The following is a 57,671-nucleotide window of genomic DNA, read 5'->3' as shown; positions in this document are numbered from 1 at the left end:
ACTCCGACGGCGGCACCCGGGCCGGCAACGCCGTGGTCGCCCAGATCCTCACCGAGATGGACGGCTTCCGGCCCGAGGTGCCGACCCTGGTGATCGGCACCACCAACCGGCTGAACCTGATCGACGAGGCGCTGCTGCGGCCCAGCCGCTTCGAGAGCATCGGCATCGACGTGCCCAACGACGAGGCCCGGCTGAAGATGATCAACCTGCACGCGGCGAAGTTCGGCATCGACGTCGGCGGCGGCGTGGACGAGCTGATCGCGGCGGCACTGCGCGGCCGCAACGGCGACGACATCCACTCGGTCTTCCGGGACGCCTTCGTCGCCGCCCACTTCCAGGACCCGCCGGTGCCGCCCACACCCGAGCAACTGGGCCAGATCGTCGGACAGTTGAACCGCAAACGGCGCGAGCAGCGCCGGTCGGGCAGGCGCTGACACCGTGGCGGACACGAGGGACACGAGGCAGGAGGCGCGGTGAGCTGGGGCCAGGACACCGTCGACACCATCAGGGACCTGGAGTACGTACGACGACGGCTCGGCGACGAGTTCGTCGGCCGCGAACGCGCCGTACGGCTGCTGCAACTCGCCGTGGTCTGCCGGGAACACGCGCTGCTGCTCGGCCCGACCGGCACCGCCAAGAGCGAGCTGATCTCCGCCCTCGCCCGGTACATCGAGGCACGCCGGTTCAGCTATCTGCTCACCAGGTTCACCGAGCCGTCGGAGATCTTCGGCGCGCTCGACTTCGAGCGGTTCAGGCAGGGCACCTACCAGGTGCGCACCGAGGGCATGCTGCCGACGGCCGAACTCGTCTTCCTGGACGAGGTGTTCCAGGGCAGCAGTGCCATCCTCAACACCCTGCTGACCCTGCTCAACGAACGCCGCTACCACAACGGCGCAGCCGCCGAGAACGCCCCGCTGATCAGTCTGCTGGGCGCCACCAACGAGATACCCGACGACCCGGGCCTGACCGCCTTCTCCGACCGCTTCCTGCTCCGCCTCCAGGTGGAACCGGTGGGCGGCACCGACCTGGAGCGGCTGCTCCAGGTCGGCTGGGGCCACGAGACCCGCCGGTTCACCGAGGCCGTGCACGCGGCCGAGCAGGCGCGGGGCACGGGCGCCCCCGCTCCGGCCGCCGCGGACCGCACCACGGGCACGGTGACCGTCGAGCGGCTGGGCCGGCTCACCCTGCTGCTGAAGGACGTCGGCCTGGACCCCGTGCTCGGCGAACACCGGGAACTGGTACGGCAGTTGCTGATCCAAGGCGTACGGCTCTCGGACCGCCGGCTGGTGCGCAGCCTGAAACTGGTCGCCGCGGCCGCGCTGCTGCGCGAGTCCCGTACCGCCGAGCCGGTCGACCTGTGGCCGCTGGCCCACATCTGGACCGACCCGGCCGACCGCACCACGGTCGAGGAGGCCGTACAGGCCGTCGTGGAGAAACACGGAGGCGAACCGGCCCGGCGACGCCGCTCCGACCACGAGATCCTGCTCGACGCCCGGGAGATCGGCGCGCCACTGCGGCCCGAACGGCAGCCCAGCGAATGGAGCGTCGTCGAAGGTCTGCACAAACTCGCCGACCTGTCACGGGAGTTGAGGGAACATCCACCGGTGAACACCGGGACCGAGGCAGAGCTGTCTCGTATCATTGCCGAAGTGAACGCACTGCTCGACCAGTTCGAGTGAGGGCGGGAACATACGAGGGGGTATCCCACCATGTGCAATCCCCGACGCGTCCGCGTCCGGGCCTCCAGCCGGCTCACCCGCATGTGGCAGGAAGAGCTCAGCCGCACGGCCCAGGCCAGCACCGAGGTGGCCGCGGAGGCCACCCTGCGCCAGGAGTTCGGGTCCCTGCTCGGCGCCCCGGCCCGCCGGGCCTTCGAGTCCGCACTCGGCACCGACACCCGGTGGGCCTGGCAGGACGGCGGCTACCGGCTCGAGATGGACGGCGGCGCGATCGTCTACCACCTCGACAGCGGTGAGATCGAGATGACCGCCCGGCTCACCGACGTCGTCACCGCCGAGGCCGAGGTCACCCGCACCCTGCACGGCACGGTGGAGGTGAACGCCACCGCCGAGGAGACCGCGAAGTACTTCGACGACAACTGGGCCGGCCTGAGCAGGTCGGTGGCCGAACGCACCGCTCACGCCGGGGCCAAGGAGCGCGCGGAGCGCGAGGCGGCGGAGCAGATCGCCCGCGAGGAGGAACGGGAGCGGCTGGCCGGACAGCGCCGGCTGGCGGACCAGCGTGACGAGATCGACGCCGAGGCCCACGCGGAGGCCGAACGCCGGGCCGTCGCGGACGCGGGCCGGCGCCGCGAAGAACTCGAACGCGACGCCGAGGCCCGGCTGCGGGACGCCCGGACCGCCTTCCTGCGCCCGGTCCACGAGATCCTGGCCGTGGCCTACCGCGACGCCATCGTGGCGTACGCCCGCGAGCACGGCGTACAGGACCTGCGCGTCGACGAGACGGACGGGATGCTCAACATCCAGTTCGAGATGGAGGCCTGAGCGATGCGGGTCAGGGTCGAGTTCCGGTACAACGCCGAGACCGGCGAGGTCGAGCTGTTCCGGGTGGACGACATCGGCCGCACCACCCGGATCGGCGACCACGACGCCACCCACGACGAGATCGCCTACGGCATCGGCCGGGTGCTGGACCGCCGGCCGGGGGTGGACGAGGCCGTCCCGGACCGCGAGCGGGAGCCGGCCCCGGGGCTGCACGCGCAGTCCGAACAGCCGGCGAGCGAGCGCCCCGAGCGGGAACGCGCCCACGAATGACGCGGCCGCCCGACCTCCTGGTGCGCGCCGCCCACTGCTACGAGCAGACCGGCGACTACGCCCAGGCCGCCCGCTGCCACGACGAGGCCGGCCACCCGCTGAAGGCGGCCGAACTGTGGGAGCAGGCGGGCGACCCGGCGCGCGCCGCCGACTGCTGGACGCGCGCCCGCCGGCCGAGCCGGGCCGGCGAATGCCTGTTGTCCGCGCGCCGGTTCGAGGCGGCCGCCGTGTGCTTCGAGGAGGGCGGCGATCTGCTGCGCGCCGGCTGGACCCTGGTCACCCGCACCCGGTCCTTCGCCACCGCCGAGCAACTGTTCGCGGCCGCACGGGCGCAGACACCGGGTGAAGGGCTGCGACGCCGGATCGGCCGGCAACTGGCCACCGCCCGGGCCTACGGCGAGAGCGCCCCGCTGCTGCGCACCATCACGGGCGTACCGGACCGTATCGGCTCGCTCGCCCCGGCCCGGGAGCGGGCCGAGGTCGAGCTGTGGGCGGTCACCGCGGCCGACCACATGCACCGCCCGGACCTCGGCGCCCTCGTCTTCGCCGCCTCCTACCGGGCCGGCGTCGGCGGCTGTGCCGACCGCTGGCAGCACTGGGCCGCCCGGAACCTGGGCGACACCACCGGCGTGCCCGCCGGGCCCGCCCCGCCAGGTGCGGCCCCGGCCTAGGCGAGCGGTACCACCAGATCCGTCCATCGGGGGACCCATGACCACTCCTTGGCGGCGCAAGAAGCGGCCGTTCCCGTTCGTGTTTCCCGCCCAGCCACCCGCTCCGCCCGTTCCGCCCCCGCCCGCCGAGCCGCTGCCCCGCTTCACCGCGGTCAAGCTGCCCCCGCCCGGCCACGGCACGCCGCCCGGGCCGCCCGACGAACCACCGGCCCCCGATCCCGGAGAGGTGGGCGGGCCGCCCGGCTGGTCGGCCGCGGTCCGCTTCCCCTCCGTCCGGGCCGCCCTCGGGCATGTCGCGGCGACGGTGGAACTGGGTCCGCGCGCCCTGCGCAGATCGCCCCACGACCAGTCCCTGTGGACCCTGCTCAGCCCCGAACACCAGCCGGGCCTGCCGCTCGTTCCCGCATACGGCGGTCTCGTCTTCCACGCGGACACCGACGGCCTGTTGTGGCCCGACCCGCCCCGCGGGCAGGTCCCGCAGGCCTTCGGAACCCTCTCCGCCCTGGCCCGATGGGACCCGGTGTCCCTCGCCGAACTCACCGCGTACAGCCCCGAGGACACCCCGCCCCCGGGCCTGAAGGAGATCGCCGTCCTCGCGCCGGGCGCCCTCGCCCGCTGGCTGCTGCGCCGCTGCCTGGCCACCGGGGTGGCGACCACCTTCCAGCCCGTCGAACGCCTCGACGCGGACGGCCGCGCCGACCGGGGCTGGCTGCTGCTCCGGCTGGACGCCGCGTCCGGCGCCGTACCCGCCGGACTGGTCGAGGCGTGCGGCCGGCTCCCGGGGACGGTGGCCTGCCGGGCAGCGGACCCGGACGGCCGGCTCCTCATCGACCTGCGGCTGCGGTTGCCCCTGGACGACGCGGTGCTTCTGGAGGACATCCCCCCCGGCCGGCACCTCGTCGTGGAGCGCGCCGTGTCCGGTCCGCCCTGGGAGTGGCGGCCGCTCGGCGACCAGGCCGCGAGCGAACTCCTCGACGCACGGCCGGTGTTGAGCCCCGCCGTGCCCGTGCGCACCCCGGTGCCCGTGCCCGCCCTCGGGCCCGCGCTGCCGGTCCGCCTGGTCACCAGCGCGCGGGCGCCCCACCGGGTCGACGCCGTACTGGTCGCGGACGGCGAACTCGACCTGCTGCGCCGCTTCCTGCGCTCCCGGCCGCTGCACGAGACCGCCGTGGTCGCCTTCGGACCGGGCCGGCATCTGGTGACCGAGCCGCCCGGACTGTGCCAGGCCCTGCCCTTCGGCGTACCCGTCCACCAGGCCGGACCCGGCGCCCTCTATCTGGAGAGCGGCTGCGTCCTCAACCCGCCGCTGCCGGACACCGCCCGCGACGAGGTGCTCGGCCTCGGCCCGGACGTGATCACGGTGCTGTGCCGGGACGGAGCCTGGCGGCTGCGCCTGGAGGACGTACGGCCCGCCTGGCATCTGTGGGTGCCCGAGCCGCCCGTCTTCGCCACCGGGCTGTCCCACCCCGCGCAGGAGGCGCTGGAGCGGCTCGCCGCCGTCGTACCCGAACCGGAGCCCAGCGCACCCACCGCGCCCCGCACCCCCGAGGCCGAACGGCGGCGGCTCAACCAGGCCGCCATGGAGCACTCCCTGCGCGGCGAGTATCGCAAGGCCGCCGAACTGCTGGAACAGGCGGGCCACTTCCAGCGCGCCGCCCAGATGTACGAGCGGGCCGCCGCCGACCTGGGCGAGGACCTGTGAGCACACCGGCCGCGGGCGCCTGGAGCGCCCAGCAGATCCTCACCGTGCCCGCGCCGGACGCCCGCTGCCTGTGCCTGTCGCCCGACGGCACCGGACTGGTCGTGCCGCACGGCGACGACGTCGTGCGCTACGACGACGAGGGACGCGTCGTGTGGCGGCTGCCCTGGCCCGGCCCGACGCCCGGCACCGCGGGGCACCCGGACACCGACGCGGCGGTGTGGAGCCCCGAGGGCGACCGGCTGTTCCTGCTCGGCGCCGGCCGGCTGGTCCTCCTCGACGCCGACACCGGAGAGCCCGTCGAACTCCCCCCGGCCCTGGACGCCGAGGCCGGCATCACGGCCCTGGCCCTCTCGCCCGACGCCCGGCACCTCGCGGCCGGGCTCGCTTCGGGCGACGTCCTCCTGCTGTATCGCGCCGACGGCACGGTGACCCGGCTGCGCGGGGTGGACCCGGTGGTCGACGTGAGCTGGATCCCGGGCCGGCAGGACACCCTCTGCGTGGCCACGGCGACCTCCGCGCAGCTGTGGGAACCGCACGGCGCCACCATGACCGGCACGCTCGGCGGGCTGTTCGAGGGGCTGCGCCGGGTGGCGTGCTCCCCGGAGGGGCGGGTGATCGCGGTGGAGGACTACGCGGGACTGCGGCTGCTGGATCCGGGCTCCGGCCGGGAACTGGCGCGGGAGTTCGTGCCGTACCGCATGAACGCGCTGACGTTCAGCCACGACGGCTCGCTGCTGATCGCCGGCTCCGCGCTGGAAGGACTGCGGGTCCTCGGCCCGCGCCTGGACCTGCTGGGCCGGCTGTCCGGCCGGGTCACCGGCCCCGGCGAGCTGAGTCTGTCGGCGAGCGGACTGTTCGCCGCCCGGCTCGACGCGGACACCGTGGCGGTGTGGGAGCCGTCCGGCGCGGTGCCACGGGCACACCGGCGCCGGGACCCGGCCGCACTGCACCGCTGGGCCAACGCGATGGGCGTCACCGTCGGCAAGGTCCACACCCGCACCGGCGAACGGCCCCCGGGCGTGCTGCGCGCACTGCGGCTGTCGGCGGCCGGGCTCGGCTGTGTCGCACCCGTCCTCGTCTGGTCGCCCGACGGCGCGGGGCACTGGTGCGAGTCCGGCCCCGGCCGCCTCCTGGAGTACGCCGCCGACGCCACCGAACCGCTCGGCCAGACCCCGGTGCCGAGCTTCCCGCACGGCTGCTACGACGCCGCCTGTCTGGCCGGAGACCGCCCGGTGCTGGTGCTGGCCGCCCACTGCGAACAGGGCGTCAACCGGCTGGTGGACCCGCACGGCGGTGCCGTGCTCGCCGAGCGCACGGCGGGCCAGGCGGTCGCCGCCGACCCGGTGCGCCCCCTGCGCTGGGCGGTGCCCGAGCCCGGCCCGGACCCCCGCCAACTGCTGGTGCACGACCTCGCGCGGGACAGCGGCGGGCCGCAGCGGCTGCCCGTGGAGGACGGGGTGCGCCGGCCCGCCTGGTCCCCGGACGGCCGTCTCCTCGCGGCCGGCACCCGCGGCCGGGTGATCGTCTGGAGCGCCGGCGCCACCGGCCGCTGCCGACGCGTACGGGTACTGGACTGGCCCGATCCACAGGCCATGGTGTGCCGGGTGGCCTGGTCCCCGGACGGCAGCCGGCTCGCCGCGACCGGGGGCAGCGCCGGCGGCCCGGTCGTGGTCTGGGACACCGGCGGCTGGCAGCGCCGGAAGACGTTCGGCGAGGCCGGCGGCCGGGACTGGGCACCGGCGCTGTCCTGGTGCGCCGATTCCCGGCTGCTGGCCTTTCCCGCCGCCGGACAGGACTCCGTGGCCGAGGTCTGGGACACGGACGAGCCCCGCCGCATCCGGCTGCTCGTCCCGCCGGACGGGGCCGGCGGACATCTGTGGACCCTGCGCTGGTCACCGGTCGGCGACCAGCTCGCGGCCACCTACAACTCGGGCGCCGCGGTCCTGTGGGAACTGTTCACCGGCGGCCACCGCACCGCCGCGGCACCGGTCCCGCCGAGCGGCCAGGAGGAACTGGTCCGCCTCGGCGTGCTCACGGCCGCCCACGGCTTCGGCGTGCCGCTGGACCAGCTCGGCGACGTACTGTCACTGCTGCGCGGCAGCACCCCGCCCCGGCTGCGCACCCTGGCCGACCACCGGGGTCTGCACGCCCTGCGCGAACTGGGCTGGCCGGGACCCGCGTTGGCGGGACTGGCACTGTTGCTGGTCGCCGACCTGCCCGCCGCCCCGGCCTATCTCGCCCCGCCCGAGGTCACCCCCGCCGACCTCGCCCAGGCCCTGGGCCGGGCGCTGGCCGGCTCCTCGATCCCCGCCCGCGGGTCCGCGCCGGCCCTCACCGAACTGACCGCCGCGCTGGGCACGGTGGACGACCGGCTGGTGGCGCTCCTGCGCATCCTCGGCCCCGAGGCGGTGGCCGTCGATCCCACCCTGCCGGCCCGGATGCGCCGGCTGCCGCTCTCCCTCACCCCGCCCGGCCCCGCCCAGCGCGCCCTGCTGGGCCTCAGACTGCTGGACGGCGACACCGGGCTGGCCATGGGCGGGGCCGGCGGCACCGGCCGTTCGGGGCTCGCCCGGCACGGCTCGGCCAACCGGCTGCTGCCCACCCAACTCGCCCTGCCCACCGATCTGTTGCGGGCTCGGCACGCCCGGGACGAGCTGCTCTACCGCACCAGCAGCGGCCGGCTGCCGCGCGATCCGCACGGGCTGGTGCTGGTGCTGGACGACACGCCCGCCACCCACGGCAAGGTCGGCTCCGTCCTGCGGCTGGCCGCCCATCTGATGGCCGTCACCGTGCTCCGGCTGGGGCGTCCGTGCGCCCTGGTGCCGCTCGGCGAGCCATGGCGGTCGCGGACCCTGCTGGGCCCGGAGGACCTGGTCCACGTGTGGGCCGCGGGCCCGCTGGCGGAGGGCGACGTGCCGACGGCGTTCCGGGAGGCCGAGGTGGTCGCCGCCCGGCTCACCGCGGACCTGTCGGGGCCGCCCCGGATGGTGCTGCTGTCGCATCCCTACCTGCGGCCCGTGCCCCGGCCGGGTCTGCGGGAACTGCGCGTGCACTACCCGCACGTCCCGTGGCGCGAGCCCGCCCGGCACCGCCAGGTGCTGCCGCCGGAGCCCTCGCCGGAGGAACTGCGGGCGGCGCTGACGGCGCTGCTGTCGGACGACTGACGGCTGACGACTGACGACTGACGTCTGATGGCTGACGGCTGTCGGCGGGCCGGTCAGCCGCAGAGCATCTGCTCGATCGCGTCGGGACCCAGCGTCTCCAGCAACTGCTCCAGCACCTCGGGCCGGAAGGCGTCGCCGAGCACCTGGACCCCGCCGCCGTCGACACGGATGCTGATCCGCACCAGCCGCCCTTCGGGATGCTCCTCGTACTCCTCGGGCTGGATCAGGTCGGGGATGTCCTCGACCATCCGGTACTCGGTCATCGTGTCACCAGCGTCCCTCCACCGCGGTGCCGCACCGCGGACACCTGTCGCCCTCGAGAACGTTCCCGCCCAGCGCCCAGATCGCCCGGGCCACCACGGTCGTACCGCACCCCGAGCACCGGGTGGCCCGGCCGTCCGCGCCCAGGGCCCGTTCCACATACACGTGCCGCAGCCCCGCCTCGTGCCCGATCCGCACCCCGGCCGCGAGATCGGCCACCGGTGTGGGCGCGTGGCCGGTGCGCCGGTGGGCGGGGGTGGCCCGGACCAGGTGCCAGGGGATCGCCGGGTCCAGCGCGGCCAGCGCGCGGGCGATCGGCCGCAGGGTGCCGGGCCCGGCGGTGAGTCCGGGGATCAGCGGGGTCGACACCTCCACCCAGACCCCTCGTTCGCGCAGCCCGGCCAGCGTGTCGAGCACGGGACCCGGCCGGGCCCCGGTGAGTTCGCGGTGGTCGCGTTCGTCGAGGGTCTTCACGTCGATGTTGACCGCGGCGACATGGCGTGCCGCGAGGTCGACGGCCTCGGGGGTGAGGAAGCCGTTGCTCTTCCAGACCACGTCCACCCCGAGCGGGCGGCCCGACTCGGCGAGGGCGGCGGTGAGTTCGATGGCGAGCGAGGGCTCGGTGTAGGAGATCGCGACACAGCCCGCGCGCGCGGCGGCCTGGGCGGTCACGTCCTCGGGGTCCACCGGCTCGGCGTCCCAGCGGACGGAGTCCTCACGGCCGTACTGGGACATACGGTGGTTGATGCAGTAGTCACAGGCGAAGGTGCAGCCGGGCGCGGCGAGGGTGAGACAGGGGGTGCCCGGCCGGTAGTGGTAGAGCGGCTTGCGCTCGACGGTGTCCCAGTGCCGTACGGACGACGCGAACGTCGCCGTCTCCAGCCGGTCACCGGACCGCCGGCGCACCCCGCACAGACCCGTCTCGCCGTCCTTCAGCGAACACCGGAAGGGACACAGCACGCACTGCATCCGCCCGTGCCGCTCCCGGTGCAGGACCGCCGGTGTCCACCGCATCCCCATCTGCCGTCCCCCGTCCGGTCGGCGCGCTCGCCCCAGCGTACCTTCAGCTCCTGCCAACTCACGGAGAAATCGGATGAGTTGACCCAGCCGTGGCGTCGAGTGCGGCGAGGACGGCATGGCCCGCCTCGGTGTGGGCGCGACGGCGCGGCTCCTCGTCGCCCGGGTCCGGCGCGGCTCCGGCGCGGGTGCCGGCGGTCCGTAGCCGCAGCACCTCGGCCACGGCCCGCTCGCCGACGTCCTGCCGGTCGTACGCGGCCGGGTCGCGCTGGAAGGCGAGGGCGGCCGCGGCCAGCACCCCGGCCGCCGAGGAGCACCGGGACGGGCCCCCGGCCAGCAGCCGCCGGGCCCCCGCTGAGGCGTCCGGGCCACCGGATGCACGGGCCGGGGCGAGCAGTTGGGCGAGCGAGAGCCCGCGCAGCCCGGACCAGCCGCCCGTCACCAACGCCCCAGCCACGAGGTCTGCTTCACGGCCACCCCCGTCGTCCCGCGCGTCCGCGTGTCCGGCCAGACGGGCGGCGGCAGCGGCGAGCCGTACCCGGGCCGGGGGCGGCGGGTGCGGGCCGTCGAAGTCCCGCTCGTCCACACCGTCCCCGGTGTCTTCGAGCAGTTCGGCGAGTACGGCGGCGTAGGCGGGCCCGCACAGCACGGCGGCGCACACGTCGGCGAACGCCTCGCCCGACCAGCGCGTCCAGTGCACGACGCGGTCCGGGGGCAGGCCGGCGGCGGCGATCCGGTCGCGGATCCCGGGACCGAGGCCGCAGTCGTCGTCGATGTGGTGGGCGGCCTCGTGCGCCACGGTCAGCAGGGCGGGCAGGTGCGAGCCGAAGGACCAGGGCACGTCGATCACCGGGAACGGCAGCCGTGCGGCCGCCTGACGGCCCTCGCGGGTGTGGATGCCGCCCCGGGGCAGCAGATCGTGGTAGGCGCTGCCCCGCCGGTGGGCCCGTGGTGAGGCCGCCCGGCTGAAGCCGACCAGCGGCGGCTCCTTCGGCGGGGACCCGGCGAGCCCGAGGACCGGGCCGTAGCACTCCCAGGCCAGTTCGTCGGCGACGTCCAGGCAGCGTCGGTACTCACGCACGCGGCGCAGCAGGAACCGGGTGCGGTAGAAGTCCCACACGTGGTGCAGATCCAGGACCCGGCCGGGTACCTCGGCGCCGCGCCCGTCCGCGAGCCGGGCCCGCACGTCGACCAGGACGGCGCCCAGCAGCGCGCCGACCGCGTCGAGTTGACTGCGGTGCTTCTCCAGCGGCCCGCCCGCGCGGCTCACGGCCGCCCACTGGCGCAGTTCCTCCTCCAGCCCGGCGACGGCGTGCTCGCGGGCGGCGGCGCGCCGGTCGGAGAGCGGGGCCGGGGAGGTCAGGACACGTCCTCGACGGACTCGGCCGCCGTGAGGGGCTCGACCGGCTGCGGCGGGGACTCGAGTACGGCGCGGGGGTCGTCGCCGGCCTGCTCCAGCAGCACGGGCGGTACCGGCTCGGCGTCCAGGCCGCGCCCGGGCTGGACGGGCCCGAACTCCTCGCGCACCCCGCCCAGCCAGGTGCTCCGCAGCCGAACGACCCGGAAGAGAGGCGTGACGGCCTCGCCGATCCACTGGAAGCCCAGGTGCCGGCTGCCCGCGACCCGCGCCGAGCCCGCCAGGTCGAGCAGGGACAGCGGCCCGGCGCCGACGGACGTGGCCAGGCGCAGTTCGACGGCCGCGCCCGCCGAGGCCGCCACGAGCACGGCGGCGGCCTCGGCCCGGACCACCTCCGTCACGGCGAGCAGACCGGCGTCCCACCGGCCCTCCCAGTAGCGGCGCACGAGCGAGGCGGCCAGATCGCGGGTGTCGGCCATCCCGCTGCCGGTCATGCCGCGGTACGCCACCAGCGCGGCCCGCTCCCGGGCGAACCGCAGCAGCACACCGGCGTCCGCGTCGACGAGGGCGGAGAACAGCGGGTCCGTGGCGCCGGACACCTTGAACCGGACGTCGATCCCGCCCCCGGCGTCGTGCACGAACGCGCCCCGGGCCGCGGGCGCGGTCTGCGTGAACGCGATCCGCCGGTCGCCGAGCGTCCCGGCCGCGCGGACGGCTCCCCGGGCGTCGTGCAGCACGTCCCCCACGGCGACGCTCTGGATCAGGGGCCAGGTCAGCCACCAGTCGCCCCACGCCTCGCGCAGGGCGTCCCGGTACACGGCGAACGCTTGGACCATGGCGCTCAGCTCCTCCCTGTCCGACCCGGGCATCTGCGCGCAGGCTAGCAGCGGCATCACCGGGACACGCCAGAACCGCCTTGTTCTGCTTGGCAGTTGACGTTCGCCTCCGGGGTCGCCTCAGGGTTCTCCATCCGTGGATGGAGACCGGTGGAGAGCTCTCCATCGACCCGCGGGTGGTGGTGATCGACCGGATCCGCGGAGCAGCCTTGGGACATGGGCACTCTTCACTCGGCACTGGTCCTGATCACCGTCGTCTGCCTCGTGGTCTTCCTCGCGGCCTGGATCGCCGGCGCGCTCTATTTCGGACTCAGGAGCGAGTCCGGTCCGCGCGGCTGGCTGCGCGGGCTGCGCCGCTCCCTGCCGCGCCGGCTGCTGCTGATCGCGGGGGTGTACGTGTTCTCGGTGCTGGTCGGGCACTCCCGGGGCTTGTGGCGTCATCTGGAGTACTGGCAGCCGGAGCTGGCGGTGCTGGGCACCCTGCTCGCCCTCGCCTCGACCGGCCTGCTGCTGTGGGCCCGCTGGGTGCTGGGCACGATGTGGGCCAGCGTCCCGATGGTCCAGGAACACCACGAGCTGCGCACGGACGGGCCCTACCGCCTGGTCCGCCACCCCATCTACACCGGGCTGCTGGGCCTCCTCATCGGCGCCATGCTGGCCTGCGGCTTCGGCGTCTGGACGGCGTATCTCGTGGTCGCCGTCCCCTGGCTGCTGCGCCGGGTCCGGGTCGAGGACGGCATGATGGCCGGACAGTTCGGCGCCGCCTACGCCGCCTACCGCGCGGAGGTCCCGGCCCTGATCCCCCTGATACGCCCGCGCCGGATCGGCGGCGTGTATCAGGGGCCGGGCGTGCGTCCGTGAGCGGCGTCCCCGCGCGGAGCTACGCTGCACCCATGGAACTGACCGTCCTGGTGGTGCCCGAGTGCCCCCACGCCGCGCCGCTGGGCGAGCGGCTGGCTCTCGCCCTTCAGGGCCGTGACGACGTCACCGTGACCTGGCGCGAGGTGGCGGACCCGGAGCAGGCCGAGCGCCTCGGGATGCACGGCTCACCGACCCTGCTGGTCGACGGTGCCGACCCGTTCGCCCGCCCGGGCCAGGAACCGAGCCTGTCGTGCCGGGTGGGCGGCCTGCCGTCGGTGGAGCGGCTGCGAGAGGTCGTCGCCGGGGCGGACCCGGCCTGACCGGCCTGCGGCTGGCCGCGCCGGCGGAGGGTCACACGGCGTCGAACCAGGGTCTGTTCGCCGCCCAGTGCCGGACCCAGCCGGCGAAGCCGGGCTCACCGGTGGTGAACCCGAACGGCGCACCGAAGGGAGCGGCACCGACGTCGCTGATCTGCCACACATGTCCTCGGTGCGGGCCGGTGACGACGAGGTGCCAGTTCATCGCGCAGCCGTCCGTGCCCAGCACGACGGAGCCGTGGTCGTAGACCTGTTCGAGGATCTCGTCGCAGTCCTCGGAGGGGTCCGAGTCTCCCTCCCACACCCATGCCCGGGTCAACGGGAAGGGCTTGCCCAGATCGCGTTCCCGCTCGGCCCCGCCCCAGTCGTCCGGCAGCTCCGCCACCGGCAGCAGCCCGTACTCCGGCGGCCCCGCCGGTGAACCGTCCCTCATCTCGGCGACAAACGTCCGATACGGCTCGGGCAGCACGATCCCGTGGTCCGCCTCGAAGGCGCGGACCGCCTCCCAGCCGAGCGCCGACTCGGCACCGACGCCGACGCCGAACGCCGCCCGAAGCGCCGCCAGCTCCGCGGGATCCGCCTGTTCACTGTCCATCCGGCATGCATACCATCCGGCGCCGAGGTCCGGACCGCCGCCGGCGCCCGCGGATCGCCGCTCGGGGTGTGAACGGAACCTGTCCCATGGGTTTCCCGGTGCGTACACTCCACTGCGAAGCGTGATCTTCGCAGTCGGAGGACGTGACATGGGTGCACCCGGGACTCCTCGGCGTGAAGTGGTCACGGGAACCCCGGCGACGTCCCGCCCCGCCCGCCCGGTCCGCGCGTACGACGATCCCCCGACGGTCGGCGCCACCGCCCACAGATCACTGATGCGCCGTCAACTGCGCCTGGCTCTTTCGATGTTCGGCCTGCTCGTCGCCCTGCTCGGGTTGCTGCCCCTCGCCTTCCGGGCGCTGCCCGATCCCGGGACCCGGCCCGTCGGCGCCCTCGTCGTCTGGGCCGTCCTCGGCGTCGCCGCCTATCCCGCGCTCCTGCTCCTCGGCCGGTGGTACGTCGTCCGCGCCGAACGCAACGAACGGGACGCGGCGGACCACGCGGAAAGGGCCCGACGGTGACCGACGCCCGGCAGCGCGCCGACCGCACACCGGGGGCGGCCGGGTGAGCCAGACGTACGGCATCGTGGCCGTGTCCGCCGCGATCGTCGCGACCCTCGTGATCGGTTCGACGGGACTGCGCATCTCCCGCACCACCTCGGACTTCTACGTCGCCTCCCGCACCGTTCCGCCGTACCTCAACGCCATGGCGATCAGCGGCGAGTACCTCTCGGCGGCCTCGTTCCTCGGCATCGCCGGACTCGTCGCCGCCCAGGGCGTCGACATGCTCTGGTTCCCCGTCGGCTACACGGCCGGCTATCTCGTCCTGCTCGTGTTCGTCGCCGCGCCCCTGCGCCGCTCCGGCGCCTACACACTGCCCGACTTCGCCGAGTCGCGGCTTCGGTCCCGGGCCGCCCGGCGTGTCGCCAGCGTGCTCGTCGTCGGCGTCGGCTGGCTCTATCTGCTGCCCCAGCTCCAGGGCGCGGGCCTCACCCTGGGCCTCGTCACGAGCGCACCGCGCTGGCTCGGCGGCGTGCTCGTCGCGGTCGTCGTCACCCTGGCCGTGGCGGCCGGCGGCATGCGCAGCATCACCTTCGTCCAGGCCTTCCAGTACTGCCTGAAACTGACCGCGCTGCTCGTGCCCGCGATCTTCCTCGCCGTCGCCTGGCACGGCGACCCGCGTCCGGCCGCCGCCCTGGACGAGCCGCCGACGTTCCGGCAGTACACCCAGGTCACCGTCGACAACACCCTCCGCATCAGGATCCACGAGCCGCTGACCGTCACCGCGACCGGCGCCGTCGACGGACAGCGCTACGCCGAGGGCCGCGTCGCGCTGGACCCCGGCGTGCACGAGATCCGCGCCGGTACGGTCCTGCGGTTCCCGCCGAACGCACCGGTGCCCGAACGGGAGAGCGCCCCCGGCCCGCACACCGGTGCCTCCAGCTGGGCCACCCCCCTGTCCGGCGGCCGGGACGAGCACCCCCTGTACACGACGTACGGGCTGATCGTCGCCACGTTCCTCGGCACCATGGGGCTGCCCCATGTACTCGTCCGCTTCTACACCAACCCCGACGGCCGTGCCGCCCGCCGTACCACCCTCATCGTCCTCGCGCTGATCGGCGGCTTCTACCTGCTGCCGCCCCTCTACGGCCTCCTCGGCCGGCTCTACGCCCCCGATCTGCTGCTCACCGGCAACACGGACGCCGCCGTCCTCGTGCTGCCCGACCGGCTCGTCGGCGGAGTCGGCGGCCAGTTGCTCGGCGCTCTGATCGCCGCCGGTGCCTGTGCCGCGTTCCTGTCCACGGCCTGCGGACTCACCCTGTCCGTCGCGGGGGTGCTCAGCCAGGACGTCCTGCCCTCGCTCGGCGTCCGGCACTTCCGGCTGGCGACCCTCCTCGCGATCGCCGTACCCGCCACGGTGAGCGCGGCCGTCAGCGGGCTGCCCGTCGCCAACGCCGTGGGACTCGCCTTCGCGGTGGCCGCCTCGTCCTTCTGCCCGCTGCTGGTGCTCGGCATCTGGTGGCGCGGCCTCACCGCGCCCGGCGCGATCGCCGGGCTCCTCACCGGCGGTGGCAGCGCGTTCGTCGCGGTCTCCCTCACCCTCGCCGGACCGCTGGAGAACGGCTGGGCGCACACCCTGCTCGCCTGGCCCGCCGTATGGACGGTGCCGCTCGGCTTCCTGACCATGGTGCTGGTCTCCCTCGCCACCCGGGACCGGGTCCCGGCCGGCACGGAGGCCGTCATGGCCCGCCTCCACCTGCCCGAACGCCCGGCGGGCGGTCAGGGCGCGCCCACCACCCGCCGAGGAGTGACGACCTCATGACGCCCCGCCGGCCCACCGCCCGGACCCGCGCATGAGCAAGCTCGCCGCCATCACCGCCGCAGGCGTCCCGCCGTTGACCGTGGACCTCGCCGTGGGTCTCGGCGTCGGCGGAGCCCTGCTGTTCGCCGCGGGCCTCGCCGCGGGAGGGCTCCTCGCCCGCCGGGCCGCCGCCAAGGACGGCACCGACCGCGGCACCCCCGTGGAACGCGCCACCTTCCACACCCTGCACACCGCCTCGCTGGCCGCGCCCCCGCTGCGCGCCGGACTCACCGAGGACACGGCCCGCAAGGCGGTACGGCGCCTGCGCCCGCTGTTCGGCACGGCCGCGCTCGGCCTCACGGACGAGGACACGCTGCTGGCCTGGGCCGGGCCCGGCCGACACCACGAGGACACCGCCCTGGACCGGGTCCGGCAGGTACTCGACACCGGCCGCACCCAGACCTTCGCCGTCGACTGCCGGTCCGCGGACTGCCCGGTGCGCTGGGGCGCCGTCGCACCGCTCACCGTCGACGGGCGTGTGCTCGGCGCCCTCGTCGTGGCCGGCGCGGGGGAGCCGGCATCCGCGGTACGGGCCACCGAGGAGGTGGCCCACTGGATCTCCGTACAGCTCGAACTCGCGGAACTCGACCGGACCCGCACCGGGCTCATCGAGGCGGAGATCCGGGCCCTGCGCGCACAGATCTCCCCGCACTTCATCTACAACTCCCTCGCGACGATCGCCTCGTTCGTCCGCACCGACCCCGAGCGGGCCCGCGAACTCCTGCTGGAGTTCGCCGACTTCACCCGCTACTCGTTCCGCCGGCACGGCGAGTTCACCACCCTGGCCGAGGAACTGCGCTCCATCGAGCAGTTCCTGGAGCTGGTCCGCGCCCGCTTCGGGCAGCGGCTGGAGGTCACCTTGCAGATCGCCCCCGAGGTGCTGCCGGTGGCGGTGCCGTTCCTGTGCCTGCAACCCCTGGTCGAGAACGCGGTCAAGCACGGTCTGGAGGAGAGCGTCGAGCGCAGCCGTATCACCATCACCGCGCAGGACGAGGGAGCGCTCGCCCGTATCGTCATCGAGGACAACGGGGTCGGCATGGAGCCGGACCGGCTCCGCACGATCCTGCGCGGCGAGGCCGGCCCGTCGACGGGCATCGGGCTGCGCAACGTGGACGAGCGGCTCCGGCAGGTCTACGGGGACGAGCACGGCCTGGTGATCGAGACCGCCGCCGGAGCCGGGATGAAGATCACGACCCGGATCCCCAAGTACCGGACCGGAGTCCACAGCGCACCGCCGCGCACCGTATGAGGGACCCGCACGCCACCCTCGCCGGACTCAACTCGTGTGCACGTCACCGGACTTCGGCATGCGACCCGTGGCCCACGGCCCACCGCTGGGCCCGGCGCCGCCACACCCACCCGCGGTGAGGATCAGCCGAGGAACTTGTCGGCCAGCAGCCGTGCGACGGCCCAGTCCTGCATGGCGACGCCGACGCTCTTGAACACCGTGCGCTTGCCGTGGCCGGCGGGGGCGGAGGCCAGGGCGGTGCCCAGTTCGGTGAGGCGATCCCGGGTGATGGCGCCGGCCCGAAGGGCATGGATGATCTCGCCGGACTCCTCGAGGACGGCGCCGAGTTCGTCGATGACCACGGTGGCGTCGGCCAGCAGCTCGTCCGGCAGTTCGCGCATGGTGGGGCGGAAGGCACCGATGGCGTTGACGTGCACCTCGGCGGCCAGGGCCGATGCGGGGAAGAGCGGGCTGGTCGCGGGGGTCGCGCAGCACACGATGCGGGCGTCGCCGACGGCGGCGACGGGGTCGGTGGCGGTACGGATCTCGGTGCCGTCGAGTTCGGCCCGGAGGGTGTCGGCCAGGGACCGGGCGCGTTCCCCGGTGGTGCCGACGATGGTGAGGCGGCGCAGCGGGCGGACGGTGTGCACGGCGCGGACCTGGTCGGCGGCCTGGCCGCCGGTGCCGATCAGAGTGAGCCGGTCGGCGTCGGGCGCGGCGAGGAGGTCGGTGGCGACCCCGACGGCCGCGCCGGTGCGCAGGGTGGTGACGGCACCGGCGTCGGCGATCAGATGGTCGAGCCGGTCCAGGGTGCTCCATACGACGGTGCCGGTGATGGCGGGTGCCCGGTCGAAGTTCACGCTCAGGGTTTTGACCATGGCGGATTCCGTCGGCCGGTGGTGGGCCGACATGACCAGGAACTGGCCGTCGCGCAGTGCGGTGCGCGTGGGCATGTCGAACTCGCCGGCCGCCAGGCCGAGGAAGCCACGGCGCACGGCGTCGATGGCCTCCCGCATCGAGACGGCCTCACGGACCTCCCGCTCGCCGAGGCTGATGGTCGTCATGGAACTCCGTCCGCAGGAATCTCGGGCGTGACCCTCAAGGACGCCGCGGGCCCAGGACACAGAACTCGTTGCCCTCGGGATCCGCCAGTACGACCCACGACTGATCACCCTGGCCGATATCGACACGCTGTGCGCCATGGGCCAGCAGACGGGCCACCTCGGCGTCCTGGTCATCCGGCCTGAAGTCGAGATGCAGTCGGCTCTTGGCCTTCTTGGTCTCGTCAATCCGGACGAAGTCCAACCCCGGCATGCGATCCGGCTCCGGGCGGATCTCGAACTCGTCATCAGAGGAATAGACCACGACCCAGCCGAGAGCCGTGGCCCACCACTGACCCAGGGCCGCCGGATCCACCGAGTGGACAATTACCTGTTCCCATTCCAAGCTCATCCGCCGAGCTTAGACCTACCGGCTGTCGCAGTACGAAGCCGATGCCGACTCCGCCACGATCCGGGCCTGGAAGCGGGTTTTGGCGCAGGGGGCTGCGCCCGAAGCCGTCCTCGTGATGCGTCAGGGTCAGCTGAAGACCACGGTTCGGTTGCCGTGGATCAGGACGCGGCCCTGGCAGTGCCAGTTGACGGCGCGGGCCAGCGCCAGGCGTTCGGCGTCGCGGCCGACGGTGACGAGCCGGCCGGGGCCGGCTCGGTGATCGACCCGGATGATCTCCTGCTCGATGATCGGTCCCTCGTCCAGATCCGCGGTGACGTAGTGGGCGGTCGCGCCGACGAGTTTCACTCCACGGCGGTGGGCCTGGTGGTACGGCTTGGCTCCGGCGAAGCTCGGCAGGAAGGAGTGGTGGATGTTGATGGCCCGGCCTTCCAGCCGCTTGCACAGGTCGTCCGAGAGCACCTGCATGTAGCGGGCGAGGACGACGAGATCGATGCGGTGTTCCGTCACCAGAGCCAGCAGTCGCGCTTCTGCCTGCGCCTTGGTGCCGACCGTCACCGGTATGTGCTCGAACGGTACGCCTTCGGCCGCGGCGAGCGGCTCCAGGTCGGGATGGTTGGAGACCACCAGGACGATCTCGGCGTCCAGTGCGTCGCTGCGCCAGCGATAGAGCAGGTCGGCCAGGCAGTGGTCGAACCTCGACACCAAGACCAGCACACGCGGCCTGTGCGCGGCGTCCCTGAGCTGCCATTCCATGCCGAACTCGGCCGCAACGGGAGCGAAGGTGTCCCGCAGGCCGCCCAGGCCGACCCTGGTGTCGGAGGCGGCAAAGCCGGTGCGCAGGAACACGATGCCGTTGTCGGTGTCGTCGAACTGCTGGTGCTCGGTGATGTCGCATCCGTGCCCGAGGAGGAACGACGTCACGGCATGGAGGATGCCGGGACGTTCGCGGCAGCTGAGGGTGAGGACGAACTCGCTCTTCATGGGGGGCTCCTCAGCACTCGACGGACTTGAGGGCGAGACCGCCGCGCGCGGTCTTCTCGCTGACGGCCGGCGCGTACCGGACGCGGATGCTCATCCGGTGCTTCCCCGGTATTCCGTGCAGGCGTCGAGCAGCCAGGTGGCCAGATAGGACGCGAACGACGCGCGGACCAGCAGCCGGATGCCGGAGGCGGCCTCGCCCCGCACCACGAGGGTGACCGGGGCCTGCGCAAGGAGCGTGGTCGGGCAGGAGCCGACGGGGGTCACCCGGGGATCCAGGTCGATGGCACAGCCCTGGGCCAGCACCTCGCGGACGAGGTGACCCGTCAGGGCCAGCGTGGTGCGCTGCGCCGAGACGTCGGTGACCGTGGCGAAGTCGTCGTCGCCGATCGCCGGCCGCAGGCGTGCGAGGAGGTCGTGCTGCCGGCCGTCGGCGGCCACGAGCAGCCATTCGTCCGGGCCCATCCACAGCGCCTCGACGTCGCCCGACGTCTCGGCGCGCACGGGGCCGGGCAGCGTGATGCCCAGGCAGGCCTCGACGGCCCTGGCCGCCGGACCGCCGGGCTCCGCCCGCAGGGTGAGCTGGGTCAGGAAGGGCAGTTCCCGTACCTGGAGCCCGGCCGGCAGCCGCGCGAACCTGTCCTGCCACGCGGACAGCGGACTGAAACGGGCGGGCGTCTCAACCGTCACGGCGGGCTCCCTCCTTGTCGAAGAGCACGGGGTCGGTCACCGTCACGGGGACGGTCCGGCCGTCCAGCGGGACGTAGAGGGTCTCACCGATGCGCTCGGTTCCCGAACGCACCAGGGCGAGGGCGAACGTCCGTTGCAGGGCGTCGCTGCGGTAGCTGGACGTGACGTGGCCCAGCATGGGTACCGGTGGCTCCGGAATGCCGCTGGTGGCGATGATCTGGGCGCCTTCGGGCAGCAGGACCCGCTCGTCGGCGGGCAGCAGGCCCACCAGTTGCTTGCGGTCGCCGCGCTGGTTCTCCGCACGGGTGAAGGAGCGCTTGCCGACGAAGTCCCGCTTCTTCCCGGACACGACCCACGACATGCCCAGATCCTGCGGGGTGACGGTGCCGTCGGTGTCCTGCCCGATGATCGGGTAGGCCTTCTCGGCCCGCAGCACGTGCATCGCCTCGGTGCCGTACGGGGTGATGCCGAAGGCGGAGCCGGCCGTGCGGAGGGCCTTCCACACCGTGATGCCGTACCAGGCGGGCACGTTGACCTCGTAGGCGAGCTCGCCGGAGAAGCTGATGCGGCACACGCGCGCCGGCACGCCGGCGACCGTGGTGTCCTGCCAGGACATGAACGGGAAGGCGTCGTTGCCGACGTCCAGGCCCGGGGCCACCAGGGCCAGTACATCGCGGGAGCGGGGGCCGACCAGGGGGATCGTCACCCAGTGCTCGGTGACGGAGGTGAGGTGCACGCGCAGGTCGGGCCACTCCGTCTGCAGCCATTCCTCCATCCATTCGAGGACCCTGGCCGCGTTGCCGGTGGTCGTGGTCAGCAGGAACTCCCGCTCGGCCACCCGGATCACGGTGCCGTCGTCGAGGGCCATCCCGTCCACGCCGCACATCACGCCGTAGCGGATCCGGCCCACCTTGAGGGTGCTCATCAGGTTCGTGTAGAGCCTGTCCAGCAGGACGCCGGCGTCCGGGCCCTGCACGGTGATCTTGCCGAGCGTGGAGCCGTCCATCATGGCGACGCCGGTGCGGGCGGACCGGCATTCGCGCAGCACGGCCTCCTCCATGGTCTCGCCCGGCCGGGGGTAGTACCAGGGGCGCTTCCACTGGCCGACGTCCTCGAACAGGGCGCCGTGCTCGACGTGCCACGGGTGCAGTGCGGTCACCCGGACCGGGTCGAACAGTTCCCCGCGGTTGCGGCCCGCGAGGGCGGCGAAGGCGACCGGCACGGCGGGCGGACGGTAGCGGGTGGTGCCGAGGTCGGCGACGTCCACCCCGAGTGCCTCGGCGACGATGCCCGAGGCCATCACGCCCGAGGTGCGGCCCTGGTCGTGGGCGGTGCCGATCGTGGTGTAGCGCTTGACGTGCTCCACCGACCGCAGGCCGGCCCCGGTCGCACGCAGCACGTCGGACACGAGGGCGTCACGCTGGAGGTCGACGAACTGGTGGGAGCCGTCCTGGGTGTCCCGCGGGCTCGGGACGCGCCAGAGCACCCGGGTGGGTGCGCCGTCCGGGAGCGGGGCGGGAGCCGGCAGGGCGATCGCCCGGCCGGTCCTGCCGATGGCCGACAGGGCCCGCCGCGCGGCGTCGACGCCGTCGGCGAGGCAGCCGGCCAGGGTGAAGGTGCCGCCGGCCGATCCCGCCGTACGGACGTCGTCAGGCCCGTGTGCGGGGACGAAGGCGCCGGTCGCGGCGTCGTAGCGCAGCGTGCCGCGGGCCTGGCTGAACAGGGCCACCGCGGGGTTCCAGCCGCCGGACACCAGCAGCAGATCGCAGTCGACGCCCTGTCGGTCGCCGAGGCGTCCCTGGCCGAAGGCGGCGACGTGGGCACGGGAGACGCGCACGGTGCCGCTGGTGCCGGTGACGACGTGGCCCGTGCGAAGGTCGATACCGCGGTCGGCGCAGGCGGTGCGCCAGTGCGCCGGCACCTCCTCGCGGGCGTCGATCACCGCGGCGATCCGCACGCCCGCGTCGGCCAGTTCGAGCGCTGCCGGATAGGCGCTGTCGTTCGTGGTGAACACGACGGCCCGTCGCCCGGGAAGGACGCCGAAGCGGTTGAGGTAGGTGCGGGCCGAGCCGGCCAGCATGATGCCGGGGCGGTCGTTGTCGTCGAAGGCGACCGGACGCTCGTGGGCGCCGGTGGCGTACACGACCTGCCGGGCGCGGACGCGCCAGATCCGCTGCCGGGAGAGGTGGGCGGGAGCCGCGGCACCGAGGTGGTCCGTGCGCTTCTCCAGGGCCAGGACGAGCCCGTCGTCGTAGTGGCCGAACGCGGTGGTGCGGTGCAGTACCCGGACGTCGGCACAGGCGGCGAGTTCGGCGGCGACGTCGCGGGCCCACGCGGTCGCCGGTGCGCCGTCGAGGAGTTCCTGGCAGCCGAGCAACGACCCGCCGGGCTGCGGGAGTTCGTCGACGAGGATCACGCGGGCCCCGGCCCGGGCGGCCGTCAGCGTGCCGGCCAGTCCCGCCGGGCCGGCACCGACCACCAGCAGGTCGCAGTGGGCGTGCATGGTGTCGTAGCGGGCCGGGTCCGGCCGGCTGCCGAGCCGGCCCCGGCCGGACAGACCCCGTGCGACCAGGCCGTCGTACAGCTCCACGGTCGTGGCGGTGAGCATGGGCTCGGGGAAAGGCGCTTCGATCTGCACGAGCGCGTTGGGCTCTTCGGCTCCGGCGGCCAGGACACCGCGTGGCCGGCCGTACTTGATGCTGTCGGCCACGTGGTGCACGCCGCCCGCCAGCAGGGCCGAGGCGAGGGTGTCGCCGGGGTGCCCGGTGTAGGTGGTGCCGTCGAAGGTGAAGGAGAGCGTGGTGTCGCGGTCGATGTGGCCGTGGCCGTGGGCACGGAACGGGGTGTTCATCAGCTGGCCTCCATGCCCTCGCGCTGCCGCGCGGCGGGTGCGGTGCTCATGGGGAGGGGGCGCTCGGCACGGATGCCGTAGACCGCGAGGAACTCGTGGGTGACGGTGTCGCGCACGGCGTTGAACCAGCGCCGGCAGCCGGCCGCGTGCATCCACCGCTCGGCGAACGGTCCCTTGGGGTTGTCGCGGAAGAAGACGTACTGGGCCCACTGCTCGTCGTCGAGCGCGTAGGGGTCGTCGGGGTGGGCGACGTGTGCCTGGCCGCCGTAGTGGAATTCGACTTCCTCGCGCTCGCCGCACCAGGGGCAGGCTATGAGCTGCATGTGGATCTCCTTGGCCGGGGTGGCGGTCAGTGGGCGACGGCGGCTGCGCCGTGCTCGTCGACCAGGGCGCCGGTGGTGAAGCGGGAGAGGGTGAACGGCGCGTTGTAGGGGTGCGGTTCGCCGGTGGCGATGGTGTGCGCGTAGGCCCAGCCGACGCCCGGGGTGGCCTTGAAACCGCCGGTGCCCCAGCCGCAGTTGAGATAGAGGTCCTCGACGGGGGTCAGACCGACGATGGGTGAGGCGTCCGGAGTGACATCGACGATGCCGGCCCAGGTGCGCAGCATGTGGGCGCGCGCGAAGACGGGGAAGAGCTCCAGCGCGGCGGCCATCTGGCGCTCCAGGATGTGGAACGCGCCCCGCTGCCCGTAGCCGTTGTAGCTGTCGATGCCGGCGCCCATGACCAGCTCGCCCTTGTGGGCCTGGGAGACGTACACGTGCACGGCGTTCGACATCACCACGGTCGGGTGCACCGGTTCGAGCAGCTCCGAGACCAGCGCCTGCAACGGGTGGCTCTGGAGCGGCAGCCGCAGGCCTGCCATGGAGGCCAGCACGGAGGAGTGCCCCGCGCCCGCGAGGGCGACCTTCCCCGCGGCGACGGGGCCGCGCGTGGTCCGCACGCCGCGGACGCGGCCGTCCCGGATGTCGAGGCCGGTGACCTCGCAGTCCTGGATCAGGTCGATGCCGTAGGCGTCGGCCCTGCGGGCGAAGCCCCACGCCACGTAGTCGTGCTTGGCGATGCCCGCGCGCGGCTGGTAGGTGGCGCCGAGCACCGGATAACGCACGTCAGGAGAGACGTTGACGATGGGACAGACCTTGGCGACCTCGTCCGGCTCCAGCCACTCGGCGTCGATGCCGTTGAGCTGGTTGGCATAGACACGGCGCTTGCTGTCGCGGACGTCCTGGAGGCTGTGGGCGAGGTTGAGCACGCCGCGCTGGCTGAAGAGGATGGGGTAGTCGAGATCCTCTTCGAGGGTCTCCCACAGCTTGAGCGCGTGCTCGTAGATGCCGGAGCTCTCGTCCCAGAGGTAGTTGGAGCGGATGATCGTGGTGTTGCGGGCCATGTTGCCGCCCGCGAGCCAGCTTTTCTCCAGCACGGCGACATTGGTGATGCCGTGGTTCTTGGCCAGGTAGTAGGCGGTGGCCAGGCCGTGTCCGCCGCCGCCGACGATGACGACGTCGTAGGACCGCTTGGGCTCGGGGTTGCGCCACAGGAAGTCGGGGTGGTCGGGCAGGGCGTCGCCGGGCGTGGCGGATGCGTTGCCGCGTGGGTGCGTCACTGGGCAGCCTCCCGGGCCACGAGCTGCGGATCGACGGGATACAGCGGGAATCGGTCGGTCAGAACCTGCACGCGCCGGCGCAGCGCGGCGGCGACCCGGTCGTCGAAGCCGGGCAGGAAGGCCGTGGCGACGATGTCGGCGACCTCCGTGAACTCCTCGGCCCCGAAGCCGCGGGCGGCCAGGGCAGGGGTGCCGATGCGGACGCCGGAGCTGACCATCGGCGGACGGGGGTCGAAGGGGACGGCGTTGCGGTTGACGGTGATGCCGACCCGGTGCAGCCGGTCCTCCGCCTGCCTGCCGTCGAGTTCGCCGTGGCGCAGGTCCACCAGCACCAGGTGCACATCGGTGCCACCGGTCAGCACACTGACCCCGGCCGCCCTCGTGTCGTCGGCCAGCAGCCGCCCGGCCAGGATCGCCGCTCCTTGCAGGGTGCGGCGCTGTCGGTCCGCGAACTCCGGCCGTGCGGCCATCTTGAAGGCGACGGCCTTCGCCGCGATGACGTGTTCGAGGGGGCCGCCCTGCTGGCCCGGGAAGACCGCGGAGTTGATCTTCTTGGCGAGGTCGGCGGTGGACAGGATCACCCCGCCGCGGGGACCGCCGAGCGTCTTGTGCGTGGTGGTGGTCACCACCTGCGCGTGCGGCACCGGCGAAGGGTGCAGTCCGGCGGCGACCAGGCCCGCGAAGTGGGCCATGTCGACCATCAGACAGGCGCCGACCTCGTCCGCGATACGGCGGAACTCCGCGAAGTCGAGGTGGCGGGGGTAGGCCGACCAGCCGGCCACGACGAGCTTCGGCCGGTGCTCGCGGGCGAGTTGGCGGACCTGCTCCATGTCGATGCGGTGGTCGTCCTCGCCGACCTGGTAGGCCACGGCCTTGTACAGGCGCCCGGAGAAGTTGATCCGCATGCCGTGGGTGAGGTGGCCGCCGTGTGCCAGGTCCAGTCCCAGGATCGTGTCGCCGGGCTGGAGGAGGGCGGCCATGACCGCCGCGTTGGCCTGTGCGCCGGAGTGGGGCTGCACATTGGCGGCCTCGGCACCGAACAACCGCTTGACGCGGTCGATCGCGATCTGCTCGACCGCGTCGACGTGCTCGCAGCCGCCGTAGTAGCGGCGTCCGGGGTAGCCCTCGGCGTACTTGTTGGTCAGCACCGATCCCTGGGCCTGCATGACCGCGAGCGGCGCGGAGTTCTCGCTCGCGATCATCTCCAGGGTGCCGCGCTGCCGAGCCAGCTCGGCCCCGATCGCCGTGGCGATCTCCGGGTCGAACTCGTCGAGCGGAGCGCTGAGGACCGCGGCTCGGGCCGCTCGCTGCTCGGGGGTGTGGGAAGTCATGAGAACTCCCTGGGAAGCGACTGATAGCCGACTGATATATCAACCTGCTGTTGCGTTACGCTAAAAGGACGGATCGGGCCGCGTCAAGGGAGGACTCTCGGGTGACTGCGTCGACCGTCGCTGGTCAGGACGATGGAACGCTGGCTGATCAGGCTTATCGCGCCATCTCGGACCGTCTGGTGACCCTCCGGATCCGCCCCGGTGAGCCCCTCAACGACGAGCGGATCGCCGCCGAGCTCGGCTTCGGGCGGACCCCGGTCCGGGAGGCCCTCAAGCGACTGGAGCGCGAACGCCTGATCGTCGCCTATCCCCGGCGCGGAACCTTTGCGACCGAGGTACAGATCGCCGATCTCGGACACGTCTCAGAGGTCCGCAAGCAGCTTGAGCCGCTGGCCGCGGGCCTGGCGGCCCAACGCGCCGGCGAGGACGACCGCGCCGGCCTCGACCGGTTGCTGACACGGCTGGCGGACGCGTCCCTCGCCGGCACGGACCTCATACGGCTCGACATGGCCGTGCACCGTGCGATCTACGCCGCGACCCGGAATCCGTACCTCGAGGACACCCTGATCAGGTACGACAATCTGGCCACGCGGATCTGGTGCCTGTTCCTCGACCGGCTGCCGGGCCTGGCGGGCCATGTGCACGAGCACGGGCCCCTGCTGCGCGCCATCATCGACGGCGACGCGGAGAAGGCTGCCGCCCTTGCCGCGGGACACGTGGCAGGGTTCGAGACGGCGATTCGCAGCGTCATCTGACGCCTGCCCCAGCTGCGTTGCGTGCACGGCGGGCAGTCGCCGGGCCGGTGAACGGACGAGAACGCGAGGGTACCTGCTGCCCGGCATCGCCGCGGCACCGGCACGTTCGCCGCACCGGTGCCGGCGCTCGCCCGGGAGGGGCCGCGGCCGACGCGGGTCGGCGTGCCCCCGCCCACCGACTCGGCGCCGCGGAAGGCGGGTTGAGGCCAGTGGCCGACAGCGGCGCCGGGCGCCGGGTGGCCGACGTCCCGCCGAGGACCTGCGCGCCGCGGGCCACGGCACGGTGCCCGTCGTGACCGGCGGAGCGACGTGCGCACGGCGCTCGCTCCCCGCGTCAGTGCGGTGCGCCCCGCGCGTCCCCCCGGGCGCATGCGGGGTCCGCCCGCCGGGCTGGTCCACAGGCGAGGTGCTGCGTCGTCCTCGGGGAGCTGGGCGATCACGTGGCGGACGCCGGGGCGGGGTTACCCGGTCGATGTGTCCGAGCGGACACGAAGCGATGTAGCCTCCAGAGACCGCCCTTGACCTGCGGAAGCAGGCAGGGAGCAGACGAATCGGGAGTTTCTTCGTGCTTCGTACAGTATTCAAATCCAAGATCCACCGGGCCACCGTCACCCAGGCCGACCTGCACTACGTGGGATCGGTGACCATCGACGCCGACCTCCTCGACGCCGCCGATCTGCTGCCGGGCGAGCTCGTGCACATCGTCGACGTCACCAACGGCGCCCGGCTCGAGACCTACGTCATCGAGGGCGAGCGCGGGTCCGGGGTCGTCGGGATCAACGGGGCGGCCGCCCATCTCGTGCATCCCGGAGACCTGGTGATCATCATCAGTTACGCTCAGGCCACCGACGCCGAGGCGCGGCAGCTGCGGCCACGGGTGGTGCACGTCGACGGAGGCAACCGGATCGTGTCCCTCGGTGCCGACCCGTCGGAGCCGGTGCCCGGCTCGGACCAGCAGCGCAGCCCCCAGGCCCGCCCGGCCTGACGGGAGCGCCGGATCAGGACCGGACCAGGAGCGTGTGCCCATGAGCGAGATCGAGATCCGGGACGACCGGGCGGCGGGCCGCCTGGAAGCCGTCGGCGAGGGCGAGGTCGTCGGCCACGTCGAGTACTTCGTCCTGGAGTCGCCCGCGCGTGCCCTGGTCCCGGTCCACACCATCGTCGAGCCCGCACACGAGGGCAAGGGCATCGCCGGTTCCCTCGCCCGCGAGCTGTACGCCCTCGCCCAGCGCGAGGGCGTCCCGGTGGCCCCGCTGTGCCCGTACGTCGTCGCCTGGGCCGCACGCCACCCCGAGGTCGCCCCGTCGGCCGACCCGGAGCTGCTGTCGGCCGCGAAAGACTGGCTGCGGGCACACCCCGGCCGTTTCTGAGCGCGCGGCTCGCCCTGTCGGGTGAGTGACCGAGGGGCCGCCGGGCAGGCGGGGGATGAGTCCACAGAGGCGGAGAGCGACGCCGTCCAGCGACTGCCCGGAGGCACCCCATGACAACGCCGGACCCCTATCCCACTCCGGTCCCACCCCCGGAGCCCCCACCCCGGCCCGTACCGCCCGATCCGGGGCCACAGCCTTCACCACCCCCGCCACCCCCGGCTCCGGTACCGCCGGGACCCTCACCGTCCCCGATCCCGCCGGGCCCGGAACCCGTACCGAACCCGGAGCCCGGCCCGCCACTGACCTGAGGAGCAGGGCGCGAAGCGCCCGCTCTCAGGGGCGCGGGGCACCGCGCGATCAGCCGAAAGGTACCCACGGCCGCAAACGCAACGGTCGCCCCCACCTGCTCGGGCGCACCCTCGACTAAGCCGAGATCTCACTCCGGTCCCCGCCCCACAGCGTGTGGAACGTCCCCTCCCGGTCCACCCGCCGATACGTGTGCGCCCCGAAGAAGTCCCGCTGCCCCTGCGTCAGAGCCGCCGGCAGGCGAGCCGCCCGCAACGCGTCGTAGTACGCCAGCGCCGCCGCGAACCCCGGCGTCGGCACGCCCTGCCGCACCGCCGCGATCACCACCTCGCGCCAGTCGTCCTGAGCGCCGGCGATCTCGCGCGCGAACGTCTCGTCCGACAGCAGGCTGGGCAGGTCGGGGCGGGCGTCGTAGGCGGCGCGGATGCGGTCCAGGAAGGCTGCCCGGATGATGCAGCCGCCCCGCCAGATCGAGGCGACCTTGCCCAGATCGATGTCCCAGCCGTACTCCTCGCTGCCCGCGGTGATCTCGTGGAAGCCCTGGGTGTACGAGACGATCTTGGACGCGTACAGCGCCTGCTCCACCCGGTCGGCGAACGCCGCCGCCTCCGACTCGCCGAGCGCGACCGGCTTCGGCCCGGCCAGACCCCGCGAAGCGGCCCGCAGGCCGGCGTGCCCGGACAGCGAGCGAGCGAAGACCGCCTCGGCGATGCCCGACACCGGAACGCCCAGGTCGAGCGCGATCTGCACCGTCCAGCGGCCGGTGCCCTTCTGCTCGGCCTGGTCGACCACGACGTCCACGAACGGCTGACCGCTCGCCGTGTCCACGTGGGACAGCACCTCGGCGGTGATCTCGATCAGGTACGAGTCCAGCCGGCCCTGGTTCCAGCTGCGGAAGATGTCCGCGATCTGCGCGGGGGAGTACCCGGCGACATCGCGCAGCAGCTGGTAGGCCTCGCCGATCAGCTGCATGTCGGCGTACTCGATGCCGTTGTGGACCATCTTCACGAAATGCCCGGCGCCGTCGGGGCCCACATGCGTCACGCAGGGCGCGCCGTCCTTCGCCTTCGCCGAGATCTTCTCCAGCATCGGGCCCAGCGAGTCGTACGACTCCTTCGGACCGCCCGGCATGATGCTCGGCCCGTGCAGCGCGCCCTCCTCACCGCCGGACACGCCCATGCCGACGAAGTGGATGCCCTGCTCGCGCAGTGCCTTCTCCCGGCGGCGGGTGTCCGCGAAGTGCGCGTTGCCACCGTCGATGATCATGTCGCCGGGCTCCAGCAACGGTGCGAACTCCTGGATCACCGCGTCCGTCGGATCACCGGCCTTGACCATGATCACCAGTCGGCGCGGGCGCTCCAGGGCCGCCACGAACTCCTCGGCGGTCTCCGTCCCGATGAAGTCCCCCTCGCCACCGAACTCGTCCACCAGCGCCTTGGTCCGTGACGCCGTACGGTTGTGCACGGCGACGGTGTAGCCGTTGCGGGCGAAGTTCCGGGCGAGGTTGCGGCCCATGACCGCGAGGCCCGTGACACCGATCTGCGCTGAAGTGCTCATGCCGCCTGCTCCCTGGTTGCCTCGTGACTACGGCTCCGTCAGTACGGGTCCTCGCCCATCCTGACGTGCCGCTACGGCGAGCGCACATCCGGCCCGCCGGGCTTGAGTACGCGGTGACGGTCCCTGGAGCCTCAGTCTTCCGTGCATCAGGCCAAGCAGGGGCCGTTCCCGGCCACTTGGGCCGTGCGGGAGGCCGGTTTTCCGTCTTGTCATGGCCTGTTCGCGGCCCTTACTTTTGGCCCCTCCTGACGCATGCCGAGGGGAATCGGACATGGCCGTACGCGGCCGGCATCGCCGGTACCAGCCGAACAGGATCAACCGCGCCTCACTCACCGTCACGGCGGGCGGCGCCGGCCTCGCGATCCCGCTGGTCGCCGTCGGCACCGCGGACGCGGCCGACGCCTCCACCTGGAACAAGGTCGCCGCCTGCGAGTCCAGCGGCAACTGGAGCATCAACACGGGCAACGGCTACTTCGGCGGGCTGCAGTTCACCCAGTCCACCTGGGAGGCGTACGGCGGCGGCCGGTACGCGCCGCGCGCCGACCTCGCCACCCGTGACCAGCAGATCGCCGTCGCCGAGCGGGTCCTCGACGGGCAGGGCTCCGGCGCCTGGCCGGTCTGCTCGGTGCGGGCCGGACTGACCCGCGGGGACGCCGACCCCGGCACGCACACGGAGAGCATGCGTACGGAGAGGAGTTCCGTACGGGACGTACAGCCGCAGACCACCCCCCAGTCCCGGGCCGGCCGGGCCGAGACGTACACGGTGGTGCACGGCGACACGCTCTCCGGCATCGCCGAGGAGCACCAGGTGCGCGGCGGCTGGCGCGGGATCTACGCGGGCAACCGCGCGACGATCGGCGCCGACCCCGACCTGATCCTGCCGGGCCAGCGGCTCAGCCTGCGCGGCACGAGCGCCGCCGACACCAAGTCCCCGAAGCGGAAAGCCCCTTCGGAGCACCGGACCACGCACCCGAGCACGCACAAGACGGCACCGCACAAGACCGCACCGCACACAGCCAAGAGCACCGGCCGCACGCTGGTCGCCCCGGTCGACGCCCCCATCGGCACCGGCTACCGCGTGGCGGGCTCGCACTGGTCGAAGGGCTACCACACCGGCGTCGACTTCCTCGTGCCGACCGGCACCTCCGTGCACGCCGCGGAGGCCGGGCAGGTGGTGGCCGCCGGATGGGGCGGCTCCTACGGCTACCAGGTGGTGATCCACCACGCCGACGGCCGCTACACGCAGTACGCCCACCTGTCGGCGATCTCCGTGCGGATCGGGCAGAGCGTCACCGCCGGCCGGCGCATCGGCCGTTCCGGGGCCACCGGAAACGTCACCGGCCCGCACCTGCACTTCGAGGTACGGACCGGACCGGACTTCGGCACGGACATCGACCCGCTCGCCTATCTGCGGGCCGGCGGCGTCAGGATCTGACGCTCGTACGGTTCAGGCCCAGCACCGGTCGCGGCACGAGGACGCCCGGTACGGGGAGCACCCGCTCGGCGGTCGGTCCGCCGTCCTCGGCGTCCGTGCCGCCGCTGCCGCCCGGAGCGGGTGTCAACAGGTCCCGCAGCACCGGCTCGTCGAGCCCGCCGTCGGTCCGGCCGGGCGCGGGCGCGGGCGTGGCCCCCTCCGCCTCGCCCGGTGCCGCCACGCGCTGCTGCGGCAGGCCGGGGAGTGCCTCCGGCTCCGCGGCGGCCGGGTCCGCGTCCGGCGCGGGGGCGTTGGCGGGTGCGGGCGTCCTGCCGCGCTCGATCCGCTCGGTCGTCAGCATCACCAGGCCGCCCGCCGCCACCACGCCGCAGGTCACGGCGAGCCCGGTGCCGAGGTCGCCGTAGCGGAACGTCTCGCCGAACATCAGGATGCCGACGGCGGCCGCCAGCACCGGGTTCACCACGGTCAGGGTGGCCAGCGGGGCGGCGAGGCCGGCGCCCCGGTAGGAGGCCTGGGACAGCACGACGCCGGCGGCCGCGAACAGGGCGATCGCGGCGAGCGAGGGCAGATCGCTCAGGTCGGTGCCGTGGGTCCAGTCCTCGGCGACGGTCTTGGTGAACACCGAGGACATGCCGAAGGCTATGCCGGACGCGCCGGCGAGCAGCACGCTGCGGACCGCCGGGTGCCGGTGCACCGTCAGCCCCGCGCCCGTCAGCGCCGCGACCGCCCCACCGGTGACCAGCGCGACGGCGATCCGCTGGGCGGTGTCCAGGGAGTGGGTGTCGGAGGAACCGACCAGGGACAGCAGACCGGCGAGGCCCAGCGTGGCCATCACGGCGCCGCGCCAGGCGGTCGCGCCGGCCCTGCGGCCGACGAACAGCGCTGCCATGGGCAGCGCGAAGACGATGGTCAGCGCGCCGAGCGGCTGGACGAGGCTGAGCGGGCCGTAGGCCAGCGCCACCACGTGCAGCACGCCACCGAGCCCGTTGAGGGCCAGCGCTCCCCACCAGCTCGGCCGGCGCAGCGGCATGTACGCACTGTCGGGTGAGGACACCGCGACCTGCTCCTGCACGATCGCGCCGCCCGCGTAGGCGAGGGCGGACACGACCGACAGGAGCATGGACAGCGCGAGGGCGCTCATCAGCGTCTCCTCTGCGTGAGGCGGGGGCCCTGAGCCCGGCGCGGCGTACGGACGGCATCCATGCCGAACACTCTGCCCGCCCGCGCTCTTCCCGTCGTCGTCCCTGAGCACGCAATGCGTCCTACTACCGATGGAGTAGAGCCGTTCTGTGATCATCCTTGGGACGGGTGCCGCAGGACGCGGACACCCGGCACCGGTCCGCGGTCACACCCCCTGGACCCGCCTGGTACTACTGCCTGTCGTGGACCTCGACCCCGAACTCGCCGCCCTCCGCCCGCTCGGCGGCTTCTTCGTCCTGCGCACCGAGGGAGCGGCGGCGCCGGTGTCCGCGTCGCTTGCGACGCTCGCCGAGTCGTACGCGACACCGCTCCCTGACGGTCCCCGTGACGCCCTGGCCGTGCGTGTCGACCTGGTCGCGGAGCGGCTGCGCGCCCCCGAGTCACGGGTCGCCGCCTCCATCGCGCAGCAGGGGCTGGCCGCCCGGCTGTGGTCGGCGGCCCTCGGCTGCGCCGTCCTGTACGGCCGGTTGCCCGACCTCGCTCCCCGCCTGCTGCGCTGGGACCCCCTGGCGGGCGCTCCCGACGACCTGTGGCTGACCGAGGTCCGCCTGCTGCCGGGCGAACCCGACCTCGCCGCCCGCGTGCTCCAGGGACATCTCGTACCCCTGGGGGAGACCCTGACGGCCCGTTACGGTGTCGCCTCCGGGCTGCTGTGGGGCAACGCGGGCTCCGCGCTCGCGGGCGCGGCCCGGGAACTGGACCGCTGGGCCCGGACGCACGGCCGTACCGACCTGGCGGGGCGGGCCCGCGCGCTGACGGACGGCCTCTTCGCCCACCCCCTCCTGCGCACCACCGGCACCCGCACCGGCACCGCGTTCCGCCGCCGCAGCTGCTGTCTGTACTACCGGGTCCCCGGGGGCGGGCTCTGCGGAGACTGCTGCTTCACGCGGCCGCCGCGCTCTTCCCCGGGAGCCGCATCCGGGCGACCATGAGGAGAACCTGCCACCGAATCCCAGGGGGTTGCCGGGTGCGAGTGGGACTGCTGACCCGGGAGTACCCCCCGGACGTGTACGGCGGGGCCGGTGTCCATGTGGAGTTCCTGGCACGGGAGTTGACCTCCCTGGTGGACCTGGAGGTGCACTGCTGGGGCGAGGGGCGCGGGGTCGGCGTCGTCCGCCACCGGCCCTGGTCCGTGCTCGACGGTGCGGGCGACGCGCTGCGCACCTTCTCCGTGGACCTGTCGATGGCCGCCGCCCTGGCCGGTCGCGAACTCGTGCACTCCCACACCTGGTACGCCAACCTCGCCGGCCACCTCGGCAAGCTGCAGTACGGCATCCCGCACGTGGTCACCGCCCACTCCCTGGAACCGCTGCGCCCCTGGAAGGCGGAGCAACTGGGCGGCGGGTACGCCCTGTCGGGCTGGGCCGAGCGCACCGCCGTGGAGGCCGCCGACGCGGTGATCGCCGTGTCGGGCGCCATGCGCGAGGACATCCTCACCTGTTATCCGGCGCTGGACCCGGCGAAGGTCCACGTCGTGCACAACGGCATCGACACCCGTCTGTACCGCCCGGACCACGGCACCGACGCCCTCCTGCGGCACGGCATCGACCCCGACCGCCCGTACGTCCTGTTCGTCGGCCGGATCACCCGCCAGAAGGGCGTGCCCCATCTGCTGCGCGCGGTACGGGACATCGACCCGGGTGCCCAGGTCGTCCTGTGCGCGGGCACGCCCGACACCCCGGAGATCGACCGTGAGTTCCGGGCGCTGTTCGAGGAGCTGAGCCGGGTCCGCGCCGGTGTGTTCTGGATCCCGCAGATGCTGCCGCGCGCGGAGGTGGTCCAACTCCTCACGCGCGCCGCGGTGTTCGTCTGCCCGTCGGTGTACGAGCCGCTCGGCATCGTCAATCTGGAGGCGATGGCGTGCGGGACCCCGGTCGTGGCCTCCCGGGTCGGGGGGATCCCGGAAGTGGTGGCGGACGGCGGGACCGGCCTGCTGGTGGACGTGGACGACGGTTTCGAGCCGGGCCTCGCCCGGGCGCTGGACGAGGTCCTCGGCGACCCGGCGGCGGCCCGGCGGCTGGGGGAGGCCGGACGGGTGCGCGCGGCGGGGGAGTTCGGCTGGGACGCGGTGGCCCGGCGTACGGCCGGGCTGTACGCGGAGGTCCTGGAGCAGGCTTAGTCCGCGCAGGCTGAGGGCAGCCATGGTTCAACCAGGGTGAGGGGAGCGGCCATGCGTCGTGGAGGGCCTTCCGTACTCGGGATCGTGCTGGCGGGCGGGGAGGGCAAGCGCCTGCTGCCGCTCACCGCGGACCGCGCCAAACCGGCCGTCACCTTCGGCGGCACCTACCGCCTCGTCGACTTCGTCCTGTCCAACCTCGTCAACGCCGACGTCCTGCGTGTCTGTGTGCTGACCCAGTACAAGTCGCACTCGCTGGACCGGCACATCACCACCACCTGGCGGATGTCCAGCCTGCTCGGCAACTACGTCACCCCGGTCCCGGCCCAGCAGCGCCTCGGCCCGCGCTGGTACCTGGGCAGCGCCGACGCGATCCTGCAGTCCCTGAACCTGGTCCACGACGAACAGCCCGAGTACGTGGCCGTGTTCGGTGCCGACCACGTCTACCGCATGGACCCGCGGCAGATGCTCCGGCAGCACATCGAGGGCGGCGCGGGCGTGACGGTGGCCGGCATCCGGGTGCCGCGCGCGGAGTCCTCGGCCTTCGGGGTGATCACGCCGGGCTCCGACGGCCTGACGATCCGGCGCTTCCTGGAGAAGCCCGCCGATCCTCCGGGCCTGAAGGACGACCCGGAGACCGTCTTCGCCTCGATGGGCAACTACGTCTTCACCACCAAGGCCCTCGTCGAGGCGTTGCAACGGGATGCCGAGGACGGGCAGTCCGTGCACGACATGGGCGGCTCGATCCTGCCCCAGCTCACCACGCGCGGCGAGGCGCAGCTGTACGACTTCGGCGACAACCACGTGCCCGGCGAGACCACCCGCGACCAGGGCTACTGGCGGGACGTGGGCACCCTGGACGCCTACTACGAGGCGCACATGGACCTCATCGCCGAGCGCCCCGCCTTCAATCTGTACAACCGGCAGTGGCCGATCTACACCCACTCGGGCCAGCTGTCCCCGGCCCGCTTCAGCGCGGGCGGTATCGCGGGCGAGTCCATCATCAGCGCGGGCTGCCTGATCCGGGGTCAGGTCACCCGGTCCGTGCTGTCGCCCGGCGTCCGGGTCGACCCGGGGGCGGTGGTGCAGGGCTCGGTGCTCCACGACAACGTGCGCGTCGGCCGGGGCGCGGTGGTCCGCGGTGCCGTCCTCGACAAGAACGTGGAGGTCCCGCCCGGCGCGACGATCGGCGTCAACCCGGAGCGGGACGCCGAACTGTACACGGTCTCCGCGGGCGGGGTGATCGCGCTGGGCAAGGGACAGCGGGTGTCGTAGGGGCCGGCCGGGCTAGGCTTCCCGGTATGCGATGCGCGATCTGCGGCTCCGGCCGGCTGAGCCCGGTCGGAGAACTCACCTCGGGTGAACGGTCGTACGAGCGTCTGCTGCTGAAGTTCCGCCGCCCGGGCTTCTTCAAGCCCCAGCCGACGTTCCGGGCCGACCTCGCGCGGGCCTGCCGCGACTGCGGAGCGCTGTTCCCCTTCCTGCGCGACCACGACCGCCGTCAACTGGACGCCACGGCCGGGGAACTGGACGATGTCGAGGCCGCGCGGCCGGAGGAGGACGGGGTGTCCGACGGGACGGGGACGACCGTCTAGCCTGGGCGTCACGCCCGACGGCCCGCCGCGCGCGACGCGTGCGCGCAAACCTCGCGGGATGCCCGGTTTTATGCTGTTCGACCTTCAGGATGCAGACAACGATGTCGAACCTCCGGAGGTCATCCGACATGAGAGGGACCCGGCGCACACGGCTGTGCCTGGCCGGGGTGATGGCAGCGTCCGCGCTGATCGCCACCCCCGCCGCAGGCGCCGCCGAGCGGACCGACGGCCACCTCACCGATCTGGTCAACCCCTTCATCGGGAGCCAGAACGAGGGCAACACCTTCCCCGGCGCCGCCGTGCCCTTCGGCATGGTGCAGTTTTCCCCGGACACCGGGCACTTCGCCGGCTACGACTACACACAGAACCGCATCCGCGGCTTCTCCCTGGTCCATCTCTCGGGCGTCGGCTGCGGCATCGGCGGCGATCTGCCCGTGCTGCCCACCACCGGGGACGTGACACAGACGGACTACACCAAATACGCGGCCGGCTACACGCACCAGGACGAGTCGGCGGGCCCCGGCTACTACCGCGTCGGCCTCGCCTCCGGCATCCGTGCCGAGCTGACCGCGACCGAGCGCACCGGCGTCCAGCGCTACACCTTCCCCGCCACCGACAAGGCCAACGTCCTGCTGAACGCGACCCAGTCGCTGCACAAGGCGGTCTCCAGCAACGTCGAGATCCTCGACGACCACACCGTGCGCACCGCGATCACCGGCCACGGCTTCTGCCGGGACACCGGCCCCTACACCGTCTACACCATCACCCGCTTCAGCCGGCCCTTCACCGCCTACGGCACCTGGGACGGCGGGCGCGTCACCCCGGGCTCGCGCAGCGGACACGGCGGCGCCTACCTCCGCTTCGACACCACCAAGGACCGCACGGTCGAGGCGACCACCGCACTGTCGTACGTCGACGCGCGCGGCGCGGCCGGCAACCTGGCCGCGGAGGGCGGCCGGTCCTTCGACGCCGTGCGCGAGCGGGCCCGCGAGAAGTGGGAGGACAGACTCGCCGGCGTCCATGTGCAGGGCGGCACGCGCACGCTGCGCCGGACCTTCTACTCCTCGCTGTACCGCTCGTTCCTCGCCCCGAACATCGGCGGCGACACCGACGGCCGGTACTCCGGCTGGGACCGGCGGATCCACCACGCCGACGGGTTCACGTACTACCAGAACTGGTCGCTGTGGGACACCTACCGCACCCAGGCCCAGCTCCTCGCCCTGCTCGCACCGCGCGAGGCACGGGACATGGCCCGCTCGGTGGTGGCGATCGACGAGGACGGCGGCTGGCTGCCCAAGTGGGGCTACGGTCCGGTCGAGACGAACATCATGAGCGGTGACCCGGTCACCCCGTTCCTGACCACGGCCTATCAGGCGGGCCTGCTCAAGGGCTTCGAGGAGCGGGCCTACCGCGCGCTGCGCAAGAACGCCGACGGCGTCCCGCCCGCCGCGTACCCGGGCATCGGCCGGGAGGCCAACGCCGAGTACCTCGCGCACGGCTTCGCGCCCTTCGTCGAGAAGCGCCCGTACGCCAAGATGGGCGACTCCGACTACCACCACGGAGCCTCCGTCACCCTGGAGTACGCGCTCGCCGACGCCATGCTGGCCCAGATGGCCCGCGGTCTCGGCCACGGCCAGGACGCCGCCCGGTACGCCGCCCGCGCGCGGAACTACCGCAGCGTCTTCGACCCCACGACCGGCTTCTTCCGGGCCCGCGACGCCTCCGGCGCCTTCACCGGCCCGGCCGACCCGGCCCGTGGCACCGGCTTCCACGAGGGCACCGCCTGGCAGTACCAGTGGCTCGTCCCGCAGGACGTGCCCGGCATGGTGCGGCTCATCGGCGGCGAGCACGCGGCCAACGACCGCCTGGACTCCTTCTTCGCCTACGACCGGCTGCTGGCCGACCCCGCGAAGACCGCCCGCGACGTGTGGGTGCACGGGAGCGCGTACGACTACTACAACGCCGACAAGTACAACCCGATGAACGAGCCCGACCTCATCGCGCCGTACACCTACCTCGCCACCGGCCAGCCCTGGAAGACCACCGACGTGGTCCACGCCGCCCTGACCCTGTTCACCGACGGCCCCACCGGCATCACCGGCAACGACGACCTGGGCACGATGTCCGCCTGGAACGTGCTCTCGTCCATCGGCCTGTTCCCCATCCAGCCCGGTTACGGCACCTGGGGCCTGTCCACGCCCGTCTTCGACCGCGTCGACCTCACCCTGGACCGCCGCTACTGGCCGAGCGGCGCACTGACGATCGCCGCGCCCGGGACCTCCGCCACCGACCGCTACATCCAGGCCGTCCGCACCGACGGCGCCCCGCACACGCGGACCTATCTGACGAACGGCGCGCTGCGCTCCCTGCGCTCCCTCGCGTTCACGGTCGGCTCGCGCCCGTCTGAGTGGGGTACGTCACCCAAGGCGGCGCAGCCGGTCCTGAACTGACCTCACATATCCCGTGGTCCCGCCCCTGATGGAGGGGCGGGACTTAATCTGCTGTTAACTGAACGTAGTCTGATCGTACTTGACCGTAATCGGATGTCGGAGATTGACTTCGAGTGACTGCACATCCACCCGTCGTCGACGCGTGAGGCACGCCCGTGACTTCCGATCTGCTCGCTCCGCTCGATCTGGCGTTCTGGAACATCGAGTGCGACCGACACCCGATGCACCTCGGCGCGCTCGGCGTCTTCGGGGCCCACTCGCCCACCGCCGGGGCCCACGCGGCCGACCTGCTCGCCGCCCGCGCCGCCGCCGTACCCGGGCTCCGCCTGCGCATCCGCGACGTGTGGCAGCCGTTCGCCTTCGGCGGCGCCATCCGCGAGACCGACCCCGACTTCGACCCGCTCAACCACGTACGACTGCACGCCCCGACCGCCGACTTCCACGCCGTCGCCGGCCGGCTGATGGAACGCCCGCTGGAGCGCGGCCGGCCGCCGTGGGAGGCGCACGTGCTGCCCGGCGAGGACGGGATGTCCTTCGCGGTGCTGTTCAAGTTCCACCACGCCCTCGCCGACGGGCTGCGCGCGCTGAAGCTCGCCGCCGGTGTCATGGACCCGATGGACCTGCCCGAGCGGACGCCGCGCGCCATCGAACCCCCGCGCGGACTGCTGCCCGACATGCGCAGGCTGCCGGGGCTCGTGCCCGGGCTGGTCCGGGGCGCCCTGTCCGACATGGGCCGGGCCCTGGACATCGGCGCCTCGCTCGCCCGGTCCACGCTCGGCATGCGACCCTCCACCGCGCTGACGTCGGCCCCGAGCGGCACCCGCCGCACCGCCGGGGTGGTCGTCGACATCGACGATGTGCACCGGGTGCGCAAGAGCGCCGGCGGCACCGTGAACGACGTCCTCATCGCCGTGGTCGCCGGCGCGCTGCGCCGCTGGCTGGAGGAGCGCGGCGAGGGCACCAAGGGTGTGGCGCCCCGCGCCCTCATCCCCGTCTCCCGGCGCCGGCCGCGCACCGCCCACCCACAGGGCAACCGGCTCTCCGGCTATCTGATACCGCTTCCCGTGGGCGAGCCCGACCCGCTCGGCCGTCTCGACACCGTGCGCACCGCGATGGTCCGCAACAAGGACGCGGGCGCCGACCGGGGCGCCGGCGCCGTCGCCCTGCTCGCCGACCACGTCCCGGCCCTCGGCCACCGGCTCGGCGGCCCCCTCGTCGGCCAGGCCGCCCGGCTCTGGTTCGACATCCTGGTCACCAGCGTGCCGCTGCCCGGGCTGGGACTCCGGCTCGGCGGCCACGAACTGACCGAGGTCTACCCGCTCGCCCCGCTCGCCCCCGGCCAGTCGCTGGCTGTGGCGATCTCGACGTACCGCGGCCGCGTCCACTACGGCCTGGTCGCCGACGCGCAGGCCGTGCCGGACCTGGACCGGTTCGCGTTCGCGGTGTCGGCCGAGATCGCGACGTTGCTGTCGGCCTGCCAGGCGTGAGGGCGGTGCTGGTGGTTCCTGTGGGGCCCCAGTGCCGTCGGCGGTCCGAGGGCCCGTAGATCGTTCCCGTGAGCGGTTTGGTCCCAGGCCCGGGTGCTCCGTAAAATTCCCTGTTCGAAGGCGGGCGCGAGTCGGCGCGCTGCGCGGGTGATCAGGGAAACGGCAGCGCGATGACGGTGACAGAAGACGGCTCCATGGCCACGGAAGAGGTGGTCTACGGCCCGGGTATCGACCCCGAGCGGCTGGCCGTCTGCCTGAGCGTGCTCGAGGAACTCGACGAGATCGAGGTCGACCACCCCGACGCGATCAAGGTGCGCCGGGCCACCTCGGCCATCTACCGGACGGTCAAGCAGCGCCGCCGCCAGGAGCGCCGGGCCGCCAAGACCGCGCACGACCGCGCCGTCACCGAGGCCACCGCGACCGGCTCCGCCGAGCGCATCGACGACGAGACCGAGGGCATCCTGCCCTCCTCCAAGGTCGAGGAGGGCAGGATCGCGGGCATACTCCAGCGCCCGCGCTCCTGCTACACCTGCAAGAGCCGCTACGTCGAGGTCGACTACTTCTACCACCAGCTCTGTCCGGACTGCGCCCGCACGAACCGGGCCAAGCGCGACGCCCGTGCCGACCTCGCCGGCAAGCGCGCCCTGCTCACCGGCGGCCGCGCCAAGATCGGTATGTACATCGCGCTGCGGCTGCTGCGCGACGGCGCGCACACCACCATCACCACGCGCTTCCCCAAGGACGCCATCCGCCGGTTCAAGGCCATGGAGGACTCGGCGGACTGGCTGCACCGGCTGGAGGTCGTCGGCATCGACCTGCGCGACCCGGCGCAGGCCGTGGCGCTGGCCGAGCAGGTCACCGAGGCCGGGCCGCTCGACATCCTGATCAACAACGCGACGCAGACCGTGCGACGGCTGCCCTCCGCGTACGCGGCCCTGGTCGACGGCGAGAGCGCCCCGCTGCCCGCCGGTGAACTCCCCGCCCACCATGTCATCGGCGCCTTCAACTCCGGTGCCGTCGACGGCATCGCCGCGCTGCCCGTCGGCACCAGCGGACTCGACGCGCAGAAGGTCGCCGACCTCGCCCTCGTCGCGGGCAACGCCAGCGTCGCCCGGCACATCGAGGGCACCGCCATCGACGCCGGCGGCCTCGTCCCCGACGTCGTCGACACCAACACCTGGGTGCAGACCATCGACCAGATCTCGCCGGTCGAGCTGCTGGAGACCCAGCTGTGCAACTACACGTCGCCGTTCATCCTGATCAGCGCCCTGCGCCCGGCGATGGCCGACGCCGCGAAGAAGGCCTCCAGCGGCCGGGCCTACGTCGTCAACGTCTCCGCGATGGAAGGCGTCTTCAGCCGCGGTTACAAGGGCGCCGGGCATCCGAACACCAACGCCGCGAAGGCGGCCATGAACATGGTCACGCGGACCAGCGCCGACGAGATGTTCGAGGCGGACGGCATCCTCATGACCTCCGTCGACACCGGCTGGATCACCGACGAGCGCCCGCACTACGACAAGCTGCGCCTCGCCGAGGCCGGCTTCCACGCACCGCTCGACCTGGTCGACGGCGCCGCCCGCGTCTACGACCCGATCGTGCGCGGCGAGGCGGGCGAGGACGTGTACGGCGTCTTCCTGAAGGACTACGCGCCCGGCAAGTGGTGACACCGGGGGACGGATGGACGGGGTGACCGGTGCGGCCGGCTCGCCACAGCGCGAAGCCGTCGTGCCGGACCGCGGCCCCTTCCGGGGGCCGGTCCGCGTCGCCGCCTAGTCCTCGGGCACCCCGCGCAGGCGCTCGTGCACGGCGTACGGACCCGCCGTGGACGCGGCACGCACCCGTGTCCCGCCGTCCACCAGCAGATCCGCGCCGGTGACCCACTCGGCCGCGTCGGAGGCGAGCCACAGCACGGCCCGTGCCACGTCCTGGGGTTCCCCGATCCGCCCGAGCGGCAGCCCGGCAGCCACCTCCTGCTCGCCCGGCTCCCACACGAACCGCGCCATCTCGGTGCGCACCAGCCCGGGGGAGACGGAGTTCACCCGCACCCGGGGCGCGAGTTCGCCCGCGAGCTGCCCGGTGAGATGGAGCAGGGCCGCCTTGGTGGTGCCGTACGCGCCCACGTTCGGCCCCGCGTGACCGGCGCCCTCGGTGCACACGTTGACGACCGCGCCGCCGTGCTCGCGCATCCAGCCCCGCCACGCACAGCGCACCAGCCGCAGCGGTGCCTCCACGTTGACGGCGAACGCCTCCCGCCACGCGTCCGGATCGGCCTCCATCAGGGGTCCGTACGGCCGGTTCGTCGCCGCGTTGTTGACGACGACGTCCAGTCGTCCGAACTCGCGCAGCACCAGTTCGGTGAGCGCCTCCGGATGACCCGGGTCGGCCACGCTCCCGGCCAGCCCGATCCCGCCCAGCCCGGCGGCGGTGCGCCGCACCTCGGCCGCGTCCCGCGCGGTCACGCACACCAGCGCGCCGGCCGCCGCGAGGGCCTCGGCCACGGCCCGCCCGATGCCCCGCGTGCCGCCGGTGACGACGGCCGCCCTGCCGCTCAGCCCGTACGACGACGTCATCGCCGTACCGTCTCATGACGAGCCGTCAGATGACAGGGGGATGAGCCGCCGCACCGGTCAGTCGACCGCGCCCAGCCGCGAGTGCCGGGCCGCCACCAGCTCCAGCACCGTGCGCCAGTCCTCCAGGACGCCCGCGTCGAAACCGGCCGTACGACCCTCTTCGTCCGCGAGCCGGAGCCGCTGCACATCGTCGTCGGCGGCGCCCGTGTCCCCGCGCACGAGCCGGAACACCCGCTCCCCGAGCAGCGCACGCACCGCCTCGGCCGTGCTGCGGGCCCGGCCCCTCTCGTCGCCCGGGCACAGCACCGGCCCGATGCCGTGCACCAGCCCCGCCACCTGGAGCTCCTTGTCGGCGGGGCGGCTGCGGCGCAGCAGCGCGGCGGTCCGCAGCGCGTGCTGGTGCCGGCCGGCGTACAGCAGATCCATCAGCTCCTCGACGCTGCGCAGCTCCATGCGTCAGTCCCTCCGCGAGTCAGCCGTTGCCCGCACGCCAGCAGATCATGGCGACCTTGCGGTCCGGCCAACAGGACTTGAACTGCGTCGCATGTAGGCCGAGTGGGTGAATCGCTCCGGCAGCCGAGTGATGCACTTAGTGGCAAATAGCCTCATATTGGTGGGTATTGGAGTGGGCAGGACTTCCGATAGTTACACCTTGTTTGCACTCCCGATCGAGCGCGCAGTCGCTCATTTGGTTAATCTGAAGTGGCGGACGGCAGTACACAGGGTCTACCCCACCCACCGTCCGTACCGGCGCCACCGCGTCCGAACTGGCCTTCCATCCAGACCCGAGCGGGCGTCGAGCACCGGAGCGCAGGCTTTCCGGCAGGGCCCCCGAGGGTGACCCGACACATAAGGAGTGCGCGGTGACACCGGAGAAGACGAATCGCGAACAGCGCCCCAAGGAACGCACGGAGCGCACGGGCCGACGGCCCGGAGAGCTCGGCAGCCTCGACGTGTGGGCCCGGTCGGCCCCGATCCGCCTCGCGGGCTACGAGGAGGACCTCGCGGAGCCGCACATCCTGCCCAGCGTCGACTGAGCCGGGCAGACCCGTTCGCGATCGCCGTACGCATGGGCGTGACCACCTGACAGACTCACGCCCATGCTGATCAGAGAAGCCGCGGCCGACGACTGGCCGCGGATCTGGCCTTTCTGGCACCGGATCGTCGCCGCCGCCGAGACCTACGCCTGGGACCCGGGGACGACCGAGGAGGACGCCCGCGCGCTCTGGACGAGCCCGCCGAAGCGCGTCTACGTCGCCAAGGACCCGGCCGGACGGATCGTCGGCTCGGCCTACCTCACCCCCAACTACGGCGGCCCCGCCGCCCACGTGGCCAACGCCGGATTCATGGTCGACCCCGCCCACACGGGACAGGGTGTCGGCCGCGCCCTCGCCGAACACGTCCTGGCCGAGGCGCGGGCCCACGGCTACCGCGCGATGGTCTTCAACGCCGTGGTCGAGACGAACCCCGCGGTCGCCCTGTGGGCCTCCCTCGGCTTCACCGTCCTCGGCACGGTCCCGGAGGCGTACGACCACCCCCGGCACGGCAGGGTGGGTCTGCACATCATGTACCGGTCACTCGACTAGCCGGTGCGCAGGAGCGGAGCGTGCTTCAGAGGCCGGCCATCGGCGCCGTCCGCCGCCAGGGGTGCCGCTTCTCCAGCTCCGCCGCCAGCCCCAGCAGGACGTCCTCCGTGCCCGGCCGCCCGACGAGCTGTACCGCGCAGGGGGCGCCCGAGGGCAGGGTGCCGAACGGGACCGACATCGCGGGCCAGCCGGTCAGGTTCCAGGGCGGGGTGAAGGGGGTGTACGCGTTGGCGAGGATGTTGCGCAGCCAGCCGCGCTCGTGCCACGGGCCGGCCGTGGGGGAGCGGCGGGCCAGGGCCGGGCCGAGCAGCACGTCGTGCTCGGTGAAGAACGGCGTCAGCCGGGCGCGCAGCCGCTCCCGTCCGTCGCCGGCCCGGACCGGGGCGACGAACCGCCGGCCCAGCGCCGCGTGCACCCGGGTCCGCCGGGCCAGCCGCGCCGGGTCCAGGCCCTCGGCGTCCACGGCCGTCCCCGCCGTCCAGTGCCGCATCGCGGTCAGGGCGAGGGAGGGCGGATACGGCGGCTCGGCCCGCCGCACCTGATGGCCGGCCCGCGCCAGCGCTCCGGCCGCCTCGCGGACCGCGGTCGTATACGGCCTGCTCACGCTCACCCCGGGGAGCGGGCTGCGCAGGGCCACGGCGACCCGCAGTGACACGGGCCGTGGCGCCGGGGGCAGGGCGGCGTCCGCGAGCACGTCCAGCATCAGCCGGAGATCCTCGACGGTGGTGGCCAGCGGACCGTTCTCCGACATGCCGAACCAGTCGCCGTTGCCGATCCCGGCCGGTACCACCCCGTGCCCCGGCTTCAGCGTGACCAGCCCGCAGTTCGCGGCCGGGATGCGCAGCGAACCCATGCCGTCGTTGCCCAGCGCGAGCGGCACCAGGCCCGCCGCGACCGCGGCCGCGCTGCCGCCCGAGGAGCCGCCCGCCGTACGGGAGAGGTCCCATGGATTGCGGGTCGTGCCGTACGCGCCCTCCGTGGTGCCGAAGACGCACAGTTCGGGCACGTTCGTCAGGCCCACGACCACCGCGCCGGCCGCCCGCAGCCGGGCCACCGTGACGTGGTCCCGGGCGGCCGGGGTGTCCGGGGTGGCGGCCGAGCCGTCGCGGTGGGACTCGCCGCGCACCGCCAGATTGTCCTTGACGGCCAACGGCACGCCCGCGAGCGGCAGTTCGGCCAGATCGGTCCGCGCGCCCAGCTCGTCGGCCTCGGCGAGCGCCGCCTGGGCCCGCACCTTGCGGAACGCCCCGATCCGCCCGTCGATCCGCTCGATCCGGGCGAGGTGCTCCGCCACCACCTCCCGTGGCGTGACCTCCTTCGCGCGTACGGCGGCGGCGATCTCTGCGGCGGTCCGGCCGGCCCACTCGGTCACGGGCACACTCCTCGGCTACTCGCTGGTACGAATCAAGGCGCAGGGAGAACTGTGCCCGGTCGCGGGCGGCACGTCGAGAGGCCGGGGGCGACCCCTGGATCGGTCATCCGATCTCTGCCTCAAGTTCTCGACCCCGCAGCCCCGTTGACAGTCCAGCGGCTCGACCTCAATCATCAGACGTCCGATGAATCGGAGTGTATGGGAGCCGCTCATGAGCACGTATCCCAGACGACTGGTCCTGGGTACCGCGGCGGGCGTGGCCGCCGCGGCCGCCCTTCCGCTCACCACGGCCACCCCCGCGGGCGCCGCCGGACCCCGCAGCGCGTGGGCCGCCGTCCCCGACCCGGTGCCCGTCCCGCTGGACGCCGTCTACGACAACGACGGCATCGACACCGCCGCCGCGCGCGGCGGCGACTTCGACGGATCCGGCTACACCTTCCCCGGCGAGGAACTGCCCGCAGGCCGCGTCGAGGTCGACGGCGTCCCCTTCCTCTTCCCCGCCTCGACCGCGGGCGCCCGCAACAACGTCGTCGCCCTCGGTCAGCGCCTCGACCTGCCCGGGGGGCACTATCTGTCGGCGTTCTTCCTCACCGCCGCGAGCTACGGCGACGCCTCCGGGCAGGCCACCGTCCACTACGCCGACGGCACGACCACGACCGCCGGCCTCGGCGGCTCCGACTGGTACGCGGCGGGCGGTGCGCTGTCGGCGCCGTACCGCTACCGGCCCGACGGCGGCAAGGACGAGCACGGCGTCGGCATCGGTGTCGCGGAGGTGTGGCTCGATCCGCGCCGTGCGGCGGTCGCCGTCACACTGCCCGTCACCAACCCGGCCGAGGCGAACAAGGCGTCCCTGCACATCTTCGCCCTCACCCTCCAGCCGGTCGCCACCGGACGGGCGTTGGCCCTGCGCACCCCGCACTCCACCACCTCCCTGCTCGAACCGTCCGGCGCGCAGAGCGTGGAGGCGACCGTCGTCAACGCGGGCACGGTCGCCGTACTGGCCGCCGACGGCGTCTCGGTGGCGGTCGACGTCCCGGGCGCCCGCACGGTCGCGCCCGCCCGTATCCACCGCCTCGACCCAGGCGAGCAGGCCCGTGTCCGCATCGGCATCCGCAACCGCCCGGGCACCGTGCCGGGCACGAGCCGGAACGGCACGGTGACCGTCACGGGCCGAGGCACCCAAGTGACCGCGGGAAAGGCATCGTTGACCCTGGGCACGGCGGACTACACCCCCACCGAGGCCTCCCTGTCCGCACATCAGGCGCCGTACTGGTTCCAGGGAGCCAAGTTCGGCATCTTCATCCACTGGGGCGTCTACTCCGTGCCCGCCTGGTCGCCGGTCGGCAAGGAGTACGCCGAGTGGTACTGGGACCACATGCAGGACCCCTCCGACGCGGTGTACGCCTACCACCGGGACACCTACGGCGAGGACTTCGCCTACGACGACTTCATCCCCCGCTTCACCGCCGAGAAGTTCGACCCGCGCGCGTGGGTGGAGCTGTTCCGGGACGCGGGCGCCCAGTACCACGTGCTGACCTCCAAGCACCACGAGGGCTTCGCCCTGTGGGACACCAAGGTCTCGGACCGCAACGCGGTCAGGATGGGCCCGAAACGGGATCTGGTCGGGGACCTCTTCGAGGCGAGCCGTCGCTACGCCCCCGAGCTGCACCGGGGCCTGTACTTCTCGATGCCGGAGTGGTTCAACCCCGACAACCCCTGGATGGGCCACGCCCCGCGCAATCCGTACACGCTCGCCTCCGTGCCGTACACCGGGTACACCGCGGGCAGGGACTACGTGCACGACTACCAGGCCCCGCAGATGCTGGAGCTGATCCACGGGTACGACCCGGAGATCATCTGGTGCGACATCGGCGGCGCCAACGACAGCCTCCATGTGCTGGCCGAGTACTTCGACCACGCCAAGAACCGCGCCCGTCCGATCGACGTGACCGTCAACAACCGCTCGGGCATCGGCTTCCACGACTTCACGACCCCCGAGTACACGACGTACGCCAACACCGTCGTCGCCAAGTGGGAGGCCAGCCGGGGCCTCGACCCCTTCAGCTACGGCTACAACCGGGCGACGCCCGACTCCGCGTACATGACCGCCGAGGAGGTCGTGCACAGCCTGGTCGACATCGTCTCGAAGAACGGCAACTTCCTGCTGGACATCGGCCCGCGCGCGGACGGCACGATCCCCGAGATCATGCAGACCCGGCTGCGCGAGACGGGCCGGTGGCTGAAGGTCAACGGGGAGGCGGTGTACGACACCACGTACTGGTCGCGGACGGCCCAGCTCGGCGACGACCTGCGCTTCACGGTCCGCCCGGACGAGGCCTTCTACATCCACTCCCTCGCCGAGCCGGGCGCGAAGCTGGTCGTCGAGGCGCCGGTGCCCGTGCGGCCCGGAGACAGGGTGACGATGCTCGGCCACGACGGTCCCCTGTCCTGGACCGTCACGGACGGGTCCCTGGTCGTCGACGTACCCGCGGCGGCCCGGAAGGCCGGCCGGTACGTGTGGGTGTTCAAGGTCGACTGGCGGTCCTGAACGCCGCGGTCCCGCCCACCCGTCAGACGTCGCGCTCGTAGTCCGGCAGGACGAGCCCGTTGTGCGCGGCCTGCTTCTGCCCGCTGTGCACGGCGGCGGGGTCGCGCAGGGCCTCGTTGCGGGCGTCGAGCAGCTCCTGGGTGCCGGGTACGAGCACGGTTCCGCCCGGCGCGGCGAGGGCCTGGTTCCGCTCGGCGAAGGGGCGGGCCTGCCGCTCGTAGGCGGCGAAGGCGTCCGCGTGGTCGGCGTGCCGGGCCAGTTCCCCGGCCAGGAGATAGGCGCTGACGAGGGCGACGCTGGAGCCCTGGCCGGACAGGAAAGAGGTGGCGTGGGCGGCGTCGCCCGCGAGGGCGACCCGTCCGCGCGACCAGACGGGCATGTGGATCTGGCTGACGACGTCGAAGAACAGGTCGTCGGCCTCGCGCATGGCGGCCACCAGGCGCGGGACGTGCCAGGCCTGCTCGGGAAACGTGGCGGCGACGAGGTCGCACTGGGCCTCGGGGGAGCGGAAGGCGTCGTAGGGCGGTTCCTGCTGCCCGAAGGCGAGGAACCCGTGCAGCCGGTCGGCGGGTTCGTGGGCGTACAGGACGGCCGCCCTGCCCGGACTGTTCCAGACGGCCCCCTCGTGCGCGAGGCCGAACTCGTTGGGCAGGGTGAAGCCGGCGAAGACGTGGCCGAGGTAGCGGTGGAACCCTTCCTCGGGGCCGAAGACCAGGCGGCGGGTGTTCGAGTGCAGCCCGTCGGCGCCGATGACCAGGTCGAAGGTGCGACGGATACCGCTGTCGAAGGCGACCTCGACCCGGTCGCCGCGGTCGGCCAGGGTGGCGATGGAGTCGTTGAACAGGAACTCGACCCGGTCCCGGATCGGTTCGTGGAGGGCGTCCGCCAGATCACCGCGGCGCACTTCGAGGTCCTGGCCCGCCGCGCCTCCGGTGAGGGCCTCGGGTGGCACGGACCCGATGAGAGCGCCTTCGGCGTCCAGGAAGGAGAGCCTGCGGGTGTCGACGTGCGCCGTGCGCAGCCGGGGGAGCAGCCCCATGCGGTCGACGACCTCGCGGGCGGTGCCGCGGATGTCGATGGCGTAGCCGCCGCCACGGATCATGGAGGCCTTCTCGACGACGGTGACCTCGAAGCCGTGGCGGTCGAGCCAGTACGCCAGGGACGGACCGGCGATGCTCGCGCCGGAGATGAGGATCTTGCGGTGCGCGGAGTGGTTCACGAGGGTTCCTTCCGTCGGTCGCGTGTCCGTCGGCCCCACCAAAGATGCGTACCTTAGGTATCTTTAGAGAAGGCGTGCCGCGCCCTTCCCGGTGACGCCGGTGGGTGAAGGATATAGATACCTAACTTAGGTATGCAAGTGGAGATGTGATGAGCACAGAGGACGTGCGGGCGGTCCTGCCGCGACTGATGCAGCTGAGCAACGCCGTCAGCAGGGGAAGGCTGGCCGAGCGGGCGGCAGAGGCGGCCGGCCTCGCCCTGGACCGACCCGCGCTGGGCGTCCTCCTGACACTGCACACGGCCGACGGGCCGCTGCGCATCGGGGAGATCGCGGAGCGCATGCAGGTCGTCGGCCCGCACATCACCCGGCAGGTCCAGGGACTGGAGCGGCGCGCCCTGGTGCGCCGCGTCAGTGACCCCCACGACCGGCGCGCCAGCCTGATCGAGCCGACGGACGACGGAGCGGCGGCGGCGAACCGCTACGCGGAGTCCATGATCGGCTGGTTCACGGACGCCATCGCCGAGTGGCCGGAACGCGACCGCGGCGAACTCGGCCGCCTGCTCGGGAAGTTGGCCGACGACGTCACCGCACGGATGGCGGCCCTGGGGGAGGGGGCGCCACCGCACTCCTGATCGCCCGGGGAGAGGCCGCCGCCCCCGTACTGCCCCGCCCCGTCAGCCGCGGCACCGGCACCCCGACCGAGCGGGCCGCGGCGCCGTCCAGCAGGGCCAGCAGTTCGCGCGCCGCCGTCCGGCCGAACTCCGCGCTGTCCCGGGACAGCGCGGACAGCCGCGGTGTGACCATGCGGCACAGGGCCGAGTCCTCCCAGGAGACCACCGACACGTCCTGCGGGACGCGGAAGCCGAGCTCGGCCGCCGCCGCGAGGCCCGCCACGGCCATCACGTCGTTGTCGTAGATCAGCGCGGTGGCAGAGGGGGCGGGGGAGCCGCCCAGCACCCGGCGGGTCACCGCCGCGCCCTCCGTGTCGGAGTAGTCGGTCGTGACCGACCGGACCTCGGTGAGCCCGCGCCGCTCCGCCTCCGCGCGCAGCGTGGCGATACGGCGCTGGGTGTGTGCCAGGCCGGGCAGGCCGGCGATGTGCACGATCCGGCGATGGCCGAGGGCCGTCAGCTCGTCCACCACGGAGGCCATCGCGCCCGCGTCGTCCGCCCAGACCGTGGACAGCCCCGGATGACGGACGTCGGGCGCGCCGCCGATCACCACGGCGGGCAGGCCCAGCTCGTCCAGCAGGCCGGGGCGCGGATCCTCGGCCCGCGGATCGACCACCAGTACGCCGTCCACCCGGTGCTCGGCCCACCAGCGCCGGTACACCGCGCACTCGTCGGCCACGTCCTCGGCCACCTGGAAGAGCAGGCCCAGATGGCGCTCCGCGAGCATCTCCTGGATGCCGGAGACGAGTTGGAGGAAGAACGAGTCGACGCCCAGGGTGTGCGCGGGGCGGGCGAGGACGAAGCCGACCGTGGCCGCTCCCTCGCCGGACAGGGCGCGGGCGGCCGTACTGGGCCGCCAGCCCAGCTGCTCGGCGACCCGGCGGACCCGTGCGCGGGTGGACTCGGAGACGCCGGGGCGGTCGTTCAGCGCGAAGGAGACGGCACTCTCGGAGACCCCGGCCCGCCGGGCGATGTCCTTCATCGTGGGCCGGCGTGCGGGGGTCCGTTTGGTCGGCGGCACGCTTCTCCCCCTTCCGGGCGAAGTTGGCTAATGCGCTTGAGTGTCAAGACCCTAAAGCGCATTAGTGATCTGTGGCAAGCTCTCGTCCTCTCTCCTCCGACCTGGACTAATGTGCGTCTGATTTTCTTTAGTTGGCGAATCCGTTGACTTTCTCCGAACGGCCCGTGCATGGTCTCTTCCGCCGCCAACAGCCCGACACAGCAAGGGAGCCGTGTCACCGTGCCCATGCCTCGCAGAGCCCTCGCCGCCGCTGCCGTCGCCCTCGTCCTGCCGCTCAGCGCCTGCGGCTCGGGCGGCGACGGCGGCGGCTCCACCGACGCCTCCGGAAAGGTCGAGGGGAACATCACCTTCCAGACCTGGAATCTGCGCGCCGGCTTCAAGTCGTACTTCGACGGTCTGATCGCCGACTTCGAGAAGAAGTACCCCGGCACCCATGTGAAGTGGATCGACCAGCCCGCCGAGGGCTACCCCGACAAGCTCAGCGCCGACGCCGCCGGCGGCACCCTGCCCGACGTCGTCAACGTCTCCCCGGACCTCGTCGCCCCGCTCGCCAAGGCGGGACTGGCCATGGACCTCGACAAGGCGGCGGCGAAGTACAGGCCCGAGTACCTGGCCGGGGCCTGGGCCAGTCATCAAGTGCCGGGCATGAGCGGCACCTACGCCTTCCCCTGGTACCTGAACACCGGCCCGCTCTTCTACAACAAGTCCCTCTTCGAGAAGGCCGGCCTCGACCCGGCCAAGCCGCCGACGACGTACGACGACCTCTTCGCCGACGCCCTGCAGATGGCGGGGAAGAGCGGCGGCAAGGTCGCCACCCTCGCCAACGTCCCCACCATCGAGGACTTCGGGCGCTACGGCGTGACGCTGATGAATCGGCAGGGCACCGCGTTCGCCTTCAACGACGCCAAGGGGGTCGAACTCCTGACGAAGTACAAGCAGTTGTACGACGCCGGGGCCCTCGACCCGCAGGCGCTGACCGCGACGCCCGAGTCCTCCGGCAAGAAGTTCCTCACCGGCGCCGTCGCCATGAACCCCGGCAGCGCCCTGGACCTCGGCAACTTCAAGAAGAACGCGCCCAGCCTCTACCGGAACATCGGCATCACCGACCAGATCACCAGCACCGGGCACGTCAACATGTACGTGATGGGCGTGATGGTTAACTCCCGCACCAAGCACACCCCGGCCGCCGTCGCCTTCGCCCACTTCGTGACCGACGCGCAGAACCAGATGTCGTTCGCGAAGAAGGTCGCCATCTTCCCCAGCACCGCCGGCTCCCTCGGCGACCCGTACTTCACCAAGGAGGACGGCACCGACGAGACCCGGGTCCGCATCGCCGCCGCCAAGTCGCTGAAGAACGCGGTCAATTACACGCCCGTGCTGTTCAGTGACCAGATGAAGACCGCGCTGCGCAACGAGGTCGCCAAGGCGCTCCAGGGCAAGGAGAGCCCCAAGCAGGCCCTCGACAACGCTGTCAACGCCGTGAACCGCCTCCTGACGCAGGGCTGACCAGCCATGGCCGCTCCCACCGCTCCCACCGCACCCGCCCGGGTGCCGCGCCGACCGCCGGTCGGCATCCGGCGCCAACTGCCCGCCAGCCCCTGGCTGTTCGCCGCACCGGGGCTGCTCGTCACCGGCGCGTTCGTGCTGTACCCGTTCGTCTCCACCCTGGTGAACTCCTTCACCGACCGCCGCACCCTGCTCCCGGGCCGTTTCGTGGGCCTCGCCAACTTCCGCGAGCTGCTCCACGACGACATGTTCTGGACCGGCCTGCGCAACAGCACGCTCTACGTCCTCGTGGTCGTACCCGCCCTGGTCGTCCTGCCGCTGCTGCTCGCACTGCTGGTGCAGAAGAACATCCCCGGCATCACCTTCTTCCGCTCCGCCTTCTACACCCCGGTCGTCGCCTCGATCGTGGTCGTCGGGCTGATCTGGGTGTGGCTGCTGGACGAGCGCGGTCTGATCAACTCGCTGCTGGAGAGCGTCGGGATCGGCCGGGTCGGCTTCCTGAGCGACCAGTGGCTGCTCCTGCTGAGCGCGATGGCCGTCACGGTGTGGAAGGGCCTCGGCTACTACATGATCATTTACCTGGCGGCGCTCGCGAACGTGCCCCGCGAACTGCACGAGGCCGCCGCCGTGGACGGCGCCGGGCCGGTGCGCCGGTTCCTCTCGGTCACCGTGCCCGCCGTGCGCTCCACCATGGTGCTGGTCGCCGCGCTGTCCTCGGTCGCCGCGTTCAAGGTGTTCTCCGAGGTGTACCTGATGGCGGGCCCGGCGGGCGGCCCGGCCGGCGAGGACACCACCCTCGTCATGCTCGTGCAGCGCACCGGTACCGGCCTGACCGGCCGCGTCGGCTACGCCTCCGCCCTCTCCGTCGTCGTGTTCGTCGTCACCGTCGCGCTCATGCTGCTCGTGCTGCGCGCCGACCGCAGGGAGGAGTCGTGAGCATCCTGGAGAAGGTACGGCCCGAGCAGCCGGTCACCGCGGCCCGGAAGCCGCGCGTCAGCGACGAGCACGGCCGCCGTGTCCGCGTCGGCGAGCTGACCGTGCGCTATCTGCTGCTCCTCACCGTCCTCGCGCTGACCGTCGGCCCGTTCCTGTGGCAGCTGTCCACCTCCCTCAAGGGCCCCACCGAGGACATCTACGGCTCGCCGCCGTCGTTCCTGCCCGAGCACCCCACCCTGCACAACTACGCCCGGGTCGCCGACACCATCCCCGTCTGGGACTACGCCCTGAACTCCCTGAAGGTCGCCACCGCCAACGTCGTGACCAACTGCGCCGGTTCGGCCCTCGCCGGATACGCCCTGGCCCGGCTGCGCTTCCGCGGCCGGCGCGGCACCACGCTGGTGTTCGTGCTGGCGATGCTCGTACCCGTCGAGGGCATCGTCATCGCCCAGTTCACCACCATGCGCGAACTCGGCCTGAACAACACCCTCGTCGGCGTCGTCCTGCCGGGCGCGATCGGGGCGATGAACGTGCTGCTGATGCGCAACGCCTTCCGCAATCTGCCCTACGAGATCGAGGAGGCCGCCTATGTCGACGGCGCCAACGTCTGGCAGCGGTTCCTGCGCGTCGCCCTGCCCGCGGTGAAGGGGACGCTGGCCGTCGTGGCCATCTTCGCCTTCATGGGCGCCTGGGACGACTTCCTGTGGCCGCTGATCGTCCTCAGCGACCCGTCCAAGTTCACGCTCACCATCGGCCTCAACTATCTGCACGGCACCTTCGCCAACGACGAACGGATCGTCGCCGCAGGCACCGTGATCGCCGTGGCCCCGCTCATCGCCCTCTTCGCCTGTCTGCAGCGGTACTTCTTCCGCGGGGTCGGCGAGGGCGCCGTCAAGGGCTGAACCACGTCAACCGCATCGCCCAAGGACCTCCATGCCTCCTGCCGTCCGCTTCGGCGTCAACTACACCCCGAGCCAGGGATGGTTCCACCACTGGCTCGACTTCGACCTCGACTCCGTGCGCGCCGACCTCGACGCGATCGCCGCCCTCGGCCTCGATCACATCCGGGTCTTCCCGCTGTGGCCGTACTTCCAGCCCAACCGCACCCTGATCCGGCCGCGCGCCGTCGAGCAGCTCGTGGCCCTCGCCGACGCGGCCGCCGAACGCGGCATGGACGTCAACGTCGACGGACTGCAGGGGCACTTGAGCAGCTTCGACTTCCTGCCCGCGTGGACCCGCACCTGGCACCGGCGCAACCTCTTCACCGACCCGGAGGCGGTGGAGGCCCAGGCCGGCTATCTGCGCACCCTCGCCGCGGCCCTCGCCGACCGGCCGGGCTTCATCGGCATGACCGTCGGCAACGAGGTCAACCAGTTCGCCGCGGGCCCGCACCCCGACCCCGACCGGATCACGGCCGAGGACGCCGAGCGCTGGCTCGTCCGGATGCTCGCCGCGTGCGCCGAGGGCGCCCCGGACCGGCTCCACCTGCACGCCTCCTACGACGCCGCCTGGTACCAGGACGACCAGCCCTTCACCCCGGGCCACTCCGCCCGCCTCGGCGACGTCACCGCCGTGCACTCCTGGGTGTTCAACGGCACCGCCCAGCGCCATGGCCGTACCTCCGTACCGGCCGAGCACCACGCCGCCTACCTGGTCGAGCTGAGCAAGGCATGGGCCGACGCACCGCACCGGCCGGTGTGGCTCCAGGAGGTCGGCGCACCCGCACCGCTCGTCCCCGCCGAGCACGCCGCCGCCTTCACCGAGGCGACGCTCACCCACGTCCTCGACTGCCCCGACCTGTGGGGCGTCACCTGGTGGTGCTCGTACGACGTCTCCCGCGACCTCGCCGACTTCCCCCCACTCGAATACGGGCTGGGCCTGTTGACCAACGGACGCGAGCCCAAGGACATCGCGCGCGTGCTGGCCGAGGCGGCGCGGCGCACCCAGGAGGCCCCCGCCGTGCGCGCCACCGCCCTCGTCGTCCCCGACGATCCGGCCGTGCGCTCCCGCTGTGCGCCGGGCGGAGACGTCTTCGACGCCTTCTTCCGGCTCGTCGCCGACGGCGCCCGCCCCACCACCGTCCTCGACACCCGCGCCGACGACAAGGACCATCTCGCCGCGCGCGGCATCACCGAGGTCGTCAGCCCCGACCAGGTACTCCCCACCCCACACGGAGGCACTTGCTCGTGAACCCCAGCAGACGCACCGTCCTGATCGCCGGGGCCGCCGCGGGCCTGTTCCCGCCGCCCGCCTTCGCCGCCGACCGTCCCCGGACCGCCGTCCGTCCCCAGGCCCCCGTCCGTCCCCGGGCCGCCGCGACCCCGCCGTACGCCTCGTACTGGTACCCGGACTCGCTCCCCGCGGGCAGCCCGGACACCGGTGTCACCTGGTGCGGCCTGAAGAGCTGGCGGGCGGCCGACGACCCCGACCTCGCCTTCAACGCCGCGTCCGTGCCGCTCGCCGCGCGTTTCACCCCGACCCCGGCGAACAGCACCGCCCGCTCCGGCCAGGCCCGCGTCCAGGCCCTGGTCTCCTTCGGACCCACCTCCGGCAACCCCTCGCAGGGCGCGGCGACGGCCGACTACTACGCCCTCACCCACTGGGCCTACCTGGACGAGCTGGTCTTCTGGGGCGGCTCGGCCGGCGAGGGACTGATCCTCGCGCCGAACGCACCGGTCACCGACGCGGCCCACCGGCACGGCGTGCCCGTCCTCGGCAACATCTTCCTGCCGCCGACGGCGTACGGCGGACAGCTCCAGTGGACCCGGGACCTGGTGCAGAAGGACACCTCCGGGCACTTCCCGCTCGCCGCCCAACTCGTCGCGGTGGCGGCGGCGTACGGCTTCGACGGCTGGTTCGTGAACGCCGAGACGGGCGGCGGGAACAGCGCGCTCGGCCAGGCGATGCTCGCCTTCGTGAAGGAGCTGAAGACGCTCGCGGCGGCGCACGGGCAGCGGGTGACCTGGTACGACGCGATGACGGTCAACGGCTCCGTCAGCTGGCAGGGCGCCCTGGACAGCCAGAACCAGGCGTTCTTCCAGGCCGCCGACGACATGTTCGTGGACTTCCGGTGGAGTGCTGCCACGCTCGCCTCCTCGGCGACCAGGGCGGATCGGCTGGGCCGTGACCGCTACCAGTTGTGGGCGGGTGTCGACGTCGAGTCGGACGGGTCCGGTACGGCCGTGGACTGGGACGCGATCGTCCCCTCCGGCGAGGCGCACCTCACCTCGATCGGCTTCTACCGGCCGGAGTGGACCCGCAACCACCTGCCCGCCGACCAGCGCGCCCCCGGCGACTTCCACGCGGCCGACGACCGGTTCTGGACCGGACGCTCGCTGGACCCGTCCCGCCCGGATGCGGGCGACCCCTGGCGGGCGCCCGCGGTGTCGGTCGCCGACCGGTCGACGGTGACCGCGCTGCCGTTCGCGAGCGTCTTCAACACCGGGCACGGGCTGCGCTGGTACGAGGAAGGGGCCGTCACCTCGGACGCCCCCTGGAACCATCTCGGGCTCCAGGACCGGCTGCCGTCCCGGCGCTGGGTGGTGCGTACGGCGGGGCAGCGGCCGGCGGTCTCCTTCGACTTCGCCGACGCCTGGCGGGGCGGGAGCAGCGTGCTGGTGGACGGTGAACTGGATCAACCCGCGGTGCTGGATGTGTACGCGACCCGGCTGCCGATCGGTGTGAACACGGTTGTCGAGCTGACGTCCCGGACCGACGCCGGGGCTGTGAACGTGGAGCTGGCGGTGGCGACGGCCGAACCGGGCGGCCCCGGGGCGACACCGCCGTACACCTATCTGGCTGTGAACTCGGTCAACAGGCAAGCCGGGGTGAAGTCGGTCAACGGCTGGCAGACCGTGACGATCCCGCTCACCGGGCTGTCCGGCACCGTCCACGCCCTCGGAGTCCGGCTCACCGCCACCGCCGGT

Annotated in this window: 50 protein-coding genes and 1 pseudogene (1 of these 51 running past the window's edge); 32 read left to right on the top strand and 19 right to left on the bottom strand. The window is 72.9% G+C overall.

The genetic code is table 11. From position 1 onward, the window contains the following. The 7 genes in view from ADK64_RS25350 to ADK64_RS25320 are tightly spaced (at most 39 nt apart) and all read left to right on the top strand, a layout consistent with a single transcriptional unit that may run on beyond the window. Window positions 1-434, top strand: partial view of an ATP-binding protein gene (locus tag ADK64_RS25350; RefSeq protein WP_053662245.1) — the 3' end only. It extends 1,486 nt beyond the left edge of the window; only the last 434 of its 1,920 coding nucleotides appear in the window; the start codon falls outside the window, past its left edge; the stop codon is at window positions 432-434. Between the two features lie 39 nt (window positions 435-473). After that, a complete protein-coding gene (locus ADK64_RS25345; protein WP_053662242.1) occupies window positions 474-1,679 on the top strand; it encodes an AAA family ATPase in 1,206 nt (401 codons plus the stop codon). Between the two features lie 30 nt (window positions 1,680-1,709). Next, a complete protein-coding gene (locus ADK64_RS25340) occupies window positions 1,710-2,504 on the top strand; it encodes a hypothetical protein (protein ID WP_053662240.1) in 795 nt (264 codons plus the stop codon). Window positions 2,505-2,507: 3 nt separating this feature from the next. After that, window positions 2,508-2,774, top strand: a complete 267-nt coding sequence (locus ADK64_RS25335) for a hypothetical protein (protein WP_053662238.1) — start codon at window positions 2,508-2,510, stop codon at window positions 2,772-2,774. Beyond that, complete coding sequence (locus tag ADK64_RS25330) at window positions 2,771-3,445, top strand: hypothetical protein (RefSeq protein WP_053662235.1); 675 nt, start codon at window positions 2,771-2,773, stop codon at window positions 3,443-3,445. The genes ADK64_RS25335 and ADK64_RS25330 overlap by 4 nt, the downstream gene beginning before the upstream one ends. 37 nt (window positions 3,446-3,482) lie before the next feature. Next, window positions 3,483-5,147, top strand: a complete 1,665-nt coding sequence (locus ADK64_RS45220) for a hypothetical protein (protein WP_053662232.1) — start codon at window positions 3,483-3,485, stop codon at window positions 5,145-5,147. After that, window positions 5,144-8,311, top strand: a complete 3,168-nt coding sequence (locus ADK64_RS25320; protein ID WP_053662230.1) for a hypothetical protein — start codon at window positions 5,144-5,146, stop codon at window positions 8,309-8,311. Before ADK64_RS45220 ends, ADK64_RS25320 begins: the two co-directional genes overlap by 4 nt. A gap of 53 nt (window positions 8,312-8,364) precedes the next feature. Here the strand turns inward: ADK64_RS25320 and ADK64_RS25315 are convergent, their stop codons facing one another. From ADK64_RS25315 to ADK64_RS25300, 4 genes are all read right to left on the bottom strand, one after another. Next, entirely contained in the window at window positions 8,365-8,574 is a 210-nt protein-coding gene (locus tag ADK64_RS25315; protein ID WP_053662228.1) for a radical SAM-modified peptide, FtsH ternary system-associated, read from the bottom strand. A gap of 4 nt (window positions 8,575-8,578) precedes the next feature. Next, on the bottom strand, window positions 8,579-9,586 hold the full coding sequence (locus tag ADK64_RS25310) for a radical SAM protein (protein WP_053662786.1): 1,008 nt from the start codon (window positions 9,584-9,586) through the stop codon (window positions 8,579-8,581). A 64-nt stretch (window positions 9,587-9,650) separates the two neighbouring features. Further along, window positions 9,651-10,859 (bottom strand): hypothetical protein, encoded by a 1,209-nt coding sequence (locus ADK64_RS25305; protein WP_053662227.1) that lies wholly within the window; start codon window positions 10,857-10,859, stop codon window positions 9,651-9,653. Window positions 10,860-10,948: 89 nt separating this feature from the next. Then, on the bottom strand, window positions 10,949-11,815 hold the full coding sequence (locus tag ADK64_RS25300; RefSeq protein ID WP_159046325.1) for a hypothetical protein: 867 nt from the start codon (window positions 11,813-11,815) through the stop codon (window positions 10,949-10,951). Window positions 11,816-11,998: 183 nt separating this feature from the next. Between ADK64_RS25300 and ADK64_RS25295 the strand changes: the two genes are divergently transcribed. Next, on the top strand, window positions 11,999-12,643 hold the full coding sequence (locus tag ADK64_RS25295) for a methyltransferase family protein (RefSeq protein ID WP_053662223.1): 645 nt from the start codon (window positions 11,999-12,001) through the stop codon (window positions 12,641-12,643). Between the two features lie 32 nt (window positions 12,644-12,675). Beyond that, entirely contained in the window at window positions 12,676-12,963 is a 288-nt protein-coding gene (locus ADK64_RS25290) for a hypothetical protein (RefSeq protein ID WP_053662222.1), read from the top strand. A 31-nt stretch (window positions 12,964-12,994) separates the two neighbouring features. Here ADK64_RS25290 and ADK64_RS25285 read toward each other — a convergent pair whose 3' ends face one another. Continuing rightward, the gene (locus tag ADK64_RS25285) at window positions 12,995-13,555 is read right to left on the bottom strand and encodes an SMI1/KNR4 family protein (protein WP_053662220.1); all 561 of its coding nucleotides are present in this window, start codon (window positions 13,553-13,555) and stop codon (window positions 12,995-12,997) included. 148 nt (window positions 13,556-13,703) lie between these two features. On the opposite strand from ADK64_RS25285, the gene ADK64_RS46705 reads away from it, so the two are divergent. From ADK64_RS46705 to ADK64_RS25270, 3 genes are read left to right on the top strand one after another with little or no spacing between them, the layout of a single operon-like run. After that, a complete protein-coding gene (locus ADK64_RS46705; RefSeq protein WP_199829707.1) occupies window positions 13,704-14,075 on the top strand; it encodes a hypothetical protein in 372 nt (123 codons plus the stop codon). Between the two features lie 43 nt (window positions 14,076-14,118). Next, window positions 14,119-15,876 (top strand): cation acetate symporter, encoded by a 1,758-nt coding sequence (locus ADK64_RS25275; RefSeq protein ID WP_053662218.1) that lies wholly within the window; start codon window positions 14,119-14,121, stop codon window positions 15,874-15,876. Window positions 15,877-15,907: 31 nt separating this feature from the next. Then, the gene (locus ADK64_RS25270; protein ID WP_078992825.1) at window positions 15,908-17,164 is read left to right on the top strand and encodes a sensor histidine kinase; all 1,257 of its coding nucleotides are present in this window, start codon (window positions 15,908-15,910) and stop codon (window positions 17,162-17,164) included. Between the two features lie 122 nt (window positions 17,165-17,286). Here the strand turns inward: ADK64_RS25270 and ADK64_RS25265 are convergent, their stop codons facing one another. The 7 genes and pseudogenes from ADK64_RS25265 to glyA all read right to left on the bottom strand — a co-directional run bounded on the left by ADK64_RS25265 (window position 17,287) and on the right by glyA (window position 26,045). Continuing rightward, entirely contained in the window at window positions 17,287-18,207 is a 921-nt protein-coding gene (locus ADK64_RS25265; protein ID WP_053662217.1) for an ornithine cyclodeaminase family protein, read from the bottom strand. A gap of 34 nt (window positions 18,208-18,241) precedes the next feature. Next, entirely contained in the window at window positions 18,242-18,595 is a 354-nt protein-coding gene (locus ADK64_RS25260; protein WP_053662215.1) for a VOC family protein, read from the bottom strand. A 126-nt stretch (window positions 18,596-18,721) separates the two neighbouring features. Then, window positions 18,722-19,576 carry a formyltetrahydrofolate deformylase gene (gene purU, locus ADK64_RS25255; RefSeq protein ID WP_053662212.1) on the bottom strand — a complete coding sequence of 285 codons (855 nt, stop codon included), beginning with the start codon at window positions 19,574-19,576 and terminating at the stop codon, window positions 18,722-18,724. A 90-nt stretch (window positions 19,577-19,666) separates the two neighbouring features. Beyond that, entirely contained in the window at window positions 19,667-20,263 is a 597-nt protein-coding gene (locus ADK64_RS25250; RefSeq protein WP_053662209.1) for a sarcosine oxidase subunit gamma, read from the bottom strand. After that, window positions 20,253-23,437 (bottom strand): annotated as a pseudogene (locus tag ADK64_RS25245) (sarcosine oxidase subunit delta family protein). The gene ADK64_RS25250 and the pseudogene ADK64_RS25245 overlap by 11 nt, the downstream one beginning before the upstream one ends. A gap of 26 nt (window positions 23,438-23,463) precedes the next feature. Further along, window positions 23,464-24,714, bottom strand: coding sequence for a sarcosine oxidase subunit beta family protein (locus ADK64_RS25235; protein WP_053662202.1), 1,251 nt, complete (start codon window positions 24,712-24,714; stop codon window positions 23,464-23,466). After that, window positions 24,711-26,045 carry a serine hydroxymethyltransferase gene (gene glyA / locus ADK64_RS25230; RefSeq protein WP_053662201.1) on the bottom strand — a complete coding sequence of 445 codons (1,335 nt, stop codon included), beginning with the start codon at window positions 26,043-26,045 and terminating at the stop codon, window positions 24,711-24,713. Before glyA ends, ADK64_RS25235 begins: the two co-directional genes overlap by 4 nt. Window positions 26,046-26,146: 101 nt before the next feature. On the opposite strand from glyA, the gene ADK64_RS25225 reads away from it, so the two are divergent. The 3 genes from ADK64_RS25225 to ADK64_RS25215 all read left to right on the top strand — a co-directional run bounded on the left by ADK64_RS25225 (window position 26,147) and on the right by ADK64_RS25215 (window position 28,170). Next, window positions 26,147-26,800: a GntR family transcriptional regulator gene (locus ADK64_RS25225; protein WP_053662199.1), complete on the top strand. Its 654-nt coding sequence runs from the start codon at window positions 26,147-26,149 to the stop codon at window positions 26,798-26,800. Between the two features lie 565 nt (window positions 26,801-27,365). Further along, window positions 27,366-27,785, top strand: coding sequence for an aspartate 1-decarboxylase (gene panD, locus ADK64_RS25220; RefSeq protein WP_053662197.1), 420 nt, complete (start codon window positions 27,366-27,368; stop codon window positions 27,783-27,785). 40 nt (window positions 27,786-27,825) lie between these two features. Continuing rightward, window positions 27,826-28,170 (top strand): GNAT family N-acetyltransferase, encoded by a 345-nt coding sequence (locus ADK64_RS25215; protein WP_053662195.1) that lies wholly within the window; start codon window positions 27,826-27,828, stop codon window positions 28,168-28,170. A 423-nt stretch (window positions 28,171-28,593) separates the two neighbouring features. Here the strand turns inward: ADK64_RS25215 and gndA are convergent, their stop codons facing one another. Next, entirely contained in the window at window positions 28,594-30,033 is a 1,440-nt protein-coding gene (gene gndA / locus ADK64_RS25210) for an NADP-dependent phosphogluconate dehydrogenase (RefSeq protein ID WP_053662193.1), read from the bottom strand. Window positions 30,034-30,304: 271 nt separating this feature from the next. On the opposite strand from gndA, the gene ADK64_RS25205 reads away from it, so the two are divergent. Further along, complete coding sequence (locus tag ADK64_RS25205; RefSeq protein WP_053662191.1) at window positions 30,305-31,468, top strand: transglycosylase family protein; 1,164 nt, start codon at window positions 30,305-30,307, stop codon at window positions 31,466-31,468. On the opposite strand, the gene ADK64_RS25200 is transcribed toward ADK64_RS25205, so the two are convergent. Beyond that, window positions 31,458-32,609, bottom strand: coding sequence for a DMT family transporter (locus tag ADK64_RS25200; protein ID WP_107093076.1), 1,152 nt, complete (start codon window positions 32,607-32,609; stop codon window positions 31,458-31,460). The genes ADK64_RS25205 and ADK64_RS25200 overlap by 11 nt on opposite strands. Window positions 32,610-32,850: 241 nt before the next feature. Between ADK64_RS25200 and ADK64_RS25195 the strand changes: the two genes are divergently transcribed. From ADK64_RS25195 to ADK64_RS25165, 7 genes are all read left to right on the top strand, one after another. After that, on the top strand, window positions 32,851-33,600 hold the full coding sequence (locus ADK64_RS25195) for a (2Fe-2S)-binding protein (RefSeq protein WP_053662186.1): 750 nt from the start codon (window positions 32,851-32,853) through the stop codon (window positions 33,598-33,600). A 35-nt stretch (window positions 33,601-33,635) separates the two neighbouring features. Further along, the gene (glgA, locus tag ADK64_RS25190) at window positions 33,636-34,787 is read left to right on the top strand and encodes a glycogen synthase (protein ID WP_053662184.1); all 1,152 of its coding nucleotides are present in this window, start codon (window positions 33,636-33,638) and stop codon (window positions 34,785-34,787) included. 51 nt (window positions 34,788-34,838) lie between these two features. Next, the gene (glgC, locus tag ADK64_RS25185) at window positions 34,839-36,059 is read left to right on the top strand and encodes a glucose-1-phosphate adenylyltransferase (RefSeq protein ID WP_053662182.1); all 1,221 of its coding nucleotides are present in this window, start codon (window positions 34,839-34,841) and stop codon (window positions 36,057-36,059) included. Window positions 36,060-36,085: 26 nt separating this feature from the next. After that, window positions 36,086-36,379, top strand: coding sequence for a hypothetical protein (locus ADK64_RS25180; protein ID WP_053662181.1), 294 nt, complete (start codon window positions 36,086-36,088; stop codon window positions 36,377-36,379). A 128-nt stretch (window positions 36,380-36,507) separates the two neighbouring features. Further along, window positions 36,508-38,829 carry a GH92 family glycosyl hydrolase gene (locus ADK64_RS25175; protein ID WP_053662179.1) on the top strand — a complete coding sequence of 774 codons (2,322 nt, stop codon included), beginning with the start codon at window positions 36,508-36,510 and terminating at the stop codon, window positions 38,827-38,829. 155 nt (window positions 38,830-38,984) lie between these two features. Further along, window positions 38,985-40,316, top strand: a complete 1,332-nt coding sequence (locus ADK64_RS25170) for a wax ester/triacylglycerol synthase family O-acyltransferase (RefSeq protein WP_053662177.1) — start codon at window positions 38,985-38,987, stop codon at window positions 40,314-40,316. A gap of 170 nt (window positions 40,317-40,486) precedes the next feature. After that, a complete protein-coding gene (locus ADK64_RS25165) occupies window positions 40,487-41,980 on the top strand; it encodes an SDR family NAD(P)-dependent oxidoreductase (RefSeq protein ID WP_053662175.1) in 1,494 nt (497 codons plus the stop codon). Between the two features lie 105 nt (window positions 41,981-42,085). Here ADK64_RS25165 and ADK64_RS25160 read toward each other — a convergent pair whose 3' ends face one another. Beyond that, window positions 42,086-42,886 carry an SDR family oxidoreductase gene (locus ADK64_RS25160; RefSeq protein WP_053662173.1) on the bottom strand — a complete coding sequence of 267 codons (801 nt, stop codon included), beginning with the start codon at window positions 42,884-42,886 and terminating at the stop codon, window positions 42,086-42,088. Between the two features lie 57 nt (window positions 42,887-42,943). Next, window positions 42,944-43,339, bottom strand: coding sequence for a hypothetical protein (locus ADK64_RS25155; protein ID WP_053662172.1), 396 nt, complete (start codon window positions 43,337-43,339; stop codon window positions 42,944-42,946). A 410-nt stretch (window positions 43,340-43,749) separates the two neighbouring features. On the opposite strand from ADK64_RS25155, the gene ADK64_RS45215 reads away from it, so the two are divergent. Together ADK64_RS45215 and ADK64_RS25150 are read left to right on the top strand one after the other, a co-directional pair. Next, window positions 43,750-43,923, top strand: a complete 174-nt coding sequence (locus tag ADK64_RS45215; protein WP_107093075.1) for a hypothetical protein — start codon at window positions 43,750-43,752, stop codon at window positions 43,921-43,923. A gap of 63 nt (window positions 43,924-43,986) precedes the next feature. Further along, on the top strand, window positions 43,987-44,472 hold the full coding sequence (locus tag ADK64_RS25150; protein ID WP_053662169.1) for a GNAT family N-acetyltransferase: 486 nt from the start codon (window positions 43,987-43,989) through the stop codon (window positions 44,470-44,472). A gap of 25 nt (window positions 44,473-44,497) precedes the next feature. On the opposite strand, the gene ADK64_RS25145 is transcribed toward ADK64_RS25150, so the two are convergent. Continuing rightward, window positions 44,498-45,844: an amidase gene (locus ADK64_RS25145; protein WP_053662167.1), complete on the bottom strand. Its 1,347-nt coding sequence runs from the start codon at window positions 45,842-45,844 to the stop codon at window positions 44,498-44,500. A 211-nt stretch (window positions 45,845-46,055) separates the two neighbouring features. Here ADK64_RS25145 and ADK64_RS25140 point away from each other — a divergent pair, with 211 nt between their 5' ends. Continuing rightward, complete coding sequence (locus tag ADK64_RS25140; RefSeq protein WP_053662165.1) at window positions 46,056-48,392, top strand: alpha-L-fucosidase; 2,337 nt, start codon at window positions 46,056-46,058, stop codon at window positions 48,390-48,392. A 22-nt stretch (window positions 48,393-48,414) separates the two neighbouring features. Here the strand turns inward: ADK64_RS25140 and ADK64_RS25135 are convergent, their stop codons facing one another. Continuing rightward, a complete protein-coding gene (locus ADK64_RS25135) occupies window positions 48,415-49,611 on the bottom strand; it encodes an FAD-dependent monooxygenase (RefSeq protein WP_053662163.1) in 1,197 nt (398 codons plus the stop codon). A 149-nt stretch (window positions 49,612-49,760) separates the two neighbouring features. On the opposite strand from ADK64_RS25135, the gene ADK64_RS25130 reads away from it, so the two are divergent. Further along, on the top strand, window positions 49,761-50,243 hold the full coding sequence (locus tag ADK64_RS25130) for a MarR family winged helix-turn-helix transcriptional regulator (RefSeq protein WP_053662161.1): 483 nt from the start codon (window positions 49,761-49,763) through the stop codon (window positions 50,241-50,243). Here the strand turns inward: ADK64_RS25130 and ADK64_RS25125 are convergent. After that, the gene (locus ADK64_RS25125) at window positions 50,194-51,264 is read right to left on the bottom strand and encodes a LacI family DNA-binding transcriptional regulator (protein ID WP_053662159.1); all 1,071 of its coding nucleotides are present in this window, start codon (window positions 51,262-51,264) and stop codon (window positions 50,194-50,196) included. The genes ADK64_RS25130 and ADK64_RS25125 overlap by 50 nt on opposite strands. A gap of 258 nt (window positions 51,265-51,522) precedes the next feature. Between ADK64_RS25125 and ADK64_RS25120 the strand changes: the two genes are divergently transcribed. The 5 genes from ADK64_RS25120 to ADK64_RS25100 form a co-directional block, all read left to right on the top strand. Then, on the top strand, window positions 51,523-52,809 hold the full coding sequence (locus ADK64_RS25120; RefSeq protein ID WP_053662157.1) for an ABC transporter substrate-binding protein: 1,287 nt from the start codon (window positions 51,523-51,525) through the stop codon (window positions 52,807-52,809). Window positions 52,810-52,815: 6 nt separating this feature from the next. Next, window positions 52,816-53,745, top strand: coding sequence for a carbohydrate ABC transporter permease (locus tag ADK64_RS25115; RefSeq protein WP_053662155.1), 930 nt, complete (start codon window positions 52,816-52,818; stop codon window positions 53,743-53,745). After that, window positions 53,742-54,647, top strand: coding sequence for a carbohydrate ABC transporter permease (locus ADK64_RS25110; protein WP_053662152.1), 906 nt, complete (start codon window positions 53,742-53,744; stop codon window positions 54,645-54,647). Before ADK64_RS25115 ends, ADK64_RS25110 begins: the two co-directional genes overlap by 4 nt. A 31-nt stretch (window positions 54,648-54,678) precedes the next feature. Then, window positions 54,679-55,935, top strand: a complete 1,257-nt coding sequence (locus ADK64_RS25105) for a glycoside hydrolase 5 family protein (protein ID WP_053662150.1) — start codon at window positions 54,679-54,681, stop codon at window positions 55,933-55,935. Beyond that, window positions 55,932-57,671: endo-beta-N-acetylglucosaminidase (locus ADK64_RS25100; RefSeq protein WP_053662148.1), on the top strand; the 1,740-nt coding region annotated here is incomplete at its 3' end. The genes ADK64_RS25105 and ADK64_RS25100, both read left to right, overlap by 4 nt.

The organism is Streptomyces sp. MMG1121 (assembly GCF_001280015.1).
Lineage (GTDB): Bacteria > Actinomycetota > Actinomycetes > Streptomycetales > Streptomycetaceae > Streptomyces.
This window is presented reverse-complemented; position numbering and strand designations above follow the sequence as displayed.

What these genes read in the sequence shown, in the direction of transcription:
- ADK64_RS25340 (WP_053662240.1), top strand. Translation starts at nt 1,710, where the DNA reads ATGTGCAATCCCCGACGCGTCCGCGTCCGGGCCTCCAGCCGGCTCACC.
- purU (WP_053662212.1), bottom strand. Translation starts at nt 19,576, where the DNA reads ATGAAGAGCGAGTTCGTCCTCACCCTCAGCTGCCGCGAACGTCCCGGC.
- glgC (WP_053662182.1), top strand. Translation starts at nt 34,839, where the DNA reads ATGCGTCGTGGAGGGCCTTCCGTACTCGGGATCGTGCTGGCGGGCGGG.
- ADK64_RS25215 (WP_053662195.1), top strand. Translation starts at nt 27,826, where the DNA reads ATGAGCGAGATCGAGATCCGGGACGACCGGGCGGCGGGCCGCCTGGAA.
- glyA (WP_053662201.1), bottom strand. Translation starts at nt 26,045, where the DNA reads ATGACTTCCCACACCCCCGAGCAGCGAGCGGCCCGAGCCGCGGTCCTC.
- ADK64_RS25270 (WP_078992825.1), top strand. Translation starts at nt 15,908, where the DNA reads ATGAGCAAGCTCGCCGCCATCACCGCCGCAGGCGTCCCGCCGTTGACC.
- ADK64_RS25335 (WP_053662238.1), top strand. Translation starts at nt 2,508, where the DNA reads ATGCGGGTCAGGGTCGAGTTCCGGTACAACGCCGAGACCGGCGAGGTC.
- ADK64_RS25295 (WP_053662223.1), top strand. Translation starts at nt 11,999, where the DNA reads ATGGGCACTCTTCACTCGGCACTGGTCCTGATCACCGTCGTCTGCCTC.
- ADK64_RS25205 (WP_053662191.1), top strand. Translation starts at nt 30,305, where the DNA reads ATGGCCGTACGCGGCCGGCATCGCCGGTACCAGCCGAACAGGATCAAC.
- ADK64_RS25105 (WP_053662150.1), top strand. Translation starts at nt 54,679, where the DNA reads ATGCCTCCTGCCGTCCGCTTCGGCGTCAACTACACCCCGAGCCAGGGA.
- ADK64_RS25310 (WP_053662786.1), bottom strand. Translation starts at nt 9,586, where the DNA reads ATGCGGTGGACACCGGCGGTCCTGCACCGGGAGCGGCACGGGCGGATG.
- ADK64_RS25260 (WP_053662215.1), bottom strand. Translation starts at nt 18,595, where the DNA reads ATGAGCTTGGAATGGGAACAGGTAATTGTCCACTCGGTGGATCCGGCG.
- ADK64_RS25265 (WP_053662217.1), bottom strand. Translation starts at nt 18,207, where the DNA reads ATGACGACCATCAGCCTCGGCGAGCGGGAGGTCCGTGAGGCCGTCTCG.
- gndA (WP_053662193.1), bottom strand. Translation starts at nt 30,033, where the DNA reads ATGAGCACTTCAGCGCAGATCGGTGTCACGGGCCTCGCGGTCATGGGC.
- ADK64_RS25125 (WP_053662159.1), bottom strand. Translation starts at nt 51,264, where the DNA reads ATGAAGGACATCGCCCGGCGGGCCGGGGTCTCCGAGAGTGCCGTCTCC.
- ADK64_RS25150 (WP_053662169.1), top strand. Translation starts at nt 43,987, where the DNA reads ATGCTGATCAGAGAAGCCGCGGCCGACGACTGGCCGCGGATCTGGCCT.
- ADK64_RS25130 (WP_053662161.1), top strand. Translation starts at nt 49,761, where the DNA reads ATGAGCACAGAGGACGTGCGGGCGGTCCTGCCGCGACTGATGCAGCTG.
- ADK64_RS25200 (WP_107093076.1), bottom strand. Translation starts at nt 32,609, where the DNA reads ATGAGCGCCCTCGCGCTGTCCATGCTCCTGTCGGTCGTGTCCGCCCTC.
- ADK64_RS25290 (WP_053662222.1), top strand. Translation starts at nt 12,676, where the DNA reads ATGGAACTGACCGTCCTGGTGGTGCCCGAGTGCCCCCACGCCGCGCCG.
- ADK64_RS25285 (WP_053662220.1), bottom strand. Translation starts at nt 13,555, where the DNA reads ATGGACAGTGAACAGGCGGATCCCGCGGAGCTGGCGGCGCTTCGGGCG.
- ADK64_RS25115 (WP_053662155.1), top strand. Translation starts at nt 52,816, where the DNA reads ATGGCCGCTCCCACCGCTCCCACCGCACCCGCCCGGGTGCCGCGCCGA.
- ADK64_RS25165 (WP_053662175.1), top strand. Translation starts at nt 40,487, where the DNA reads ATGACGGTGACAGAAGACGGCTCCATGGCCACGGAAGAGGTGGTCTAC.
- ADK64_RS25155 (WP_053662172.1), bottom strand. Translation starts at nt 43,339, where the DNA reads ATGGAGCTGCGCAGCGTCGAGGAGCTGATGGATCTGCTGTACGCCGGC.
- ADK64_RS25140 (WP_053662165.1), top strand. Translation starts at nt 46,056, where the DNA reads ATGAGCACGTATCCCAGACGACTGGTCCTGGGTACCGCGGCGGGCGTG.
- ADK64_RS46705 (WP_199829707.1), top strand. Translation starts at nt 13,704, where the DNA reads ATGGGTGCACCCGGGACTCCTCGGCGTGAAGTGGTCACGGGAACCCCG.
- ADK64_RS25315 (WP_053662228.1), bottom strand. Translation starts at nt 8,574, where the DNA reads ATGACCGAGTACCGGATGGTCGAGGACATCCCCGACCTGATCCAGCCC.
- ADK64_RS25175 (WP_053662179.1), top strand. Translation starts at nt 36,508, where the DNA reads ATGAGAGGGACCCGGCGCACACGGCTGTGCCTGGCCGGGGTGATGGCA.
- ADK64_RS25300 (WP_159046325.1), bottom strand. Translation starts at nt 11,815, where the DNA reads ATGCCCGGGTCGGACAGGGAGGAGCTGAGCGCCATGGTCCAAGCGTTC.
- ADK64_RS25160 (WP_053662173.1), bottom strand. Translation starts at nt 42,886, where the DNA reads ATGACGTCGTCGTACGGGCTGAGCGGCAGGGCGGCCGTCGTCACCGGC.
- ADK64_RS25330 (WP_053662235.1), top strand. Translation starts at nt 2,771, where the DNA reads ATGACGCGGCCGCCCGACCTCCTGGTGCGCGCCGCCCACTGCTACGAG.
- ADK64_RS45220 (WP_053662232.1), top strand. Translation starts at nt 3,483, where the DNA reads ATGACCACTCCTTGGCGGCGCAAGAAGCGGCCGTTCCCGTTCGTGTTT.
- ADK64_RS25180 (WP_053662181.1), top strand. Translation starts at nt 36,086, where the DNA reads ATGCGATGCGCGATCTGCGGCTCCGGCCGGCTGAGCCCGGTCGGAGAA.